This window comes from Pseudomonas fluvialis, from assembly GCF_002835605.1.
GTDB lineage: Bacteria > Pseudomonadota > Gammaproteobacteria > Pseudomonadales > Pseudomonadaceae > Aquipseudomonas > Aquipseudomonas fluvialis.
In genome coordinates this window covers 1-55,212 of record NZ_PIYS01000016.1, presented here as the reverse complement: position 1 = coordinate 55,212, position 55,212 = coordinate 1, and the positions used below count along the sequence as shown (strand labels likewise).

The following is a 55,212-nucleotide window of genomic DNA, read 5'->3' as shown; positions in this document are numbered from 1 at the left end:
TCACTTAAGCGGAGCAGCCTTTCGATCCACTGGATAACGGGTCTTTGAGATCTTCACCGTCCTTGGTCTTGATGGCCTTGGACGGTGATCCAGAAACAGCCCACCGATTCCTGCTCTCAGCTCCGACAATCGTGTTCCTGTTGCTGAAATCGGGTTGGCCGCCGCCATCACGATCAATTGCACGGCGATGTATTGAGCTACTGGTTTGAAGCGGATGTCGCCCGGAGAGCGGCCGAAGGCGACGGCTGCCTGACCGGCTTCGCGGCGGATGATGTTGTAGGCCAACAACAAGCCCCAGACCTCCTGGTAGACCAGCTCCGTTACCTTGCTGCGCAGGGTCATCGCATTCTGCTGCAGAGAGCTTTTGATATCCCGGAAGCCCAGCTCGATCTCCCAGCGCTCCTGATACAGCTTGGCGATGGTCTTGGCGCTGTAAGTATCCGCAGGCAGCGAGGTGAGCACTGTCTTGATCTTGTCCTTCACGGCGTAGCTGACTTCACGTACCTCCCAGTGCGTCGGCAGGTCGGGGTTGCGCTTTCGTGCCTGTGCCGACACCTTCATGCGCAGCAAACGATCGCCCTTGCCGTAACGAGCGACTTCCTCGCCAACCAGCCCTTGGCGGGCCGGAATCAGCCAGTGCCGGCTTTCCCCTGCGGCGCCCAGGCGCAACAGCAAGTCGGCACTCCAGAAGCCCTTATCGAACAGCGTCACCGACTGATTGGGAATCTGCTGCATAAACTCATCGGCCAAGCGCATCTCACTGCGCCGGTAGGGACTCACCTGCGCATCCAGAATCAGGTGCGAGCGCACGTTCATCAGGGCTACCAGTCGCAGCATGGGAAACGGCGTCTGGCGCTCGGTGGAGGTATTGCCGGAGCCGAAATGCTCTCGGAGTTCAGGCGTGTCTGGGGTGCGCAGGAGTGCGCCATCCACGGCCAATACTTGCAGGCCCTGCCAGGTATCGCCCTCATAGCGCTCGCAACCCCACTGGTTACCCGTCTGACGAAACAGCCACTCAACCGGATCGGCACCCAATCGTTTACGCGCCTCGGTGACACCGCTTCGGGCCAGCAGGTCGTGAGAGGCCAGCCCCTGGGCACAGATATTCAGGCGTCGTGCGACCTCATGCACCGGCTCGTCACGGAACAAGGCCATGCCAAGCACCAGCCAGAGCACCTGATCGCTGGGCAGACGCCGCCGCCTTATGGTGGCCTGGGCGGACAAGTCCAGAGCGGATGCCACCCACTCGATCGGGATGTTTTGGGTGAAGGTGCTCAGATCCGAGAAGTTGAACAGTTCACCTAAGTCGAGCAGTTGCTGTTGCAGAGACATAAAAAATCCGATGCCAGGGACCTGACATCGGATTTTCGGGGAAGCCCCGTCAGGGCTCAAATGCTTAAGTGAACAGCATTACTGCACGTGCAGGGCTTTTTTATTCAGTGCTGTTTTTCGCAAGTCAGGCAGGCTGGCGCGGCCAGCTGACACGGACTTGCAAGCCACCCAGCGGGGAGTCGAGCAGTGCGATGTCGGCGCCGTGCAGTTCGGCGATTCGCGCGACAATCGACAGGCCCAGGCCGGCCCCTTGTCCTGTACCGAGGCGGAAGAAACGCTCAAACAGTTGCGCGCGGCTTTCGGCGGGAATTCCCGGCCCGCTGTCGGCCACCTCCAGAATCAGGCGGTCTTCAAGGGCTTGCAGGCGGACCATGATCTGTCCATCGGCGGGTGTGTACTGCAAGGCATTGCCCACCAGGTTTTGCAGCAATATCGCCAGGCTGGCGGCATCTGCATAAAGCTGCATGTCGGCCTGCTCGTCAGCTTCCAGTGACAGTTCCTGGCCTTGCGAGAGGGCCAGGGGGATGAGCTCGGCGAGTGTTTCCCGGGTCAGGGCCAGCAGGTTGCACGGTGCCGCATGATGTTGCTGGGCGTTGGGTTCCAGGCGCGCCAGGGTGAGCAGTTGCGAGACGATCCGCGTAGCGCGGTCTACGCCATGCAGCAACTGGCCCAGCGCTTCATCGCGCACGTTGCTGCTGGTGGCTTGCAAGGCGTTCTGTGCGTGGATGCGCAAGACCGCCAGGGGCGTGCGTAGCTCATGAGCCGCATCGGCGATGAAGCGTTTTTCCCGGTCTAGCAACTGATTGACCTGCAGCAGCAGGCGGTTGAGCGAGGCCGCGACCGGCTCCAGTTCCAGGGGCAGCGGCGGCAGGCGCAGCGGTGCCAGGTTGTCAGGATCACGCTGCTTGAGCAGGCGTGCCATGTCTGCCAGTGGACGCAGTCCCCAGCCGACCGCCAGCCAGATCAATAGGGCCAGCAGCGGCAAGCCCAGCAAGTCAGGAAGCAGACTGCGCCGGGCAATCTTGCTGACCAGCTCGCCACGCACATCCTCCCGTTCACTGACCAGAATCCACAGGTCGTCAACGGCGTCGTGCAACACGAACAGGCGCCAGCCCCGGCCATCCAGCATGACATTGTGATAGCCGTCAGCCAGGGACGTGGCGTGCCTAGCCTGGCCGGCACGGCGCAGTGCTGACAGGGCGCCGGCAGGGGCGCCGGCAGATTGCAGCAGCGTACCGGCGCTGAGGCTGACTACCTGAAAGCCCAGCTTGCTTTCGTAATCGTGCCCGGGCATGTCGTGGCGACGCTGCGTATGCACGGCCTGGTCGAGTGCCGCCTGCAGCGCCTGGCGGGTGGGCTGATCCATGTCGTGGCCTACCAGGCCTTGCACCAGGCGTGCGCTTTGCGCCAGCTGTGCATCAAACAGTTCCTCGATCTCATGCTGGGCGTCCTGGTAGCTGCGCCAGGACATCAGCCCCAGAGAGATCAGCAGGATGCTCAGCAGCAGGGCCAGGGTACGCTGGCGTATGGAGCGCATCAGCATTTGTCCACCAGATAGCCGACACCGCGCACCGTGCGAATCAGCTCGGGGAAGAACTTCTTGCGCAGATGGTGGATGTGCACTTCGAGGGCATTGCTTTCGACTTCTTCTTCCCAGCCATAGAGCGCCTGTTGCAGGCGGTCACGGGTCATGACCCGCCCGGGCTGGGCAAGCAACTCGTGGAGCAGGGCAAACTCCTTGCGGGGCAGGGGGACAGGGGTGCCCTGGTAGCTAACCTGCTGGTTGGCCGGATCAAGCACGATACCGCGGTATTCTAGGGTGGGTTCGGGTCGATTGAAGCGCCGCCTGAGCAAGGCACGCAGGCGCGCCTTGAGTTCGTCGACATCGAACGGCTTGACCAGATAATCGTCCGCTCCGGCATCCAGCCCGGCAATGCGGTCTGTGGTGGCATCGCGGGCGGTCAGTACCAGAACAGGTACGGCATTGGCAGCGGCGCGCAGGCGCTTGAGCACTTCCAGACCATCCAGTCTGGGCAGGCCGAGGTCGAGAATGGCCAGGTCGAAGCTCTCATGGCTGAGTGCATGCAGGGCACTGGCGCCATCCTGCAGCCAGTCAACCGTATAGCCTTCAGGCTTGAGTGCGGTACGGATGCCTTCGCCCAGCGGGCGATCATCCTCAACCAGCAAAATGCGCATAGGTGACCTCGTGGCCTGTCTGGCCGCCGTAACAGGCGGCGGTTATTTCATTTTTTCCTGGACTTGTGCAAGCAGCGCGCGTGCTTCGGCACGGCGTCCGGCATCAGCCAGCTGCCGTCCTGGTCGGTCGGCGGCTGCCAGTGCCTTGCTCAGTGCAGCGTGGGCTGCTGCGTAGCGCTTCTGGCGCAGCAGGAAGTCACCGTAAAAATAGTTGGGATCCAGCCCTTGGGGATTGATGCGCAGCGCATGCTGGAACAGTTCGGCAGCACGTTGCTCATCACCAAAGCCAATCGGCCAGCCCGGCACCTGGTAGTACAGGCTGGCCAGACTGGTATAGGCCGAACCCTGCAGTGCCTGGTCATCTTCCTGCAGCGCTTGCTCCAGTTCCCCCTTGGCCTGTTTGACCAGGCTCAGCGCACCCAGCCCACCCTTGGCCCCGGCCCAGGTGCTCAGCACGATGGCATGCCAGATGCGCAGTTCAGTGGCCGCGGGGCTGGCCTGCAGCGCACGTTCAGTGTCGCTTGCCAGCCGGGCAAACGCCTGCTCACGTTGCGCGGCCGGCAACTGGTAGTTGATCTCTGCCCAGCGCGTCTGGATCTGTTGCAGTTGTGCCTGTTGCTCTGCGCTTAGAGCGAAAACGGGCAGGGTAAGCAGCGCGAGCAGCAGGCCGCTCAGTAAACGGAGGCTTTTCATCGGTTTCTCCTCGGTAAGACAGGATTGGGGCGGATTCAGGTGCGGCCCGCAAAGCGTTTGATGGTCATCAGTTGGCCGCGCACGGCCTTGTCAACCAGCCTCGGCAACAGGCTGTTGAGGCGCACGAAGAGTTTTTCCGGCCAGCCCAGGTAGCGTTCAGGCTGTTCATGAATGATCGCCTGGCAGATCTGTCGGGCGACCTGCTGGGGCTCATCCATGCTGACCTGCAAGGCTTCATTCATGGCCTGTACCCGGGCACTGTTCATGGTTGTGCGTGTGGCGCGTGGCGCCAGGTAGAGGACCCTGACAGGGCTGTCCGCGAGTTCACGACGCAAGGCTTCAGAAAAACCGCGCAAGGCGAACTTGCTGGCGCAATAGGTGCTAAACCCGGCGTGGCCGATGGAGCCAAAAATGGAGCCCAGGTTGACGATCAGCGCCTGCGGCTGGGCCTGCAGCAGCGGTAACAGTTGCCGGGTCAGTTGCAAGGGAGCGCTGACATTGAGCGTAATCAAGCGATCGATGGCCTGTTCATCCTGCTCGGCAAAGAGGCAGAACTGGTTGATCCCGGCGGCATTGATCAGGCAGTTGAGGGGGGCAAACGCCCGGGCGGCATGCACCACCTGGGCACGGCCGTCAGCCTGCGACAGATCGGCACAGACCAGGCTGATCTGCGTGGGAAAGCGTTGCTGCAAGGCCTCCAGTGCGGCCTGGTCGCGACCTGTCAGGAGGAGCTGGGCGCCGCCGGCGCAGAGTTGCTCGACCAGCGCCTGGCCAATCCCGCCACTGGCTCCGCTGATCAGGGCACGACACGCTGTGAGTTGCATGGCGTGGCTCCTCAGGCGGGCAGGCTGCGGAACATGTCGCCATACAGGCGGTAGACCACGCGCGCGGTGTGCACGATGGCGGCCTGGTCGTGCTCATCATCGAGACGATTCATCAGGCCTTTGAAGAATTCGATGTGTTCGCGATCCAGGCTGCCGTGGGAAGTCAGGTAGCTGAATGCCTGCGCCGGCAAGCCCAGACGATCCTGCAGTACGTTGGCGGCCTGGGTGGCCAGGGCGATGCTGGTGCCTTCGAGCACGTTGACCATGCCGAAGAAGCTGACCGGGTTGTGGCGTGCGATGCGGTCGTAGACATAAGCCACCATCAGCTCGGTGGGCAAGGCCGGTTGCGCCTGGCGAAAGGCTTCGGCATCGCCACCACAGGCGCGGATATCGTTGAGGATCCATTCCTGGTGGCCAAGCTCTTCCTCGATGTATTCGGCGGTGGCCTCGCGCAACCACTCCAGACGCTCGGGCAGCCGTGCACCGCAGGCCATCAGGAGCGGTGTGGTGTGTTTGACGTGGTGGTAGGCCTGGGCAAGAAAGGCCAGGTACTGCTCGCGGCTTGCCGTGCCGGTCAGCGCGGCATGGATGACGGGAGCGCCGAGCAGGTATTCGCGGGCGTCGCTGGTCTGATATTGCAGTTGATCAAAGAATTGCATGGTGTACCTCGACGTTAGTGCGAGAGGGCCTGAATGGCCGATTGGTAATGTTTCAGCAAGGCGCCACGGCGAAGCCTGCCGTTGGCTGTGGCCAGGCCGTTATCGACATGGAAGGGCTGACTGGCGCGTATCCAGTGGTGCACCCGGGCGTAGTCCGGCAGGTCGGCATTGACCCGGGCAACGGCTTCGGCAAGCACCGTGTCGCTACAACCCGGCTGGCGCGGCACCAGCACGGCCAGGTTGCCGGGGAGGGCCTCGCCATACAGCCAGGCCTGGGCGATGGAGGGCTGCTGGATCAGCTCCGCCTCGACCCATTCGGGATTGACGTTACGACCATAGGCGGTAATGAACTGATGCTTTTTGCGACCGTACAGGGTGAGGAATCCCTCGTGCAGTTGCCCCAGGTCACCTGTGCCCAGCCATTCTCCGTGGTGTTCAGGCTCGCCGAGATAACCGAGCATCTGTGCGCCGCGAACCAGGACCTCGCCGTCTTCGGCGATGCGCAGTTCGACATGCGCCAGTGGCCGTCCCACGCTGCCAGGGCGCCTGGCGCCGGGGCTGTTCAGGCAGACCACCGAAGCACATTCCGACAGGCCGTAGCCTTCGAATACCGGGAGTCCCAGCTGCTCGGCGCGTCTTAGAACCTGCAGCGCGACACGGCCGCCGCCGACGGCAATGAAGCGCAGCTCTGCGGCGTGGGTCAGGCCCTGTTCGGCGGCGCTGACCAAGGCCAGCAGCAGTTGGGGCAGGAGGATCAGGCTGTGTGGGCGCACGGCGTGCAAGGTTTCGATAAAGCGTGGCAGATCGAAGCCGCTTGCCCCTTGCAGGCCAATCTGCGCGACTGGACGCAATTCGATACAGGCGCCTGCCAGCAGTGGCGCGTAGATCCCGGCGATATTTTCCAGCAGTGTCGCCAGAGGCAAGACACACAGATGACGTTGCACCTGACAGCTACGACTGGCCTGATGCAGGCTGTCGGCGACGGCCAGCTGCATTTGCGCGCTCAGGCATACCCCCTTGGGCTGCCCGGTGGTGCCTGAGGTGTAGGTGATCTTTGCAGTACCTGCGGGTAGCCGCGGGCGTTGCGCGGGGGTGCGCAGCAACAGCCCGTCGCCATGCGGCTGAAAGCCGTGGGTCTGGCTCAGGGCCCCCTCGTTACCGAGCAGGCAGTCAACCCCGGCATCCTGCAAGACATGCGCCTGCTGGCTGGCGGAGAAAAAGCCCGGCAAGGGTACGCAGACCAGCCCCGCCTGCAGCAGTGCCAGATCCCAGATGACCCAGTCGAGGCTGTTATCCAGGGCCAGGGCTGCCCTTTGTACCTTGTGGCGCTGCAGCAGACGGGCCCGCTTGCTGACTTGCTCCGCGAGCTGGGCATAGCTCAGCGAGCGTTGGCCATCACTCAGCGCGATGCCCTGGTGTTGCGCCAGGCAACGCCATAACGGTTCAGCTGCAGGCAGCATGGGCCACCTCGTCAAGGCTGAACAACGGCTGGTAGGCCAGGCGTGCATAAAGGCCCTGGCGCAGCAACTGCTGATGGCCGGGCAGAATGGCTCCGCCCATCAGTTGCGGCTGTCCCGCATAGTAGTTGCCCCAGTCAGCCAGCTCGGCCCCCATGCGCTGCGGGTCGGCAGGGCCAAGGGGCAGAGGACAGAGCCCCAGCCGCGTGAAGCTGTTGAGCAACATCGCCGTCCCGGTAAACACCACCCACTGGAAACCCTGAGCGACCAGCAGATCGGTCAGCGCCACGATCAGCAGGCGCGCAGATGCTCTGCCGCCTACCGCCAGGTTGCCGACTTCGACAATCGTTTCGCGGGGCACTGCCGCGCCGTGGCGCGTGGCCAGGCGCTGTTCGATGGGCTGATCCAGGTAGCGCTCGAGAAACAGCGGCTGTCCCTGGGCGCTACGCAGGCCAACGGTGGCCTGGACATCTCCCCGGGCGTCATGCAGGCCCAGCAGGCAGGGCATGAAGTGGCGAACCCGGGCGGCGTGCTGTACGGCAAAACGCTGCTGGATAAAGTGCTCCAGCGCCTGACGCCGCTCACCCTGTCCGGCCAGCGCCAGTTGCAGGGTGTAGGCCGGCTCACGGCCGATACGGGCCAGTACGTGCATCTGATCAATCCAGGGCAGTTCCATCATGAAGTCTCAATGACTGGTGGGCTGGACTGGATTGTTGGCCGGCAAACTTAAGGCAGCCTTAACGTGCCTGATGTTCAATCAAAACCAATGGGTGTCGCTCTTCCGGGCATTCACCGACGTTGCACAACGCGCCATACCGAGGGCAGGCCTTTTCCATGCGTATTCTGGTGATCGAAGACAACCGCGATATCCTCGCCAACGTGCTGGACTATCTGCAACTCAAGGGCTACAGCGTCGATTGCGCCCAGGATGGCCTTGGCGGGCTGCACCTGGCCTGCAGTGCGCTCTACGACCTGATCGTGCTGGATGTCATGCTGCCTGGTATCGACGGCTATCAGCTGTGCAGACGCCTGCGCGAAGAGGCCCGCAACGAGGTGCCGATCCTCATGCTGACGGCGCGGGATGCGCTGGCTGATCGACTGCAAGGACTCAACGCGGGTGCCGATGACTACCTGATCAAGCCCTTTGCGCTCTCCGAGCTGGTGGCGCGTATCGAAGCCATCCTGCGGCGCAGCCAGGGTAGCCGTCAGCGGCGGCTACAGGTCGGCGACCTGTGCTACGACCTCGATACCCTGCAGGTCAGTCGCGCCGGCCAGTTGCTCAGGCTCAATCCGCTGGGGCTCAAGCTGCTGGCGATTCTGATGCAGAAAAGCCCGGCGGTGGTTCGCCGTGAGGTACTGGAAGAAGCCCTGTGGGGCGATGACTGCCCGGACAGCGACAGCTTGCGCAGCCATGTTCATCAGCTGCGCCAGGTGCTCGACAAGCCTTTCGCTAGCGCGCTTGTGCAGACGGTGCATGGCGTGGGCTATCGCCTCGCGGAGCAGCAGCATGCACGCTAAGCAACCGTTTGCGCGGCGCATCCTGCTCGCCTTCGTGCTGATGACCATCGTGGTCAGCGGCCTGTTTTCCCTGAGCATCGTCGCCGTGGTGCATCTCGTCGAGGAGCATCTGGTGTCTCAGGAAATGCACCGCGAACTGCGTGAAGTGCTCACTGTGGACTTACGCAAGGACAAGGCGCCGCGCCTGGATGCCGGCATGTACTTCTTCTCCTCCCAGTACCCTGGGTACGCCATACCCGAGGAGTACAGTCGTCTGCCAGAGGGCTTCACCGAGCTTGTCGACGCTGACCAGGCGTTCTATGTCTACAAGATCAACAGCGCGGGTCACACCCATATGCTGGTGCAGAAACAGGATGAGTTCGAAGCGCGTGAAAACATCCTATTTGGTGTGGTGCTGGCAGGTTTTCTGCTTGCGGTGCTCGGAGCCTGGGGGCTGGGTTTAGGCATGGCCCGCAAGGTCATGGCGCCGGTCCGTCGCCTGGCGCAGCAGGTGCGCCACCGTGATCAGTTGCATCCGCTGGCCCCGGCGTTGGCGCCGGACTATCCGGACGATGAAATTGGCCAGCTGGCAGCCGCCTTCGACAGTACGCTGGGCCAGGTGCGCGACTCGCTGGAGCGCGAGCGCCTGTTTACCAGCGATGTCAGTCATGAGCTGCGCACTCCGCTGATGATCATCGCCAGTTCCTGCGAGCTGCTTGCCGAGGCGCCGCTGGCTGCCCGCGAGCAAGAGCAGCTGGCGCGTATCGCCCGTGCCAGTGAGGAAATGCGCGAGTTGGTGCAGACCTTTCTGCAGCTGGCGCGGGACAAGCGTCATGCCATGGCCGGTGCTGAGGCGCCGCTGGCCAGCGTTGCAGCCCAGCAGATGCAGCGCTGGGCCGCGTTCATGGCGGCAAAGGGGCTGGATTTTCAGTGTATCCAGGAGGGTACGGACAGCGGACTGTACAACGCCACATTGCTGGGCGCGGTGATGAGCAACCTGCTGCGCAATGCCCTGCACTACACGGAAAAGGGTGGGGTCAGGCTGATTCTCGAGTCTGGCGGTTTTCGTGTCGAGGACAGCGGCGCAGGTATCCCTGCCGGGCAGCAGGAAAGGGTTTTCCAGGCCTTTGTGCGCGGGGTGCAGGCCCGTGGTGAAGGGCTCGGTCTGGGGTTGTCGCTGGTCAAGCGTATCTGCGCGCAGCAAGGCTGGCATATCGCGTTGCACAGTGAGGAGGGCCTGGGCACGTGCATGAGGGTCACGCTGAAGCAGTCCGTTTGACGAAATTTTCACAGGGCTTTGACATCCCGTTGATGAGCAGGAGATTAGCCTGGCAGGCATACCCACAGACGGATGTTTGCCATGTCAGAGCCAAGTCCCATCGAGCTGGAGTTTTCCCGCAAGTACGATTTCGATCATGCCCAGCAGTATCTGCAAAAGCATCAGGATGGCCTGGCCAGGCGCTTGTCGCATTGGCGTGATCTGCAGTTGGCGCGCCGCGCGCTGCAACTGGCCGATCAGCCCAACCTGGTCCTGGATTTGCCCTGCGGGGCCGGGCGTTTCTGGCCGATGCTCTGCGAGCAGCCCAACCGGGTGATTCTGGCCGCCGACAATTCTGCCGATATGCTTGCCACGGCACGTGCCGCCCAGCCGCCCGAGGTGGTGGCGCGCGTCAGCAGCTTGCAAACCTCGGCGTTCGCCATCGATCTGGCTGCCAATGCGGTGGACTGCATTTTCTGCATTCGCCTGCTGCACCATATCGAATCTGCCGAGCATCGCCTGGCCATCCTCCGCGAGTTCCACCGGGTAAGCCGCGATACGGTCATCGTCTCGCTGTGGGTCGATGGCAACTACAAGGCCTGGAGGCGTCGTCGCCTGGAGGCCCGCCGTGCGGCTCAGGGCAGGGCTGCACAGAATCGCAATCGCTTTATTGTTGATCGCTCGACCATCGAGGCTGAGTTTCGCCAGGCGGGATTTGACATCATCCAGCACCTCGACTTCCTGCCGGGCTACGCCCTGTGGCGGGTATATGTGCTGCGTAAGCGGGGGTGAGCATGCAAAACTTGTCTGCCCTTGCTTCTGCACAGAGGCTCAGTAGCTTCCAGGACTGGTGGAATACCCAGGGCGACTGGGTCGAGGCACCCAATCAGCGGCGGGCAGGGGAAAGCGGCGTGCAGCGCGTGCAGTTAGGTGATGCGGGGCTGCCACTGCTGTATTGCAAACGGCAGATCGGCCACCTGTATCGCTCGTTCGCCCATCCCTTCGGTCAGCCCACCGTGTTGCGTGAACAACGTGCGTTGCAGGCTTTCCGCGCAGCAGGCGTGCGCGTGCCGCAGGTGATTTACTGCGGTACACGGCAACAGGCCGGGCAATGGCAGGCCTTGCTGATCACCCTGGAACTGGAAGGCTTCATCAGCCTGGAAGACTGGTACGGGAACGGTGGGGCCGCGCGCTACGGCATGCTGCTTCATCAGCATATGCTGGCCGCCGTGGGGGTTACCTTGAGCCGCATCCACCGGGCGCGCTGGCAACACGGTTGCTGTTATGCCAAGCACATCTTTCTGCGTATGGCGGGTGAAGGCGAGGCGGCCTGTGTCGAGGTTGCCCTGCTTGATCTGGAAAAGAGCCGGCGGCGCTGGCGGCGCAGCGCCGCGGCGCGCCACGACCTGAGTCAGCTCAGGCGACATTGCCGGTCAATGCCTGTCGCAGACTGGCTGCAGTTGCTGGCCGCGCATGGCGCAGCCAGCAAAGCCGAGCATCCGGTCATCTGAACCCTGCCAGGGGGCAGGGTGTAGCGGGGCAGGTTGCAGTACGCCAGGGCGTCAGTGTTGCAGCGGCTTGAGGTTGTCGTCGGCGAAGTGACTGGCGTAGTTCCCCAGCGCGCCAACCACCCGCACAGCACCGTCTCGCTGGCCGTTCGCGGTACCACTCATGGCGTCGGCGCCGGCGAGCAGTTGCGCAATGATCAGGTGCAGCTGTGCATCGGCCGCGGCGCTCAGCTGGCAGTTTTCTACCATGTAGGCGACCTGATGGCGTACCAGTTCCGCCAGCTCGCTGTAGCGCTCGGTCGGCAGGCGGTTCTCATGGATGGCCGGCAGCGCTTCGTGCATGCCGTCGTTGATCGTGCCCATGGCCTGACGCAGAGCTGCATCGGTTGCCCAGCGCTTGCCGGCATTGAGCTGCAGCGTCTGGGTGGCTTCGCCATGAGCATGTTGATGGTCGCTGGCAGCGAGACTGCTGCCAATACTCCCCAGGCTGCTGGCGAGTATGGCAGCGAGGGTGAGGACGCGGGTTGTAGGACGCATTGCTAAGGCTCCATGGGGGATCTGCTGAAAACAGGCAGCGCCGCCTATAGGCTGCGGTGCAACTGTTCGATGCTCGCCGGACTGAGCGACTGTTTGCTCAGTATGTCGGCGAGACGTTTACGTTGCGGCGCTTCGAGGATAGCGCGTTCCGCTATCCACTGGTCGATGAGCAGGCGCTGTTGTTCATACTGCAGCTGGGCAATCTTCGCCTGTTCGCTGTCGATCAGCGCACGATCCATGGGTTCGCTGAAAACCGCCTGGATCAGGCGCCTGCGATGTTCGTCGAGGCTGGCGTTGCTGGCACGCAGATAAGCCAGAAACGGGGCTTCGCTATTGTGCCAGCGTTGTAGCTGGTTGCTGTTCAGTTGCAGCTGGCGCGACAGTTCGGTCGCTGCGCCGGAGGGCATCGGTAAACCGTCATGGCGGAGTTTTTGCCAGCCGGCGGCACCGAGCAGAGCGATGTTGAGCAGTACGGAGAGAAGCAGGGCATTGCGCAGCAGGTGGTTGTTCATTGCAGGATGATTTCCAGGGGGTGAAAGGGCTGTCTTTGCGGTTTTGCTGCAGCGCCGTGTGGGCGGGCCAACGCTTCATGCCGGTCTTGAAACAGGCGGCTGCTGCACCGGGCCAGGCCGCTGGGCATGCGTGTCAGCGTGGAATCTCTACGCGGTCTTCGTCGAAGTTGCCGCGTTCGGCACCATGGTGGCAGGCCACACAGTTGGCTCGGCTGCCCACGGCGGCGCGCTGAAACGTGGCGACGCTGACCTCGTCGTGCTTGTGTGCGAACCAGCGCGTCTGGCTGATGCGCGGCGGTTCGCCGGCGGTCGCTGAGGGTTCGACCGGCAGGCGGTTGGCCGCCGAGCTGCGCAGCAGAAAATCGAGGATTTCCCGCGCCTGCTGTGCATCCAGGCTGGCGTTGCTGCCGTAGTGTTGCTCGAGCGTCTGCATCTGCTGGCGCCAGGCCTCAGCTGGCAGCAGGGCGGGGACATACAACATGTGGCAGGCCGCACATTCCTCCTTCCAAAGCAATGGTGCGTCGCTCGGCAGGGCAAGGCGTTTAGGGCGTTTGTAGCCGTTATGGTTGTCGTCATCGGCAACACTGCTAGTGGCCACTAGCAGGGTCAGGCTTAGCCCGCCAACGGCAGCAAGGGCGAGGGTCTTCATGGTGGGTTCCTATCGGATGCTGTCGATCCAGCTGATGAAATCGCCTTTTTCCTGCGCGGTGCAGGCTCGGGCATAGACGTCGTCGCAGTTGCGGCGAAACCACTTCTCGACCTTCTGCAGATCGGTAAAGCGTTCAGGGTTGACTGAGGGCGCCAGGGGCGCAACGTTGCGATGGGCGGGTGTCTTGCCTGGCTGGCGCGGGTCGGCGGTGTGGCAGGTCGTGCAGCTCATGGTTTTGCCGTTACGCGGCACCTCGGCGAAATACAGCGCCTTGCCGCGCTCGGCAGAAAAACCGGCGAACTGCGGGGCCTGCTGGCGTGCCTGAACGGCGTAGCCCGCCAGCAGGGGATGTGTGCTTTCTGCCAGGGCTGGCAGGCTCAAACAGCAGGTCAGGGCAACAATCCAGTGGGTAGACATGGTGCGTTCTCCGATGGGCGGTGTGCGCAGCCTAGGCGTGCAACCTGACGCCAAACTGAATCGGGCCAAGGGTGGCCATTCAGTTTGACTTCAGCGGGCAGCTCTATAAGGAGGTTATCTACTCCAGAGGACTGCCGGCATGGCTGCTTTCAATCGTTTTCGCCTCTTTCACTGGCTACTGGCCGGTTTTTTCCTGGGCGCCTACCTCAGCGGTGACGACGCCGAGACCCTGCATATCTGGCTGGGCTACGGCCTGCTGGTGCTGCTGGTGTGGCGTTTGCTGATCGTGCCGCTGCGCTTGCGTGGTTTTCCGCAGTTGCTGCCGCCGAAGGGACAGCGCAAAACGCCCTCACGCTTGGCTGTCGGCAAGTGGCTGACCGTCGCGGCGCTGGGCAGTTTTGCCATGGCCAGCCTGATTGGTTTGGGTATGGTCGATAATGGCGATGTGCTGGCCGTTCTGCCGGGTGTCGGGCCCGACGTATTTGGCGCTGCCAGCGATATCAATTTCGTGGACTGGATGGGCGATGCCGAAGAGGTGCACGAGTTCTTTGCCAACCTGGGCCTCTGGCTGATTGGCCTGCATGTCCTTTATGTACTGCTGTTTCGCCGCCCGCTGGTCTGGCCGATGCTGCGTGGCGTATCCCGCCCGGGCCCGGCAGCTGAACTTGCCGCGCCGCGCCTGAGCGGGGCACCTGCTGCAGCGCAGTCCCTTGCACGCCTGCGGGTGGTGGCGCGTAATGAAGAAACCGCCGACAGCTGCTCGCTGCTCTTGCAGGTGCCGCAGGAGCAGCGCAGCCGTTTTGTTGCCAAGCCAGGGCAGTTTCTGACCGTGCAGGTGCCGGGCGAGGAGGGCCCCGTTCGTCGCTGTTATTCGTTGTCACAGTTGCCCGATAGCGAGGGTGTGCTGCGTGTGACGATCAAGCGCGCCCGGGCCGGCAAGGTATCGAACTGGCTGCTGGACAACCTCAAGGCCGGTGACTGGCTGGAGGCGCTGCCGCCCGCAGGCCGCTTCGTTCCGAGCAGTTTGGATCAGGATGTACTGTTACTGGGCGCAGGAAGCGGCATTACACCGTTGCGCGCCATTCTCCAGGCGGTTCTGCAACAAGGCACAGGCCAGGTATTGCTGTTCTACGCCTGCAGAGATGGCGACTCGGTGATTTTTGCCGATGAGCTGACCCGTCTTGCGGCGGCTTACCCGGAGCGCTTCACGCTGTGTGTCTGGCTTGATGCCCAGCAGGGCATCCCGGACAGTCAGGCAATAGCCAGGCAGCTGGCCGACTGGCCGGTAGCCGAGGCTTTTATCTGTGGCCCTGAGGCTTTTATGGGTAACGCCAGGGCGGCGCTGCGCCTGCGCGGTGTCGCCGAGTCGGCCATCCATCAGGAATCTTTTGCCCTGACGAGCACGCGGCGTGATGTGCCTGGCACGGCGAGCCGGCTGAAAGTGACCCTTGCTGGCCGTCAACATAGTGTGCCGGTAGTTGGTCAGCAGGTGGTTCTGCAGGCTATGGAGCAGGCAGGTCTGCAGCCGCCTCAGGCCTGTCGTGTGGGGGTGTGCGGTGTGTGCCGTTGCCGGGTGGTGACAGGGCAGGCCAGCATGCTCAGCAACCAGGTACTTTCCGAGGAGGAGCAGCGTCAGGGCTGGATTCTCGCCTGCCAGGCGGTGGTTGGCAGCCCGCTCGTGGAGTTGCAGTACTGAGCGGATAGCCCGGCCCGGCAGCGACAGGTGGCGGACGGCTGATTGTGTTGCGGGTTTTTACATCGGCCTGTATAGGGTTGCCAGCTCTTTAGTCTAGATGTACAAGTTGCGTATAACTTTTGTGGAATGAGTTCGACGCATTCCGGAGGTGTTACGTGATGCCAATTCGTGCGCTGCTGGCCGGCTGTCTGTTGCTGTTGTGCTGGAGCCAGTCGGCCCCGCTGCTGGCTGCCGAGTGGAAAAGCAACCTGCCGCAGGCGCGTTTGCTCGGGCAGGGCAGCTTTAGCTGGTTTGGCCTGCCGATCTATTCGGCCAATCTGTGGGCAGCTTCCGGCGAGGATGTGTTCGCCCGGCCTTTTGCGCTGGAGTTGACCTATCAGCGGCAGATCAGCCGTGAGCGCCTGGTGCAGACCAGCCTGGAGGAAATTCGCCGTATGCAGGGCGCGGCCGTGGATGAGTCGCGCATGCAGCGTTGGGCGCAGGAGATGCACCAGGCATTTGTTGATGTGCAGGCCGGCCGGCAGATCACCGGGGTGTACCTGCCGGGGCAGGGCGCGCGTTTCTATGTCGACGGCGAACTGCGCCACAGCGTCGCGGATGAGCCGTTTGCCCGGGCGTTCTTTGCCATCTGGCTGGGGCCGCAAACGCGTAGCCCCGAGTTGCGCCTGGCGTTGCTGGGGCAGGATCAATGAGGTGCACGATGAAGCGTTGGTTGTGTGTGCTGGCCTGTGTCTGGCTGGCGGGTTGTACGGGTGTGCAGGTGGAAGACTATGCCGACCAGCAGCCGCGGCTCGATCTGCAGCAGTTCTTTGACGGGCCGGTGGAAGCCTGGGGGATGTTCCAGAACCGCTCGGGCAAGGTCATCAAGCGCTTCCATGTGCAGATCGACAGCCGCCGTGACGGCGAGCGGCTGATTCTTGATGAGCGTTTTACCTACAGCGATGGCAGCACTGACCGGCGTGTCTGGACGCTGACGCCGGATGGCCAGCAGGCATGGCGCGGGACGGCGGCGGACGTGGCCGGCGAAGCGCGTGGCGAACTGGCCGGCAATGCCTTTCGCTGGCGCTACAGCCTCAACCTGCCGGTTGATGACCAGGTGTATGTGGTCCACTTCGATGACTGGATGTACCTGATTGATGAGCACACCCTGGTCAACCGTGCCAGCATGCGCAAGTTCGGTATCGAGTGGGGGCAGGTCACCCTGTTCTTTCGTCGGCAGGCGCAATGAGCAGCCTGCGCTCACTGGGGCCAGCCTACCGGGCACTGGTGATTGGCAGTAGCGGTGCGCTGGGCCAGGCCTTCTGTGCAGCCCTGCGCGCTGACGAGCAGTGTGTACTGCTCCGTGAGCTGTCGCGGCACAGCGATCCGCCGCTCGACTTGCAGGATGCGCCAGGTATTGCCGAGGCGGCCCGCCGGCTGGCCGAGGAAGCGCCCTATCAACTGATCCTGGTAGCCAGTGGCGTGCTGCACGACGCGACCATTCGCCCGGAAAAGTCACTGGCGGCGCTGGATGCCGAGGCGTTGCAGACGGTGTTCCAGATCAATGCGCTGGGTCCGGCGCTGTTGCTCAAGCACTTTCTGCCCCTGCTTGATCCACAGGGTGCCATGGCGCTGCTCTCGGCACGGGTGGGCAGTATCGCCGACAACCGCCTGGGTGGCTGGTATGCCTATCGCGCCTCCAAGGCGGCGCTGAACATGCTGGTGAAAACCGCGGCCATCGAGCTGGCCCGTCGCAAGCCGCGGGCACGCCTGCTCAGCCTGCATCCGGGCACGGTGCAGTCGAAACTGTCGCAGCCGTTCAGTGGCAGTGCGGCGGCTCGTCCGGCCGCGCAGGCGGCAGCACAGTTGCTGGCGTTGATCGATCGCAGCGAGCCGGCCGACAGCGGTGGCTTCTTTGCCTATGACGGCCAGCGCATTCCCTGGTAAGCCGGCCTTCTTATCGATTTATTCGATGTTCTTGGCGCAGTTTTTCCGCTTAATTTTCATTCTGGCTCGATGGATTATGCGCGCATCGCTGAATGTGCTGAACCGGAGCCTGCCATGATCGAACGTCGTCCCTACGCCAGCCTGGGGCATGCCCAGCACGGCTGGCTGGAAGCCCGTCACCACTTTTCCTTTGCCGATTACCATGATCCGCAGCGCTTGCATTGGGGACGCTTGCGGGTCTGGAATGACGATTGGATTGCCCCGCACAGTGGTTTTCCCGCGCACCCGCATCAGGACATGGAGATCATCACCTATGTTCGCGAGGGGGCGATCAGCCACCGCGACAGCCTGGGCAACCAGGGCCGCACGGCCGCAGGGGATGTGCAGGTAATGAGTGCCGGCAGTGGCATCGTGCACAGTGAATACAACCTGGAAGATCAGCCGACACGCATCTTCCAGATCTGGATCATGCCCGAGCAGCGTGGCTTGCCGCCGTCCTGGGGCAATCGCCCTTTCCCGCGTGGCGAGCGCAGCGGGGCGTGGGTCGTCCTGGCCAGCGGCCTGCCCGGTGATGACCAGGCACTGCCAATCCGCGCCAATGCGCGGGTACTGGCCGCCAGCCTGGCAGCGGGGCAGACATTGCAGTACAGCCCGCAGGCGGGGCGCAAACTCTACCTGGTGCCGGCACTGGGTACGCTGGAGGTGAATGGCGTGCGCGCCGAGTGCGGTGATGGTCTGGCGATTGCCGGAGAAGAGCTGCTGCAGATTAGCGCACACGCAGCGAGCGAGATCGTCCTGGTGGATGCCGCCTGAGTTTCAGCAGGCGGTTTTGCCACTGCCGCTTAGCACTGGCTACAGGTCGATGGGTTATCTGCCAGGGTCTTGCGGAACTGTTCATAGCCGCCGGCGTTGCGCACATGGCGATAGCCCAGTTGCCGCAACTGGTCTTCGGCGATGGACGAGCGACGGCCACTGCGGCAATAGACGACGATCGGCGTCTGTTTGTCCGGCACCAGGCTGGCGATGCGCTCGGCAATCTGCTCGTGGGGCAGCAGCAGGGCGTTGTCCAGCGCCCCGCCGGCAAACTCTTCGGCACTGCGCACATCGATCAGTTGGGTGTTTTCCTGTTGCAGCAGGGCCAGTGCGCCTTGTTCGTCCACCGGGCCGGCCAGCGCCAGGCTGGTGTAGCTGAGGGTCAGGGCGCAGGTCAGGCGGGTGATCAGGCGAGTTTTCATGGTGGATACTCCGGGTAGTTCTGTGGCAGGTTAAGCCCAACAAGGCGTTCTGCCAATCCTTGTCATCCAGCCTTCTTGTTGCTGTCGTCAGGTTGTCATCGACCTGTCCTGCAATGGCGGGCAGCCCACTGTGAAGCAGGACTGAGATGAGCCAACGCCACCCGCTACTGAAGAAATGCCTGTTTCCCGCCGCCGGTTATGGCACGCGCTTCCTGCCGGCGACCAAGGCCATGCCCAAGGAGATGCTGCCGGTGGTGAACAAGCCGCTGATCCAGTACGGGGTGGAAGAAGCCTTGCAGGCTGGCCTGCATGAAATCGCCATGGTAACCGGGCGTGGCAAGCGTGCCCTGGAAGATCATTTCGATGTCAGCTACGAGCTGGAACAGCAGATTCAGGGCAGTGACAAGGAGCGCTACCTGTATGGCATTCGCCATTTAATCGAACACTGCAGTTTTTCCTACACCCGCCAGGTCAGCATGCGCGGCCTGGGGCATGCGATTCTCTGCGGTCGCCCGCTGATTGGTGACGAGCCTTTTGCCGTAGTGCTGGCGGACGATCTCTGTCTGAACCTGCAAGGGGATGGCGTGCTGGCGCAGATGGTCCAGCTGTACCGGCAGTTTCGCTGCTCCATCGTGGCCATCGAGGAGGTGCCGGCGGCCGATACCCATAAGTACGGCATTGTCGCGGGGGAGGCGATTCGCGATGACCTGCTGCGCATCCAGCACATGGTGGAGAAGCCCGAGCCGGCAAAGGCACCGTCCAACCTGGCGATCATCGGGCGCTACATCCTCACCCCGGATATCTTCGACCTGCTGGAGCAGACGGCGCCTGGCAAGGGCGGTGAAATCCAGCTCACCGATGCCTTGCAGCGCCAGGCTGCCGAGGGGTGCGTGATCGGCTACCGTTTTCGCGGCCAACGCTTCGATTGCGGCAGTGCCGAGGGCTATATCCAGGCCAGCAATTTCTGCTTCGAGCACTTCTACCGCAAGGGCTTGTAATCAGTCGTCGTACCCTAGGTTCGGCGACAGCCAGCGTTCGGTTACCGCCAGTTCCTGGCCCTTGCGCCGGGCGTACTGCTCGACCTGGTCCTTGTCGACCTTGCCGACGGCAAAGTACTGCGCCTCGGGATGAGCGAAGTACCAGCCGGAGACGGCCGCCGCCGGGAACATGGCGTAGTGCTCGGTGAGGAACACGCCGCTGCGGCCGGGCTTGCCGAGGTCGGCGGCCGGGTCGAGCAGGCGGAACAGCGTGGCCTTCTCGGTGTGGTCGGGGCAGGCCGGGTAACCGGGGGCCGGGCGGATGCCGCGGTACTGCTCGCGGATCAGCGCCTCGTTGTCCAGCGCCTCGTCCGGGGCGTAGCCCCAGAACTCCTTGCGCACACGCTGGTGCAGCCACTCGGCGCAGGCTTCGGCGAGGCGGTCGGCCAGCGCCTTGACCATGATCGAGTTGTAGTCGTCGCCGGCATCCTGGTAGGCCTTGGCCACTTCCTCGGCGCCGATCCCCGCGGTGGTGATGAAGCCGCCCACATAGTCGGTCACGCCGCTTTCCTTGGGCGCGACGAAGTCGGCCAGCGACAGGTTGGGCTTGCCGTCGGGCTTGATGTTCTGCTGGCGCAGGTGGTGCAGGGTGGCCAGCGGCTGGCCGTCATCGCCGTACAGCTGGATGTCATCGTGTTGCACCTGGTTGGCCGGCCAGAAGCCGAACACCGCGCGGGCACGGATCAGCTGCTCGCCGATCAGCTTGTCGAGCATCGCCCGCGCATCGCTGTACAGGTTGCGCGCCGCCTCGCCGATGATCTCGTCCTCGAGGATGCGCGGGTACTTGCCGGCCAGGTCCCAGGAGACGAAGAAGGGCGTCCAGTCGATGTAGTCGACCAGCTCGCGCAGGTCGATGTCGTCCAGTACCTGCACGCCGGTGAAGCGGGGACGTACCGGCAGGTAGCCGTCCCAGTCAAAGGCCGGCTTGTTGGCGATGGCCTCGGCATAGCCCAGGCGCTCGGTACGCGAGGCGCGGGCCGAGGTGCGCTCGCGGACCACGGCGTACTCGTCGCGGGTCTTCTGCACGAAGTCGGCCTTGAGCTCCTTCGACAGCAGGGTGGTGGCCACGCCGACTGCGCGCGAGGCGTCGGTGACGTAAACCACCGCATCGTGGTTGTACTGCGGGTCGATCTTCACCGCGGTGTGCGCCTTGGAGGTGGTGGCACCACCGATCATCAGCGGCAGGGAGAAGCCCTGGCGCTGCATTTCCTTGGCGACGAAAACCATCTCGTCCAGCGAGGGGGTGATCAGCCCGGACAGGCCGATGATGTCGCACTTCTCCTCGATGGCAGTCTTGAGGATCTTTTCCGCCGGCACCATCACGCCCAGGTCGACGATGTCGTAGCCGTTGCAACCGAGCACCACGCCGACGATGTTCTTGCCGATGTCGTGTACGTCGCCCTTGACCGTGGCCATCAGGATCTTGCCCTTGGCCTCGGGCTTGTCGCCTTTTTCCGCCTCGATGAAGGGAATCAGGTGCGCCACGGCCTGCTTCATTACCCGCGCGGACTTGACCACTTGCGGCAGGAACATCTTGCCGGCGCCAAACAGGTCGCCGACCACGTTCATGCCGGCCATCAGCGGGCCTTCGATGACTTCGATGGGGCGTGCGCACTGCTGGCGGCACTCCTCGGTGTCTTCGACGATGAAGGCGGTGATGCCCTTGACCAGCGCATGCTCAAGGCGCTTGGCGACCGGCAGCGCGCGCCAGGCTTCATCCTCGACTTCCTTGACGCTGCCGTCGCCGCGGTAGTTGTCGGCGATGGCCAGCAGCGCCTCGGTGCCGCCCGGGGTGCGGTTGAGCACCACGTCCTCGACCTTGTCGCGCAGCTCGGCGGGGATCTCGTCGTAGATCTCCAGCTGGCCGGCGTTGACGATGCCCATGGACAGGCCGTTCCTGATCGCGTGGTAGAGGAAAACCGAGTGGATGGCCTCGCGCACCGGGTTGTTGCCGCGGAACGAGAAGGACACGTTGGACACGCCGCCGGAGCTGAGCGCATAGGGCAGCTCGTCACGGATAAAGGCGCAGGCCTCGATAAAGTCCACCGCGTAGTTGTTGTGTTCCTCGATGCCGGTGGCCACGGCGAAGATGTTCGGGTCGAAGATGATGTCTTCCGGCGGAAAGCCGACCTCGTTGACCAGGATGTCGTAGCTGCGCTTACAGATTTCCTTCTTGCGCGCGGCGGTATCGGCCTGGCCGACCTCGTCGAAGGCCATCACCACCACGGCGGCGCCATAGCGTTTGCACAGCTTGGCGTGATGCTTGAACTGCTCGACGCCTTCCTTCATGGAAATGGAGTTGACGATGCCCTTGCCCTGGATGCACTTGAGGCCCGCCTCGATCACGTCCCACTTGGAGGAGTCGATCATGATCGGTACGCGCGAGATATCCGGCTCGCCGGCGATCAGGTTGAGGAAGCGCACCATCGCCGCCTTGGAGTCGAGCATGCCCTCGTCCATGTTGATGTCGATCACCTGGGCGCCGGCCTCGACCTGCTGCAAGGCGACTTCCAGCGCCTCGCTGTAGTTTTCCTCGCGGATCAGCCGGGCGAACTTGGCGCTGCCGGTGATGTTGGTGCGCTCGCCGACGTTGACGAACAGCGAGTTGCGGTCGATGGTGAAGGGCTCCAGGCCCGACAGGCGGCAGGCCCTGGGGATCTCCGGGATGGCGCGCGGCGGGTACTTGGCCACGGCTTGCGCAATCGCCTGGATATGCGCCGGCGTGGTGCCGCAGCAGCCGCCGATGATGTTCAAGAGCCCCGATGCGGCGAATTCCTCGACCACTTCGGCCATCTGCGCCGGGGTCTCGTCGTATTCGCCAAAGGCATTCGGCAGGCCGGCGTTGGGGTGGGCGGAGACATGGGTGTCGGCCTTGGCCGACAGCTCGGCCAGATAGGGGCGCAGCTCCTTGGCTCCGAGGGCGCAGTTCAGGCCCACGGAAATCGGCTGGGCGTGACGCACCGAGTTCCAGAAGGCCTCGGTGGTCTGCCCGGACAGGGTGCGGCCGGAGGCGTCGGTGATGGTGCCGGAGATCATGATCGGCAACTCGATGCCGTCCTCGTCGAACACCTGCTGCACGGCGAAGATCGCCGCCTTGGCGTTGAGGGTGTCGAAGATGGTTTCGATGAGGATCAGGTCGGCGCCGCCCTCGATCAGGCCGCGGGTCGCCTCGGTGTAGTTGTCCACCAGCTCGTCGAAGGTGACGTTGCGGTAGCCGGGGTCGTTGACGTCCGGGGAGATCGAGCAGGTGCGGCTGGTTGGACCAAGCACGCCGGCGACGAAGCGCGGCCGCTCCGGGGTTTCCAGGGTCTTGGCATCGGCCACCTGGCGGGCGACGCGCGCGCCGGCGACGTTCAGCTCATAGGCCAGCGCCTCCATGCCGTAGTCGGCCTGGGATACGCGGGTGGCGTTGAAGGTGTTGGTCTCGAGGATGTCGGCGCCGGCATCCAGGTAGGCCTTCTCGATCGCGGCGATGACCTCGGGCTTGCTCAGCAGCAGCAGGTCGTTGTTGCCCTTGACGTCGCTCGGCCAGTCGGCGAAGCGCTCGCCACGGTAGTCGGCCTCGTCCAGCTTGTAGCTCTGGATCATGGTGCCCATGCCGCCATCGAGGATCAGGATGCGTTCCTTGAGAGCTTGCTGGAGTGCCTGGAGGCGGGCGCTACGGTCGGACATGGGGTACTACCTGGCAGGGTGGAACAAAAGGTGGCGAATGATAGCAAGGTTGCATCGCTTCGCCGCATTCAGCAGATCATCATGAATTTAGCTCATGTTGCTGCAAGGGTAGCCTGTTAGACTGTACGCCTTTGTCCTACCTGCCAGGATTTGCCATGTCCCTGTGTCTGCAGCGCTTCGCCGGTCTGCTCTGCCTGTCGCTCGCCTGGGCTACCCAGGCCCTGGCCGGGCCGGTTTCCTACAGCCGTGAAGTACAGCCGATCCTGCGCGACAAGTGTGTGGCCTGCCATGCCTGCTATGACGCGCCCTGCCAGCTGAACCTGGGGAGTGGCGAGGGGCTGTTGCGTGGCGCCAGCCAGCAGGCGGTGTACAACGGTGGCCGTCTGCAGGCCCAGCAGCCCACGCGTCTGTATCTGGATGCGCAGGGCGAAGCGGCCTGGCGGCGTCGCGGCTTTCATTCCGTGCTGCAGGCGCAGGCTGGCCAGGCCGCGTTGCTGCAACGCATGCTGGAGCTGGGGCGTGAGCACCAGTGGGCAGACAACGCACGCTTGCCGGATGACCTGGACATCGCCATCAACCGCGACAACCAGTGCCCGACGCCGAGCGATTTCAAGCGCTTTGCCCGCCACAATCCCTATGCCGGCATGCCCTTTGCGGTCAGTGGGCTGGACGAGGCGGAATACGCCACCTTGCAGCGTTGGCTGGCGCAGGGCGCGCCAGTCGATGAGCAGCCCTTGCAGCCCACGGCGCAGGAGCAGGCGCAGCTGGCCGAGTGGGAAGCCTTCCTGAATGCCCCCGGTGCCCGCCAGGGACTGGTGTCACGCTGGCTGTACGAGCACCTGTTCCTTGCCCATCTGTATTTTCAGCAAGGCGAGGATCGACACTTCTTCCAGTTAGTACGTTCGCGCACACCGAGCGGCCAGCCCATCGACCCGATCGCCACGCGCCGGCCCAATGACGATCCCGGTACGCAGTTCTACTATCGCCTGTGGCCGATCCAGGGCGTGATCGTGCACAAGACGCACATTACCTATGCGCTCAGTCCAGGCAAATTGCAGCGCGTGCGCGAGCTGTTCTTTGCCGAAGACTGGCCCCTGCAGGCTGTGCCTGGCTATGGCGCGCAACACCGTGCCAACCCGTTCGAGACGTTCCAGGCCATCCCGGCACAGGCGCGTTACCAGTTCATGCTGGATGACGCGGAGTATTTCGTGCGCACCTTCATTCGCGGCCCGGTATGCCGCGGACAGATTGCCACGGATGTGATTCGTGATCATTTCTGGGCGCTGTTCCAGGCCCCGCAGCGCGATCTGTACATCACCGACGCCAGCTATCGCCAGGCGGTGACGCCACTGCTGGCCATGCCTGGGCAGTTCGATGACATCGCCGACCTGCCGGGCCTGTGGAGCGCCTACAAGAACAAGCGCAATGCCTATGAGGATGCGCGTCGCGCGGCCTATGCCGATGCCCCGGCGCCCAGCTGGTCGCAACTGTGGATGGGCAATGACAATGCCCTGTTGAGCATCTTCCGCCAGCATGACAGTGCCTCGGTACGCAAGGGCCTGGTCGGCGCGGTGCCGCAAACCCTGTGGCTGCTCGACTACCCGCTGTTCGAACGCACCTACTACCAGTTGGTGGTCAACTTCGATGTGTTCGGCAATGTCTCGCACCAGGCACAGACGCGTCTGTACTTCGACCTGATCCGCAATGGTGCCGAGCTGAACTTCCTGCGCTTGATGCCGGCGGCTGCACGCCAGGCCTACCTGGACGACTGGTATCAGAACAGTGGCAAGCTGAAGATGTGGCTGGATTACAGCGCCGCCGACCTGCGCACACCGACGGCGCTGCACCTGCCGGGGAGCGACCCGCGCCAGGCGTTTGCCGAGGCGCTGCTGGAACGCGCTGGCACGCTGAATGCCCGACCCGATCCGATCAACCGCTGCCGTGGCGCCTATTGTCATCGCCCCGGCCTGCCAGCAGCGCTGGCGGATGCCGAGCAAGCCCTGTCGCGCCTGGCGGCACGCCCGGCGGCCGGACTCAAAGTCATCGAGCAGTTGCCGGAAGCGACCCTGCTGCGTATCGACCTGGGCCAGGGGCAGCGGGAAATCTACAGCCTGCTGCGCAACCGCGCACACAGCAACGTGGCGTTCATGATGGGCGAGAGCCTGCGCTACCAGCCGGGACTGGACACCCTCACGCTGTACCCCGGGGTGCTCAGCAGCTATCCGAACTTCCTGTTCAACGTGCCGCTGGCGGAGGTGCCGGCCTTTGTCGAGGCCATGCAGCAGGCACGCGATGCCCAGGCGTTTGGCGAGCTGGTGGCGCGCTGGGGGATTCGTCGCACCCACCCGCAGTTCTGGCGGTATTTTCATGACCTGGCCGACTACATTGATGAGCACGAGCCGCGGGAATACGGGGTGCTGGATATGAACCGCTACCAGAACCTGTAGCGGCCAGGGATAGACCTACTGAAATTGTCGGACTTTTGCCCGCCCGGTGATTGGCGTACACTGCGGCCATCACTGCGAGGAGTAGCCATGAGCGCCATTACCGTTACCGAATCCGCCCAAGCCTATCTGGCCGACCTGCTGGCCAAGCAGAACACTCCGGGGATTGGTATTCGCATCTTCATCACCCAGCCCGGCACCCAGTATGCGGAAACCTGCATTGCCTACTGCAAGCCGGGTGAACAGAAGGCTGAAGACACCCCGCTGGCGCTGGCCAGCTTCACTGCCTGGATCGATGCACTGAGCGAGCCTTTCCTCGATGAAGCGGTGGTTGACTACGCCACCGACCGCATGGGTGGACAGCTGACCATCAAGGCGCCGAATGCCAAGGTGCCGATGATCCGCGATGACAGCCCGATCAATGAGCGCATCAACTACTACCTGCAGACCGAGATTAATCCGGGCCTGGCCAGCCACGGTGGCGAAGTGAGCCTGGTCGATGTGGATGATGGCGTAGCCATTCTGCGTTTTGGCGGTGGTTGCCAGGGCTGTGGCCAGGCCGATTACACGCTTAAGGAAGGCATCGAAAAGACCCTGCTCACGCGTATCCCCGAACTCAAGGGCGTACGCGACGTCACCGACCACAGCAATCGCGAAAACGCCTACTACTGAGTGGCTGCGATAACGAAAAAGGCCAACCCCAGGGGTTGGCCTTTTTCGTTATACCTGCGCGGGACTAGTCAACGGCTTCGCTCAGGCCTGCATGCTCCAGGGCTGCAGTTGTACACCTTCGGCGCACAGGGCACGGCGGGTCTGGTCGAGCAGGCTGGCCAGGGTGGCCGGATCGGAATAGTTGCTGCGGCTCAGTCGGGTGCGGCCCAGCAGGCGGGTGCTGTGACGGTCGATGACGCTCAGGTTCAGTTCGCCATTGCCTTCCTGGGGCGCCCAGGCAACGCATTGGTAAGGGGCAAAGGCGCGGTTGGCGATGATCAGGGCTTCGTTGATACGCAGGGTGGTGCTCATGGGTGCAAGTTCTCGCAAAGGGTCGAGGGGGCCGTGGCGCCATTGATACGCTGGCCGTTGCGGGATAGATGAGCGATTCGATCAAGAAAGTCACGGTGCGTCGGCAAAGCGCAACATCTTGTCGCGTTCTTGACCGAGCGGGCAGGCATCGGGCACTGCCGGCATATTCTGTTGCAGCTTCTTGTGCAGGCCGGGGCGGTCAAACTGCCGTGGATTGGGTATAAAGCACAGCTGAATAGTCACCTTGCCGCCGGAGTCGCCCATGCAGTCGTTTACCGCCGAACATCCCCCGCGCCTGACCCTGCTGCTGGGCTATGCCGGCCTGCTGCCTTTTATCGGTGGCGCCTTGGGCGTATGGCTGACGCCATTGGCCTGGCGTCCGACGGTGTTGTCCGCGCTGCTCGACTATGCCGCGATCATCCTGGCCTTCATGGGGGCGATTCACTGGGGGTTGGCCATGCGCACCGAGCGCAAGGACACCCTGGCACTCACCCAGCTGGGCCTGTCCGTGCTGCCGGCAGGCCTGGGCTGGCTGGCCATTGTCGACATCATCCCGGCGGGCCTGGCCGTGGCCCTGCTGCTGTTCGGCTTTATCGCGCTGTACCTGGCTGACCTGCGTGCCGTGCGCCTGGAGTTGGCGCCGCGTTGGTACCCGGCGCTGCGCAAGCCGCTGACCCTGGGTGTGGTGCTGTGCCTGCTGGCTACCTGGCTGGGTGTCATGCTGGTTGGCTGAGGCGCATCAGCGTACAGGTGAGTTAGCCACCGAGCAGGCAGGCGACCTGTTGCTCGGCCATCTGGCAACGTGCTGCCCAATGACCGGTTAACTCACTGAATGGCAGGCCCTTGGCTTGCAGCCATGCCCGGCACTGCGCCTCGAAGCGCTGGCGTTTCGCCAGCAACGGCTGGCAGCGCTGGCCATCGGCCTGCCAGGGCATGCCATCGGCAGCCAGCAGCAGGTGCAGGTGGTACTGCCGCTGGCCGAGGGCAGCTTCCAGCCAGACCGGAGCCTGGCCAAACAGCGTGCGGCTCCACAACAGGTTGCTCAGCAGATGGGTATCGAGCAGCAACAGCGGCGGCTGCTCGGCGCGTGCCAGGTCTTCACGGCGCAGCTGTTCGCGGGCTATCGGCTCGATATCGGCATAACAGGTGTCGCGTTGCACCTGCTCGATGTATTCGCGGACATATTCATCCACCCGCAAACCGCCAAACCGTTCCTGCAGGTGCGCCGCCAGACGCGTTTTGCCGCTGGACTCCGGGCCGGTCAGTACCACGACCTTCACGGGTTGAGTGCCCGCTGCCAGCTGCGCCAGCCATGCAGGGCCAGCAGACAGAACAGGCCGTAGAGCAGGGCGGTGAGGTACAGCGCCTGGTCGATGAACAGCGCCACATAGGCCACATCGACCAGCAGCCAGAGCGGCCAGCACTGCACCCGCTTGTGGGCCATCCATAGCTGGGCAAGCAGGCTGAAGGCCGTCAGCGCAGCATCCGACCAGGGGGCCGCGGCATCGCTGAAATGTGCCAGGCCATAGCCCAGTAGCAGGCTGCCGAGGCCGGCCAGCAGCAGCCCGCGCAACACCGGCCAGGGCGCCAGCAGGCTGACCGTGCGTGCCGGGCTGGCGCTGACCGGGCGCCGCCATTGCCACCAGCCATACAGCTGGGTGATGGCGAATACGCCTTGCAACAGGGTGTTGGCATACAGGCGCGCTTCGAAAAACACCCAGGCATACAGCAGCACCATGACCAGGCCGAGCGGCCAGCACCAGGGGTTTTGTCGGGCAGTGAGGTAAACGGCCAGCACCCCGAGGGCGGCGGCAAAGGCTTCAAGCAGGGTCACAAATGGGCATCCAGCAAGGCGGGTCGGCGCGGCCGGCGATTGTAGAGCAAATCAGCGGGGGTTAGCGGGCGGCAGGCACAGGCTGTCGGCCTGGCGGTACAGCAACAGCAGCTTGCGGGTAATCGACTGACGAATGTCTTCGCGCTCGAAGTTGGAGAGCAGCGGCAGCTTGGCCAGTTGCAGGCGATGCAGGTGCAGATAGGGCAGTTGCTGGTCGAACTCGCGCAGGTCGCCCTTGACCAGCAGGGGGAGGAACTCGTCGCCCACTTTGCGCTGACTGTTGATGATCTGCGCCAGGGCCGGCTTGAACGGCATGCTGCGCGGAGCCAGGCGATTGCCGGGCAACTGGTTGCTGAGCAGCAGGCCGCTCTTGCCGAGCAGTTGCCCGGGCAGCACGCACAGGCCGGTCTTGCGTATCGCCTGCGCGGCAATGCCGTGCAGGGTATCGTGGAAGGCGTAGGGGTTGGGCAGCACGACCATCTTGCGGCCCAGCTCCGCGGGGAAGTGCAGGCTGTAGTTGGTGTAGAGCTGCTCGACCGACTCCGACCACACGCACAGGCGGTTCTCGAACAGGCGGATGAAACGCTCGGCCAGCTCGCGGCGTGCCAGGCTGTCCAGGTCCCAGATCAGGTCCGGATTGCCAGCCTGGCTGAGGTCGACTTGCTGGTGGAGCATCTCCATCGTCTGCGCGCCCTCAGATACGGAACTGCCGGAGGATCTGGCTCAGGGCTTCGGCCAGACGCGCCAGCTCCTCGCTGGCTTCGCGGGTCTGTTCGCCGGCCAGGGCTGTCTGGTGGGAGAGCCCCGCAGCCTGGGTGACGTTCTGGTTGATGTCCTCGACCACATGCGACTGCTGCAAGGTGGCACTGGCGATCGAGGCATTCAGCCCGGTCAGGTTGCGCAGCGACTGGTTGATCTGGGCGAGGTTTTCACCGGCCTGGCGAGCCTGCTCCACGGTCTGTTGCGAGGCGCGGCTGCTTTCATGGATGGCTTTGACCGCCGCTTCCGAGTTGCCTTGCAGGCGCTGGATCATGTCCTGAATTTCCGCGGTGGACTGCTGGGTACGCTGCGCCAGCAGGCGAACCTCGTCGGCTACCACGGCAAAACCGCGGCCCTGTTCGCCAGCGCGGGCGGCCTCAATGGCCGCGTTGAGGGCGAGCAGATTGGTTTGTTCGGCAATCGAGCGAATCACCTCCAGCACGCTGCCAATCTGGTTGCTTTCGCTGGCCAGCGACTGGATGACCTGTACGGCATCCTCGATGGTGTGGGACAACTGGTCGATCTGCCGCAGGCTGCCCTGGATGCTGTTGTGACCGGCCTGGGCCTGTTCTTCGGCGCTGTGCACTTCGCTGGAAGCATGCTCGGCATTCTTGGCGACATCCTGCACGCCGTAGGTCACCTGATTGACCGCGGTGGCTACCAGTTCCATCTGTTGCGATTGCTGCGAGCTGACATGCTGGGCGTTCTGCGCGATGTCGTGCAGCGAGGTCGAAGCCTGGTCCAGCGCACCGGCCGACTCCAGCAGATGGCCGATCACCTGGCGCAGCTTGTGGGTGAAGGCGTTGAAGTGGGTGGCCAGTTCCGTCAGTTCATCGCGGCCATGGGTATCCAGGCTACGGGTCAGGTCGCCTTCGCCGCTGGCGATGTCGGCCATGGCGTGCACGGCTTCGGCGAGCGGGCGGGTAATACTGCGGCTGATCATCATCACCAGGCCGAGCAGCACCATGGCCACCAGCAGCAACATGAAACTGGCGCGCAGCGCCAGGCTGGAGAATTCCGCCTCCACGTCGTCGACGTATACCCCTGAACCGATGATCCAGCCCCAGGGCTCGAAGAACTGGATATAGGACACCTTGGCCACCGGCTCGCTGGCGCCGGGCTTGGGCCAGTAGTAATCCACCGAACCGGCACCCTGGCTGCGGGCGATACGCACGAATTCATTGAACAGTGGCTTGCCGGTGGGGTCCTTGATGCCGGAAAGATCCTGGCCATCCAGCTTGGGATTGGCCGGGTGCATGACCATGCGCGGTTGCAGGTCGTTGATCCAGAAATACTCCTGGCCGGCATAACGCAGGTCGCGGACCATATCCATGGCCGCCTGCTGAGCCTGGCTGCGGTCCAGGGTGCCGGCCAGCTCGAGTTTTTGATAGTGCTGCAGGATGCCCAGCGCGGTCTCCACCACATGTCGGGTCTTCTCGCTCTTGCCGGCATACATCTGTTCATGGGTTTGTCGTAGCAACAGCACGGCGGCGAGGATCAGCAGCGACAGGGCGATGGCGAGAATCATCCACAGACGACGACTGATGGCCAGATTACGCAGCATGTTCATCAGAGTATTCCTTGTTCTGTGCCCATCCTGCGGTGGGAGGGGCCGGTTGGGCCGCTAGGGCCTGTAACGAATCGCAAAATGACCTATTGGTCATTACTGAAACTATCACGTTCCGCAGACAGGTGGCGCATTAGCTTTTGGCCGCGTCTGGGCGGCAACTCTGATAGCATTTCGGCCCCCGCTGGCGTGACGTGAGGTTTTTCGTCCCGCGTGGCCGGCTTCAGCGAACTTTTTGCCTGCTGCGCAGCCCAAGCGGGCCGGCGCTGATTAACGCAAGTCGCCGTGCGCCTGGCCATGAGTCAGGGCGTCGCAAGGGCCTACAGCGCTGCTGTTTTCGGTATAGCAGCCAATTTGTACACAAGGAGTTCCGATGGACCTGTGGTTGGCTTTTCAAGCCATTGTTCTGGGCATTGTCGAGGGGCTGACCGAGTTTCTGCCGATATCGAGTACGGGCCACCAGATCATCGTGGCCGATCTGATCGGCTTTTCGGGTGAGCGGGAGATGGCGTTCAACATCATCATCCAGCTGGCCGCCATCCTCGCGGTGATGTGGGAGTTTCGCCCGCGCATCATCAGCGTGGTGGCCGGCTTGCATCGAGAGCCTCAGGCACGGCGCTTTACCGCCAACCTGCTGATCGCTTTCCTGCCGGCAGCGGTACTCGGCGTGGCGTTTGCCGATCTTATTCACCATTACCTGTTCAACCCGCTGACCGTGGCGGTCGCACTGGTGATCGGCGGTGTGATCATGCTCTGGGCCGAGCGCCGCGAACATCTGATCGAAGTGCATGACGTCGATGACATGCGCTGGAGTCATGCCCTGAAAGTGGGCTGCGCGCAGTGCCTGGCGATGATCCCCGGCACATCGCGCTCGGCCGCCACCATCATTGGTGGCCTGCTGTTCGGCCTATCACGCAAGACCGCCACGGAGTTTTCCTTCTTCCTGGCCATGCCGACCATGGTCGGTGCCGCGGTGTATTCGGGCTACACCTACCGCGAGCTGTTCCAGCCGGGCGACCTGCCGGTGTTCGCGCTGGGCTTTGTCACCTCGTTCATCTTCGCCATGCTGGCGGTCAAGGCGCTGCTCAAGTTCATCGCCAACCACAGCTATGCGGTATTTGCCTGGTACCGCATCGGCTTTGGCCTGCTGATCCTGGCGACCTGGCAGCTGGGCTGGATCGACTGGTCCGGCGTGCAGGGCTAACCGGCCGCTGCAAAACCATCTGTTCTGCAACGGCCTGGCAAAGGTGCCGGTGTGTCAGTGCCGCCAAAAGGCGCGGGTCACCAGCACCAGCACGGTGATGATTTCCAGGCGACCGAGCAGCATGCCGAAGGACAGCAGCCACTTGGCGCTGTCTGGCAGGCTGGAGAAGTTGCCGGCTGGGCCGATGATCGGGCCGAGGCCGGGGCCGACGTTGCACACCGCGGTTGCCGCGCCGGTCAATGCGGTGATCGGGTCCAGGCCGAGCATCGCCAGGGCGAGCGCCAGGGCGGCGATGGTCAGGGTAAAGAAGAACGAGAAGGTGAGGATCGAACGGACGATTTCCTCGTCGAGGGCGTGCCCGTTGTATTGCTGCTTGATCACCGCACGGGGGTGGATGAGCTGCATCAGGCCGCTGCGCAACAGGGTATAGGCCACCTGGATACGGAAAATCTTCAGGCCGCCAGTGGTCGAGCCGGAACAGCCGCCCATGAAGGTCAGGTAGAAGAACAGCATGAAGGCAAAGCCGCCCCAGGTGCTGTAGTCGCCTACGGCAAAGCCCGTGGTGGTGGTGATCGACACCACGTTAACCGTGGCGATGCGCCAGGCATCGAGCAGCGCGTAGTCGCTGTTCAGCCATAGCCACAGGCTGGTCACCAGGCTGATCAGCAAGACTGCGCCGAGATAACCGCGTACCTGCTGGTCGCGGATAAGCGCCTTGCGGTTGCCCCGTAACATGCTCACATAGAGCACGAAAGGAATCCCGCCGAGCACCATGAACACCACGGCGACCCAGTGCGAGGCGTTGCTGAAGCTGGCCAGTGAAGCATCCGAGGTCGAAAAGCCCGCGGTGGAAACCGTGGTCAAGGCATGGTTGATCGCGTCGAACCAGTCCATGCCGGCCAGCCAGTAGCTGAGCACACAGGCCACGGTAAGGATCAGATAGACCACGGCAATCGACTTGGCGGCCATGTGCGAGCGGGGTACGACTTTCTCGCCCCAGTCCGATGATTCGGTCTGGAACAGACGCATGCCCCCCACGCGCAGCAGCGGCAGAATCGCCACGCCCATGGCGATGAAGCCGATACCGCCAATCCACTGCAGCAGGGAACGCCAGATCAGAATGCCTTCGGACATGCTGTCCAGGCCAACCAGTACCGTGCCGCCGGTGGTGGTGATACCGGACATGGTTTCAAAGAAGGCATCGGTAAAGCTCATGTGATGCAGGAAAATCATCGGCAAGGCGGCGTAGACGCAGACCATCAGCCAGATCGAGGTGGTCAGCATGTACATGTCGCGCGGGCGCAGCTGGCTATCCTTCGGCTTGCCTTGCAGCACCATGGCCAGGCCACTGCTGAAGGTGATCAGTGCCGACCAGATGAATGCCTGCAGGTCCTCGGGATGCTCCATCAGCAGCAGGGTGGCCATGGGAACCAGCATCGCCATGGAGAGCGTGATGAGGAAAATGCCCAGGATGAAGGCAATGGTACGCAGCGTCGGCAAGGCCATGGAGACAGGCTCGCAGGAGAAGAGGGCGCCATTCTACCGGGCTGCCCTGCGCTGTAAACCGAGCGCTAACAATCAGCGGATCTGCCGCCAGGGCGAAAAAGGTTGGCCCGGAGCGGGGCTTATCAGACTAAAATGCTGGGGTTTTCGCGCCAGTCGCCTGGAGTAACCCCGATGAATGCCCTCGATGCCTTGCTCAACCGCGTGTCGGTGACCCGTTTACTGGCGCCCGCGCCCACTCAGGCCCAGCGCCAGGTGATGTTCCAGGCGGCTTTGCGTGCGCCGGACCATGCGCAGCTGCGCCCCTGGCGCTTCCTGTGCATCGAGGAGCAGGCCCGCGAACGCCTGGGCGAGTTGTACGCCCAGGCCCTGCAGACCGAGCAGCCCGAAGCAACTGGCGAACAACTGGACAAGGTGCGCGCCATGCCGCTGCGCGCGCCCCTGCTGGTGGTGGTGATCGCCAGCCCGAAAGAGCATCCCAAGGTGCCCCGCATTGAACAACTGCTGTCGGCCGGCTGTGCCGCCCATGGCTTGTTGCTGGCGGCGCATGCCCAGGGTGTCGGTGCGGTTTGGCGTACCGGCGAGATGGCTTATTCCCCCGTGGTGGCACAAGGACTGGGCCTGGCAGCGGGCGAAGAAATCCTCGGCTTCATCTACCTGGGTACCCCGGAAGGTAAATTGCGCACGGCGCCGCTGCTGGAACAATCCGACTTTGTCAGTGACTGGCTGTGACTGAGTGAATTGCAAGAAAAAATGCTGAATTTTTTGTTTGAATGCGAGTGAACATAGTCGCCGAGAGTTTGGCAGATACGCGAGGCCATACTGGCTTTGCATGGGTTTCATCGGCTTTTGAAGCGGGACAACGCCGCCAGTATCAAGGATGGGTGTGATCGTCAAGACTGGACAGTGGTTTGGTTTCAGGCAGAATGCCAATCAGGTCAAAATACTGAGTTGGCCCGTTTGGTTTTGCTTGTGGGGGCGCAGGTGCCAAGTCGTTGGCGCGCCTCGTAAAGCTTGGCCATGTCTCATGACAATAGCTGTCAGCAGTGAATGCATCCAGCACAAGGTGGTTAACGGACTAGCCATGGTACAGGTTACTCATCACGGCCGAGCCGCAGGTGTAACAGGTTCTTGGCATCCATTGCAGGTGGATGCCGAAAATAATCTGTTGTTCGATTGTGCTTTGTTCGAGAGTTTAGAAACTTCGCCAGAGGGCAATATAGATGCCGAGCGATTAGCTATTGCCTTTGCCCTGGCTCGGGTAAACGTACACGTTGCTAACCATCTACAGGTCGACCATGTTGGTCGTATTCCCTATCTTCTGGTAGTCGGCTTCAAAGGCCCGACTCTCTGCAGTGAACCATCGGCCAAGCTGTTGCCCATCGTCCTTGAGGATGCCTTCAAGCTTGGTTTTAGTCGTGATCAGAAACAGGTAGAGCGCTACTTAAAGCTGATCGAGCAGCGCATCGTCGCCTTACCCTACAAGCAGTGGTTCACCCTGATCGACACGCCGCAGCTCAATGCTCGCATCCGCCTACAGCGTGCCGGCCACATCCTCGGCTCGGCCTACGTTGAGGTTGATCTGCACTACCCCGAGACGGGCGAGAAGAAACGCATCATATTTTCCGGCGACCTGGGTGCGCCCCATGCGCCAATCCTCCCGGCACCGAAAGCACCCTACAAAGCCGATATTCTGGTCATCGAAAGCACTTATGGCGACCGTCTACACGAAGATCGTCGCAGTCGACGTGCGCGTTTGGAAAAAGTGCTCGAACACGCACTGCGTAACCAGGGCACAGTGCTGATACCCGCCTTCAGTATTGGTCGCACTCAAGAGTTGCTCTATGAGCTGGAAGACATCATCCATCGCAGAGCGCTCAAAGAGGCTGGCAAGTTAAAGGCCGCTGCAGCGAAGACTCGCTCCAGCAAAATGACAGCGCTCGACTGGACGAACTTACCCATCATTCTCGACTCCCCGCTGGCCAGCCGTTTTACAGCGGTATACCGCGAGCTCGATCACTTCTGGGACGCAGAGGCGAGGGCACGTTTGGCCAAGGGCCGTAACCCACTGGCTTTTCGTAACCTGCTTACGGTCGACAGCCACCAGGCTCACCTGGCCATGGTCAACCGTCTGGCCCAAACCACTCAGCCGGCTATCGTTATAGCCGGCAACGGCATGTGCTCCAGCGGGCGTATCGTCAACTACCTAAAAGTGATGCTGGGTGACGAGCGGCATGATGTGCTGTTCGTCGGCTACCAGGCCGAGGGTACACCGGGACGACAGATCCAGCGTTTTGGCCCGCGTAATGGCTATGTGGAATATGACGGGCTGCGCTATGACATTCGCGCTCAGGTGCATATCATGGGCGGCTATTCAGCTCATGCCGACCAAGCCGGGTTACTCAAGTTCGTAAGCGGTATGCGCAACAAGCCCGGAGAAATTCGTATCGTGCATGGCGAACCAGATGCCAAGCGAGAGCTCGCACGGATGTATCGGGCTTTATATGCACAAGCAGGATGTCCGCTCAACGTAGTAGTTCCAGGTTAAACCCATGCGTTTTGCAGGCACTTACCAGATGCCAGCAAGAGCAAACACCAACGTTTTTCAATGATGATAAGACCTCGGAGATAGTGTGAGTACCGAACCCGCAAAGCCCTACGAGCCCACAGCATATGAAATCGATCTTGTGGAACTGTTCCAGAAACTCTGGCAACAGAAGTACCTGATCATTGCCTGTACGCTTGCCGTAGCGGTCTGTGCTGCAGGCTACGCCTGGCTTGCCACGCCTCACTATCAGGTGCAAAGCATGCTACGACCGGCTCCATTGAAAGAGCTGGATGAACTCAATAGCACGGGCGTATACAGCTTAACGCCTGAAGAAGCACTGCAGCGCGTAGGTGCAGCACTGGACTCCTACAGTTCACGCTTGCAGTTTTTCCGAGACAATCAGGCTTTATTTGAACCGCTAAAGACGGGTGACAAGACCCTTGAGCAGGCATTTGAGGCTTTTAATGGCGCAAACTTCACCTTGTTGCAGCCGGATCCAAAGAAAACCAACAACCTTTCGCCTTATGTAGGGCTGCGTCTTGAATACCCTGACTACCTAGATGGCGTGACCATTCTCAATGGTATGGTCGAGCAAGCCATCAGCGATGAGCGCCGCCGCGTAGCGCTGGATCTTGAGGGGGTAATCCAGAATCATCTGAACAAGATCGAACGACAAATGGCGGCTGCGCGTGCCAGCTATGAGGCCGAGAAAGAAGCCGCCATTGCCAAGCTGAGTGAAGATGACAAGCTCCAGATTGCCATTTTGCAAGATGAGCTCAAGGCGCTCAGAGCTGAGCTGCGTACTCGTCGACAGAACCGCATTGCCCAGCTCGACGAGGCGATTGCCATCGCCAAATCACTTGGTATCTCCAAGCCGACCAATCCCACGTCCTTGGGTGATGTCGATGCAGCGGCAGGGCAGGGTAACGTTTTCCGTACAGAAGTGATCAGCCAGCAGTTCCCTCTCCACTTCATGGGGACTGAAGCCCTGGAGGCCGAGCGCAATATCCTGCTCAAGCGGCGTTCGGATGACCACACCGAGCCGAAAATCGCCACAATCCAGAATAAATTGCAGATGCTCGAGCACAACCGCCAGATCGAGATGATGCAGAGCCGGGAGAATGAAGACCTTTTCCTGGCCAAGTTGGCAGAAATGCGTGAGGAAGCGGCTCGTTTAAAGAGTATCCAGCCTAATCTGGAACAGCTGAACCTGGTGCGTATCGACCAGCCGGCTATCAAGCCACTTAAACCCATCAAACCCAAGAAAATGCTGATCGTGGCAATTGGTTTGGTGCTGGGCGGCATGCTTGGCGTATTCGTCGCGCTGATCCGCATCGCATTTACCGGGAACCGTACGCGAAGCGCCTGATTCACGTATTGCCCTGCTGCATGGCAATGCAGGGTGTTGCTGCACTCGATCGAGAAGCATTACTCACCGTGACCACGCTAACCTGCTTCAAAGCCTACGACATCCGCGGCCAGCTCGGCGCTGAGCTCAATGAGAACATCGCCTACCGCATTGGCCGTGCGTATGCGCAGTTCCTCGATGCCAAACGCGTCGTGATCGGTGGTGATATGCGTCTATCCACTGCGGGCCTCAAGCAAGCTCTGGCCAATGGCCTTATGGACGCCGGCTGTGATGTGATCGACCTGGGCATGACCGGTACCGAAGAAGTTTATTTCGCTGCCTTTCACCTCGATGTCGATGGTGGCATCGAGGTAACCGCCAGCCACAATCCCATCGACTTCAACGACATGAAACTGGTGCGTCGTGGCGCCCAGCCGATAAGTGGTGACACCGGCCTCAAAGATATTCAGGCTCTGGCCGAGGCAGACAACTTCGCGCCGGTCGGCAAGCGCGGCAGCCTGACCCGCCAATCATGCCAGGATGCTTACATCGAGCACCTGCTCGGCTATATCAGCCCTGCTGATCTTCAACCGCTCAAGCTGGTGGTCAATGCCGGCAACGGCGCTGCGGGGCATGTGATCGATGCGTTGGAGCAGCGCTTCAAGGACTTGGGCGCGCCGGTTGAGTTCATCAAGGTACATCACCAGCCCGATGGCAGCTTCCCTAATGGCATCCCCAACCACATCCTGCCGGAAAATCGCGCCGCAACTGCCGATGCGGTCAAAGCGCATGGCGCGGACATGGGCATCGCCTGGGACGGCGACTTCGACCGCTGTTTTCTGTTCGACGAGAGTGGCGCGTTCATCGAGGGCTACTACATCGTCGGCCTGTTGGCTGAAGCCTTCCTCAAGAAGGAGCCAGGCGCGAAGATCATCCACGACCCGCGCCTGACCTGGAATACCATCGATATCTGCCAGCAGAACGGCGGCCAGGCCATTCAGAGCAAAACCGGCCATGCCTTCATCAAGGAGCGCATGCGTAAGGAAAACGCCATCTACGGCGGTGAGATGAGCGCGCACCACTACTTTCGCGACTTCGCCTACTGCGACAGCGGCATGATCCCCTGGCTGCTGGTGGCCCAGTTGATGAGCCTCCAGGGCAAGAAACTCTCCGAACTGGTGGGCGAGCGCATGGCTGCTCGCCCCTGCAGTGGCGAGATTAACTACCGTGTTGCTGACAGCAAGGCTGTGATACACGCGGTGCAGGCGCATTACGTAGAGCAGAATCCCAAGGTAGACACCACCGATGGATTGAGCCTGGAGTTCGATGACTGGCGGATGAATATCCGTGCTTCGAATACCGAGCCGCTACTGCGGTTAAATATTGAGAGTCGCGTCAACCCTAAAAGGGTAGAGCTACAACATATTGCCATCGAAGGACTCATCACACAATGAAATACCTCGTTACCGGCGCAGTCGGCTTCATCGGCATGTACACCGTCAAGTGCCTGTTGGATATGGGTCACGATGTAGTGGCTAATTGTCCCTCGGCTGAGCTGGAAGACGTAACCAACAAGGTATACACCCGCGATTTATTTGGTAATGATTAATAGTTATGAAAATCCTAACGGAATATTATTTTGAAATCATTGGATCGTGTATTGATTTTTAATAAAATTAATAGGTTGGTAAATGTTTTTATATCAAATTCTACGATATTAAAAAATTACTTTGCCTTAACCTTTTTGCAGGTCTTAAATGCAGCCTATTTCATAGTGATGCTGCCATTAGTTTTGCCTGTTGTTGGTGCTGATAGTTATGGGTATTTTGTTTATGTCACAGCTGTCTTGTCCGTAGCCGCTGTTGTTATAAATTTCGGTTTTGATATGCCGGGCATTAAGCGTGCTGCTATAGATAGTATTGATGAAATAAATCTTTCAGAGTATTTTTCAATTGTTTTTGCTTTTAAGTTTTTGGCTTCATTGATATTGTCGGGTGCCCTGTTTGTTTTGTTAAATTTCTTTAGTGTTGATAAGCCTGAATTGTATATGTTTTGTTATTTGGGCGTGCTGTCTAATGTCCTTATTCCTATCTGGCTTTTTCAGGGGCGTCAAAAACTACTCATTGTTACAGTTGTTCAATCAATATCTAAGCTTGTTTCTTTGTTGTTTGTATATGCTTTGGTTAATGAGCCAGAAGATCTTGTTTTGTTCGCTTTAATTGTAAATATATCGAATCTTCTTGCAGGCTTGGTATTGTTTTTTTATGCAATTAGTATTGTAAGATGTAATTTTAGGTTTTATTTTTCTAGTTTTAAGAAAGTAGTTAAAGAGGCAGCGCCTTTTTTTGGGATTGGCGCTATTGGTATTATAAAATATAGGAGTATGGAAATATTTATTGGTGTTTTTTTTGGAATGAAAGAGGTTGCTATTTTTGATTTGGCAAATAAGATTTACGCAATACCGAGTATGTTTGCAACTAGTATAAATACTGCAATCTTCCCTAAGTTGGCTAAGATGCATGTGTTTGATGTTAGAAAGATTATTGTTTTTGAATTATTAGTGTCCATTGCTTTTTTGATATGCATTGTGTTGTTTGGTTCTTTTGCCGTGGATTTTTTGGGTGCAGGGGTTTTGTCTGAATCATATTATGTTTTAGTGTTGATGGGTTTTAATATTCTTGCATTCTTGATTGTTGGTTGTTATAGCTATTTTGTGTTTCTGCCTAAAGGTCGAGGTGACATACTGTTAAAGAATCAACTGTTTGCCCTATTTGTGTATGTGGTAATGCTATGCGTTTTTTATCTTTTTTTTAATAATATTTATATGGTTGTGGTTGCGCTAGTCTTGTCTGGCCTTTTTGAAATAATATATTGTGCTTTTAAATCAAAAGAAATGAGTAAGGTTGTTGGGGGTTGATGAAATGAATATGAAAGAAGGTTTTGATATTCCTGTTGCTCTTATTTTATTCAAAAGAAAAGAGAAGCCACTGCTGGTGCTTGGGCAAATTGCAAAAGTCAAACCCAAAAAATTGTATCTATTATCTGATGGTGGGCGTACACCTGAAGAAATGCTCCAAGTAGAGGAATGCAGAAGAGCTATTGAGTCTGCGATTGATTGGGATTGCGAGGTAGTAAAACGTTACGCAGAAAGCAATATTGGAGTTTATGAAAATATCGCTGGTGGTGCAAAGTGGGTTTTTGAAAGAGAAGAATTTGCGATATTTTTAGAAGATGATAACTTTCCTGATTTAAGTTTTTTTGAATTCTGTGAAATCCTATTGAGAAAATATAAGGATAATTCGCGAATATTGTGGGTATGTGGAACTAACTATTTGGGTGAATATAAGCCCGTTGATGGCTCTAGTTATGTTTTTACTCGCTGTATGCTCCCTTGCGGTTGGGCTTCTTGGTCGCACAAGTTTTTATCGCTATATGATGGCTGTATAAGCAAGTTAAATGATAGTGATGCATTAAAGAATGTAAGGGGCTCTTATTTATCCAATAAACTTTTTCATCAAGAGTTAATGAACTGGAAAGAAGAAAAGTATAGAATTGTTAAAAATGGAAAGCCATCATCATGGGATTTTCAAATGTCATTTGCGGTGCGTGCAAACGGGGTTTTTGGAATTTCACCTGAATTTAACTTGATAAAAAATATTGGTGTTGATGAGTTTTCAGCTCACGGCGGTGTTTCGCTTGAGCTTGAAATGACGCGCAGGTTTTGTGAGATAAATACAAGCTCAATTAAATTTCCTTTGCGACATCCTAAAAATTTAGAAATTGATCCGTTTTTCGAAAGAAAAACAGAAAATATTATGACCTATCCATTTAGGCAACGTACTAAAAGATATGTTGCGGCGCTAATAAAAAGATTTTTAAATATGGATGTTGATGAGAGTTTGACCTCAAGGTTTAAATTGAAGTGATATTGATATTGATATTATTTGGTTCTTTGGTTTTTTGTTCGTTTAGGTATTCAAGTAGCCATAAACTATTCTTGATTTTCTTTGCTATTGGGTTTGTTTCTTATGGTTTAAATTATAGTAATGGTGATTATGCCGCTTACCATACATTTTATTATGAGCGCAGTTATTCGGATTGGGGGGTAGAGTTAATTTATGGCGGGCTATCCGATTTATTTAAGTATTTTAATCTCAACTTCTTTGAGTTTAAACTTTTTATTGCGTTGATAACTCTTGCGCTTCATTTTAGATTTTTTAGCTATTTTACAAACGTTAAAGCATTGCTTGCTGCATTATATTTGTTATTTTTTTTCTCGTTAGATTATGTGCTGATGAGGAATTTTTTAGCGGTTGGGGTGGTTTTGCAAGGGATTCTTGCCTTATTAAAAAATGATAAAAGCTCAGTGCTCTACTTTGTCCTGTGCGTGTTTGTTGCAACACTAATACACCAGTCTTCCATTTTGTATATGTTTCTTGCTATATGTTTTTATAGATTCAAAGAGCCTGCCTTGTTTTATGCTTTTTGCTTTGCTCTTTTTGCTGTACTTTATTATTTTTTAAGACTTGCTGTATTTAATAGTGCGCTCTTTGCGGAGCGGGCTTTGCTTTATGAAGGCAATTTGAATATGTTTTTTGTCAATGTTCTAATATACATGGTGAATTTAATTTTTGCTGGATTATTCTATTTTTCTAATAGGGTTTGGTTTTGCTATAATCCAATCTTTATTAGATATTTTTGGGGCTCTAATCTTGGGCTTTTTTTTGTTTTGATTGTTATGCTAGATGTGCCAATTTTTGTGCGCATATTTAAGACTATCTTCTTGTTAAATGCATGCCTTATCACGAGTGCTTGTTATAGTTTTAGTTTTAAGAAACGGATTCGTGTGATGCCTGTTGTTGTCTTGTATTTATTTTTCTGCTTTGCTCTATTTGTTTTCCCGGTCTATGAGCTAACGCTGGATCCTTTGTTTTCATATAATTGTTTATTTGAGGTGAGTTTGTGTCGGCAGTAAAAGTTTTGGTGGTTTCTCATAATAGTTTTTCAAGAACGTCCAATAATGGAAAAACACTTGAAGCTATTTTTAGCGATTTCTCTAAAGATGAAGTGGCACAGCTTTATTTTAGTAATAATGAGCTGCCAGATTATACTTATTGTGACCGTTATTTTAAAATTACGGATATGGATGTCTTGAGAAAGATTTTATTTTTAAGTAAAACGTGTGGCTCAATTCCTGCTGAGTCTAGCTTGAGAAACGTCGTAGGCGATAAGGCTTTTTCGTTTTTCAAAAAAAAATTCAAGAAAGCTGGATTTCTACGGGATTTATTGTGGCTATCGGGTGTATGGAAAACTAAAGATTTGAACGTTTGGTGTCATGAGTATTCGCCAGATTTTATTTTTTATTTGGGTGGGGATGCGGCTTTTTCTCATCGAATAGCGGCTTATCTTTCAGATAAATTGAATGTGCCCCTGGTTTCATATTTCACTGATGATTATATTATAAATAGTAAGCCTCGAAATTTGTTTTCTTGGATCAACTCTTTCTTTTTAAGAAGAACTTTTCGAAAAACAGTTGATATGTCGAGTTTGCTATATGTAATTGGGGTGAAAATGGCAGGTGTTTATTCTTCGTATTTCGGAAGAGATTTTAAGTTTATAATGAATTCTGTAGAATATTTACCATATGTTGAGCCTTGTCATGCAGTGGATTCAAAGTTTAATGTTGGTTATTTTGGGGGGCTACATTTAGGGCGGGGCGAAATGATACTTCGTTTTGCAAGGTTAACCCCTGCCAATATTGTAATTCATTTGTATACTGGTTCTGATGTTGAGCCTGAGCTTTATCATAAGTTTGTTGATGCGGGTGTTGAGTTTCATGGACTTGTTGATTCTGAAGTTATTGCTGAAAAAATGAAGCAATTTGATTTTTTGCTCCATGTTGAGAGTGATGATTCGAGAAATGTTGAATTAACAAAGTTGTCTGTATCTACTAAATTGCCCGAATATCTCATTTCGGGTAGGCCAGTGCTTGTCTTTGCACCTAGTGGTTTAGCCTCTGTTGATTTTATAGTAGAGAATCACATCGGATATTTTCTTGATTCTTTGCTGCCTGATCACTTGGTGTCAAGTACTTTGGAAGACATCATTGGTAATTATGAATCGGCTGTTGATGTTGGAAAAAAGGGGCATTCCTTTGTATGTAAGAACTTGCTAAGGGATGTTGTTAGCAAAAAATTTAAAAGTGATATTTGTAACCTTTTTCTTGAGGGAAATTGAAATGTTTGAAAGTAAATCGCTTCTTATCACCGGCGGCACCGGTTCATTCGGTAATGCTGTTCTTAACGGCTTTCTGGATACCGATATTGCCGAAATACGTATTTTCAGCCGCGATGAAAAGAAACAGGATGATATGCGTAAAAAATACGCGAATCCTAAGCTTAAGTTCTACATTGGCGATGTGCGCGATTATCAGGCGGTGCTGAATGCCACCCGTGGCGTCGATTATATTTTTCACGCAGCGGCACTAAAGCAGGTGCCATCCTGTGAGTTTCACCCGATGGAAGCGGTTAAAACCAACGTGTTGGGCACTGAAAACGTATTGGAAGCCGCTATTCAGAACGAAGTGAAGCGGGTGGTGTGTTTAAGCACCGATAAAGCGGTTTACCCCATTAATGCTATGGGTATTTCCAAAGCCATGATGGAAAAGGTCATGGTGGCCAAGTCGCGTAACGTAGACCCCACCAAAACCGTTATTTGTGGTACCCGTTACGGCAACGTAATGGCATCCCGTGGTTCGGTGATTCCGCTGTTTGTCGACCAATTGCGTGCCAATAAGCCGCTGACCATTACCGACCCGAATATGACGCGTTTTATGATGACGCTGGCCGATGCGGTAGACCTGGTGTTGTACGCCTTCGAGCACGGTAATAACGGCGATATGTTTGTGCAAAAAGCCCCGGCGGCGACGGTTGAGGTGCTGGCACAGGCTTTGTCCGATCTGCTCGGCAAACCCGGCTACCCCATTAATGTTATCGGTACCCGTCACGGCGAAAAGCTGTATGAGGCCCTGTTAAGCCGTGAAGAAATGGTTTGCGCCGAAGACCTGGGCGGTTACTACCGCGTTCCGCCAGACCTGCGCGATCTGAACTACGGCAAGTTTGTAGAGCAGGGTGAGCAGGAAATTTCTCAGGCAGAAGACTACAACTCGCACAATACCCAGCGTTTAGATGTGGCAGGCATGCAGCAACTGCTGTTAAAGCTGGAGTTCATTCGTGAACTGCGTGATGGCCGTTATGTAAACCCCGAGGAGTAAGCCATGCGTATATTGGTAACCGGTGCCAACGGCTTTATTGGTAAAAACCTGTTGGTGCACCTGGCTGAACGTAAAGACATTGAGGTTGTGTGTTTTACCCGCGAACACTCTGCGGCAGAACTGCCGGCCATGCTGGATGGTGTGCAGTTTGTATTTCACCTGGCCGGTATTAACCGCCCGCAAGACCCGGCAGAGTTTACCACCGGGAATGCGGGTTTAAGCCAGCAGTTGGCCGATGCCATGTTGGCAACGGGTTGCAAAGCCCCGGTTGTGTATACCTCTTCCATTCAGGCCGGGTTGGATAACCCTTACGGTGTCTCTAAGCGTGCGGCGGAAGATGCCTTACTGGCGTTGCGCAAGCAGGGTGTGCCTGTTTCTGTATTCCGCTTGCCGAATGTGTTTGGCAAGTGGGCCAAACCGAACTACAACTCTGCCGTAGCCACCTTTTGCCATAACATTGTGAACGATTTACCCATTCAAATTAATGACCCTGCGGCGGTAGTTAATTTGGTGTACGTCGATGATGTTATTGAGCATTTTCTGGCATTGCTGGATGCTAAACGAGCGGGCGATGCGTTTGAAACCGTACAACCGGTGTACCAAATTACCGTGGGCGAACTGGCCGATCAGTTGTATCGCTTCCGCGATAGCCGCCAAAGTTTAATTACCGAGCGCGTGGGTACTGGGTTGGTTCGTGCCTTGTATTCCACCTACCTCAGCTATGTGCCGAAAGAGCGCTTTACCTACGAAGTGCCTAAATACGGTGATCCGCGTGGTGTATTTGTAGAAATGCTGAAAACACCCGATGCCGGGCAGTTTTCTTACTTCACAGCGCACCCCGGTATTACCCGTGGCGGCCATTACCACCACACCAAAACCGAGAAGTTTTTGGTTATTAAAGGAAAGGCCAGCTTTAAGTTTCGCCACATGCACACTGGTGAGTTTTACGAGCTGGAAACCACTGGCGAAAAGCCAGAAATTGTAGAAACCATGCCAGGCTGGACACACGACATTACCAACATTGGTGATGATGAGATGATTGTTATGCTGTGGGCGAATGAAATTTTTGATCGGGAAAAGCCGGACACCTACGCTTGCCCGTTAACGCCTGTGGCTGAGTAAAACGCCTGTGGCTGAATAAAACGCCTGTGGCTAATAGATAGTTGGGTACTTTGTTATGACAACCGCTGTTAAAAAATTAAAAGTAATGACCGTGGTGGGAACCCGCCCGGAAATTATCCGTTTGTCGCGCGTAATGGCCAAACTGGATGAACACTGCGAACACATTCTGGTTCATACCGGCCAGAACTATGATTACGAACTGAATGAAATTTTCTTTCAGGATTTAGGCATTCGTAAGCCAGATCACTTTTTAAGTGCCGCCGGCAGCACCGGTGCAGAAACGATTGGTAATGTAATTATTAAGGTTGACCAGGTTCTGGCCGAAGTTAAACCCGAAGCGGTACTGGTGTTGGGCGATACCAACAGCTGTATGGCCGTATTGCCAGCCAAGCGCCGTAAGATTCCGACTTTTCACATGGAAGCCGGTAACCGTTGTTTTGATATGCGTGTGCCGGAAGAGATCAACCGCCGTATTGTTGACCATACCGCCGATATCAACATGAGTTACAGCACCATTGCGCGGGATTATCTGGTGGCGGAAGGGTTACCGCCGGATCGCATTATTAAAACCGGCAGCCCGATGTTTGAGGTGCTGAATTATTACCGCGAAGGGATTGAAGCCTCTACTGTGCTGGAACGACTGAAGCTGAAAGAAGGCCAATTCTTCGTGGTGAGTGCGCACCGTGAAGAAAACGTCGATTCCGACAAAAACTTTATGAAACTGGTGGATGTACTGAACACCGTTGCCGCTCATTACAATTTGCCGGTGATTGTTTCTACACATCCGCGTACCCAAAAGCGCGTTGATGCCATGGGTGTTACCTTCCACCCGAACGTGCAACTGCTGAAACCGCTGGGCTTTAAAGACTACAATAAGCTGCAGTTAAGCGCGAAAGCGGTCTTGTCTGATAGCGGTACGATCAACGAAGAATCGTCCATTCTGAACTTCCCGGCCCTAAATATCCGTGAAGCGCATGAGCGCCCGGAAGGTATGGAAGAAGCGGCTGCTATGATGGCTGGTCTGGAAGTGGAGCGTGTAATGCAAGGCCTGGCCATTCTGGAAACGCAAGCCCGTGGCGAACAACGCGATTTGCGGTTAGTGGCTGACTACAGCATGCCCAATGTGGCTGACAAAGTGGTACGCATTATTCACAGCTACCGTGATTATGTGATGCGGACGGTGTGGAAGCAGTACTGATGCGAATTCTCTTTATCAGCCAGTTGTTTGACCCAGAGTATTCAATTAAAGGATTGGGGTTAATGAAGCACTGGGTAGAACAGGGGCATGAAGTTGAAGTAATAACAACGTTCCCAAATTATCCTACTGGGCGTGTTTTTCCTGGCTATAAGCGCAAACTGAAACAAGTTGAAGTTATCGATGGTGTTAAGGTGGTAAGGCTTTGGAGTCATATTTCACACTCCAAATCCAAGCTGTCACGTGCGGCCACCTACCTTAGCTATACTATTGTGGCACTGTGTTACGCGTTGTTTAGTAAAAAACCAGACGTTGTTTACGCGTATCATCCTCAGGCAACTACTGGCTTGATTGGAATAATTTTAAAAAAACTGAAAGGCGTTCATTTTGTAACCGATGTTCAGGATTTGTGGCCCGATGCACTGGTAGCTACCGGCTTAAATAAGGCAGGGTTGGTTGTCCGGTTAATAGATCGTTGGTGTCGGATTGTATACATGCAAGCTAGCGCCATTGTGGTGCTGTCTCAAGGCTTTAAAACAGCTTTAGTTGAGCGGGGAGTGCCTGAAAGTAAGATACGGACTGTGTATAACTGGTGTCCGGAAGAATTGCACATTAGTGAAGCACTCGACGGTCAGAATAATAAGGTGGCAGATCAAAAAACGAAAGCTCGGGTTGTTTATGCTGGCAATATCGGTGCTGCTCAATCACTTGCATCTCTTATTGATGCTGTTGGTACCTTTCCGGATCCCACTGTTGTATTGGAACTCTATGGGAATGGGGTGGAGAAGGAAGAACTGGAAACACTGGTAAAATCTAAACATTACGGAAATGTTATTTTTAAAGGCTATGTGTCATCTTCTGATATTTTTGATGTTTTAGTCGGTGCAGACATACTGGCAGTACATCTTCGTAGTGATCCTTTATTTAACATTACAATCCCATCAAAAACACAGTCCTCCATGGCGGTAGGGAAGCCGATACTTATGGCCGTTGGAGGTGAAGTTAATGACTTGGTGATGCAGGCTGGTGCAGGGGTAACGGCTGAGCCACAGTCTGTTGAATCCATTCAGAAAGCCTTGGGATTGTTGTTAGCCAGGAAGTCTGATTGGGAACAAATGGGGCAGTCAGCTCGTGATTTCTATGAGCAGAATTTTTCTTCGCGAGTAAATTACCAAAAACTCGATGATGTTTTGAAGGACGTATCTCATGACAATTCGTGATGCCACTGAAAATGATTTGCCACAAATTGTAGCTGTTCATCAGAGAGCCTTTGATGGTTTTTTTTTGACTAAATTAGGCCCGAATTTTCTTCATCAATTATATGATGCTTTTGCCTTTCGGCGTGGTGGTGTCTTAAGAGTTCTTTGCAACGAGGATGGGCGAGTAGTTGGCTTTGCTGGTGGGGCTATTGATCCTGATAGTTTTTTTCAAGGGTTAAAGAAAGAAAAAGGATTCGTTTTCCTTATTCGTTCAATCCCAGGGTTATTAAAAAACCCTATCTTGGTATTGAAAAAGCTTTGGTATGCTGTCTTTTATAAAGGTGAGGCGCCATCAACATTATCGCAGGCTGCTCTTTTAAGTAGTATTGGTGTTGAACCTGAAATGGTGGGTAAGTCTTTGGGTAAGAAGCTATTAGCTGATTTTGAAGAAGTGGTTCATAGCAGGGGAGCGAGCTCGCTATATTTAACTACCGATAAACTTGGAAATGACAATGTAGTCGCTTTTTATATTAAGAGCGGCTACAAGATTGAGTCTGAATTTGTACAAGCCGATGGTCGTAATATGCTACGGCTTATAAAGATTTTTCATGGTGCCTCTAATGAATGATGTAAAATTTCTACCATTTGCTTTGCCAGAGATTGGTGAAGAGGAAATTAATGAAGTTGTTGATTCCTTGCGCTCCGGCTGGATTACTACTGGTCCAAAGGCTAAGAAGTTTGAAGAGCAGTTTACTGAGTTTTTGGGTGATGCCTCGCTTCAGTCAATTTCTGTAAATTCCGCCACTTCTGGGTTGCACCTTTCCTTGGAAGCTTTAGGTGTTGGCCCGGGAGATGAAGTTATTGTTCCTGATTATACCTTTACGGCTACTGCAGAAGTGGTGCGCTATTTAGGTGCAACACCTGTTTTTGTTGATGTTGATGCAAAAACCTTCAATATGACTGCGGAATCCTTTGCTGCGGCCATTACCGATAAAACCAAGGTGGTAATACCAGTTCATTTTGCTGGGCTGGCATGTGATATGGATGCAATTATTAAAGTTGCCAAAGCGCATGGTATTCGTATTGTTGAGGATGCAGCTCATGCATTGCCTACCTATTACAGCGGTAAGCTGATTGGCACTTTGGATTCTGACTTCACGGTGTTCAGCTTTTATGCCAACAAAACCATGACTACTGGTGAAGGAGGTATGGTGGTAACCCGTGATGCAGAGCTTGCCAAGCGTTGTCGAATTATGCGCTTGCATGGGATAAGCCGGGATGCCTTTGATCGTTATACATCTACTAAGCCGGCTTGGTTTTATGAGATTGTTGCTCCGGGCTTTAAGTACAATATGCCCGATATTGCAGCAGCCATTGGCATACATCAGTTAAAGCGTTTGCCAGCATTTCAGCTGAAGCGTAATGACATGGCAGGGTTCTATAACCAGGAGTTATCAGGGTTGCCTTTGGTGCTACCTGCATTACCTGTTAATGGTTCTGAACATGCATGGCACTTGTACCCTGTTCGTCTTAAGGCTGAATCAGGCATAGCGCGGGATGAGTTTATACAGAAAATGGCTGATGAAGGCATCGGTTGTTCGGTGCATTTTATTCCGTTGCATTTGCAGCCTTACTGGCGTGACACTTATTCTCTTACTCCTGAAATGTTCCCAAATGCGCATGCCGCTTATGAGTTGGAAGTTTCTTTGCCTCTGTACACCAAGATGACGCACTCAGACCAACAGCGTGTTGTTAGTGCCGTTAAAAAGGTGCTTGGTTGTGACTAAGCGACTTTTTGATGTGCTGGCATCCTTCTTCGGATTACTGATTCTGACGCCTGTTTTTGCTCTGATTGCAGTATGGATTAAGTTGGATTCAGCTGGTCCTGTTTTTTTCAGACAAGAACGAGTCGGGCTGTTTGGTGTGCCATTCAAGATCCACAAGTTCCGAACCATGCGTGTGGATGCTGAAAAATCAGGTCGTTTAACGGTGGGAGCAGACTCACGCATTACCCGTTCAGGGCATTTTCTGCGCAAGACAAAAATTGATGAACTGCCACAGTTGATCGATGTTTTTCTGGGGCGAATGAGCCTGGTCGGGCCGCGTCCGGAGGTTCAAGAGTTTATTGATTGTTACCCTGCAGAAGTGCGTGAAAAGGTATTGTCTGTAAGACCTGGTATTACGGACAAAGCTTCTATTGAGATGGTAGATGAAAACGAATTACTTGCGAAGTACGACGATTTTAGGCAAGCCTACATCGATATTATTTTGCCAATTAAGCAGGCTTACTATGTTGAATACGTTGATTCACAGAGTCTGCTGCTTGATTTTAAGTTAATTATTTTGACCCTTAAAAAGATCATTACTCGCTGATTCTACAGTTTTCTTTGCTTCAGGCTATCGTGTCTATGCTCTGCTGGATTGTTGCGTTTTGATTGTAACTGTAACTGGTTCACGTTGACCCTGCAGGCAGGAGCGGGTAGGGCGGAATAAAAAGCCGTTTACTCTGGTTAAGTTCCGCATCATGAAGGTGGATACGGCGTCGGTGGCCAGCCATCTGGCTTCTACGGCGTCTATTACCCGTATGGGTGGTTTTTTGCGTAAAACCAAGTTGGATGAGCTGCCGCAGTTGTGGAATGTGCTGAAAGGTGAAATGAGTTTGGTTGGCCCGCGCCCGAATTTGTTTAATCAGGATGAGTTAATTGCTGAGCGCGATGCGCTGGGTGTGTATAAGGTTCGGCCGGGTATTACCGGGTTGGTGCAGGTCAATGAGATTGATTTGTCGACGCCAAAACTGTTGGCTGAAACCGATCAGCGTATGATTCGTGAGCTTACCCTAGCTCATTATTTTAAATATATCCTGATGACGGTGCTTGGTAAGGGCGCGGGTGATCGGGTACGCCCGTCTTAGTTACTGGCAGCGGCTTGTGCGAGAATCAGTTATTGCCACGTAGTACGGTATGTGAAGGATTGGGAGGTTGTGATGTTAAGGACTGCAGATCGCCTGCGTGAGCGTTTGATCCGTTTGCCACGGCGTTCGAAGCGTGTGCTGCAGGTCATTGTCGATGTGCTGTTGCTTTGGTGTGCGCTGTGGCTGGCGTTTATCGTGCGCTTGGGTGATTTCAACGTGGTTGATCCTTTAGGCCATCACGCCTGGATCTTTGTAATTGTGCCCTTGATTTCAGTGCCCATTTTCATCCGCATGGGCATGTATCGCGCGGTGATGCGCTTTTTCGGTAACGATGCGCTTAAGAGCATTTTTAAGGCAATTTCTCTCTCTGCGTTATTCTTGGCGTTGACGATCTATTGGTATCGCGACGCGCCTGCGCCGATTCCGCGTTCGATGGTGCTGAATTTCTGGTGGCTTAGCCTGACGTTGATTGGCGGGGTGCGCTTGTTGATGCGTCAGTACTTTATGGGTAATTGGTATTCGGCTGAGCATCCCCGTCTTCTTGCAGGGGACCGTGGTTTGCCCCGCGTTGCGATTTATGGGGCCGGTGCGGCGGGGAATCAGTTACTGGCCGCCCTGCGTTTGGGGCGTTCGCTGGCGCCCGTTGCCTTTATTGATGATGATGCAACCATCGCCAACCGGGTGATTGCCGGGTTGCGGGTGTACAAGCCCAAGCGCACCCAACAGATGATCGAAGAAACTGGCGCCCAGGAAATTCTGCTTGCGGTGCCTTCTGCCTCGCGTGCGCGTCGCAGGGAGATCCTCGAATTGCTTGGCCAGTACAACCTGCACGTACGTAGCGTGCCAGGTTTAATGGACTTGGCCAGTGGTCGGGTTAAGGTAGATGAGGTGCAGGAGGTCGATATTGCTGACCTGCTGGGACGTGATCCGGTACCGCCGCAGAAGGCCCTGTTCGAGCGCTGCATCAAGGACCAGGTGGTATTGGTGACAGGGGCCGGTGGCTCGATTGGTTCCGAACTGTGCCGGCAGATTCTCGCCAGCGGTGCGCGTACCCTGCTGCTGTTCGAGCATTGCGAGTTCAACCTGTACAACATTCACAGCGAGCTGCAGCGCCGTTGTGAGCGTGAGTTCCTGCCGATTCAGCTGGTGCCCATCCTCGGCTCGATCCGCAATGCCGGGCGCTTGCACGATGTGCTGCAGACCTGGGAGGTCGATACGCTCTACCACGCCGCCGCCTACAAGCATGTGCCGATGGTCGAACACAACATTGCCGAGGGTGTGCTGAATAACCTGGTGGGTACGCTGAATACTGCCCAGGCGGCGATCAAGGCGGGCGTGGCCAACTTCGTGCTGATCTCTACCGACAAGGCGGTGCGTCCGACCAATGTGATGGGCAGCACCAAGCGCCTGGCCGAGATGGTTCTACAAGCCCTGAGCTGTGAGTCGGCACCGGTGCTGTTTGGCGAGGATAAGGCGGTTCATCACGTCAACAAGACCCGTTTTACCATGGTGCGTTTCGGCAATGTGCTGGGCTCTTCCGGCTCGGTGATTCCGCTGTTCCGCCAGCAGATCAAGCGCGGTGGACCGGTGACGGTTACCCACCCGAATATCACCCGTTACTTCATGACCATTCCCGAGGCGGCGCAGCTGGTGATCCAGGCCGGCTCGCTGGGCGAGGGCGGGGATGTGTTCGTGCTGGACATGGGCGAGCCGGTGAAGATTGCTGTGCTGGCGGAGAAGATGATCCATCTGTCCGGCCTTACCGTGCGCAGCGAGCTCAATCCGCAGGGCGATATCGCCATCGAGTTCACCGGGCTGCGACCGGGCGAGAAGCTCTACGAGGAGCTGCTGATTGGTGACAACGTGCAGCCGACCGAGCACCCGATGATCATGCGTGCACATGAGGAGCATCTGGACTGGGAAACCTTCAAGCGCTGCCTGGCTCAGCTGTTGGCAGCGGTGGAAGCGGATGACTATGCCCGGGTGCGCCAGCTGCTGCGCGAAACGGTCAATGGCTACGCCCCGGATGGCGAAATCGTCGACTGGATTCATCTGCAGCGCCACCCGCAACGCCCGCATTGACTGGCCATCGCCTGGCGCCCTGTGGCGCACAGGCGAGGCGCTTTGCGCTGTATCCACGCCGGTGCCGGCGCACGTCAACGGCGTGCCTACAGATGGAAGTGGCCCGCTGCCTCCGGCTGGTAAAGGACTTTCCTGATTTCAATCCGGCGGGTTCGTTCAGCAATTCGCCAGTCGATAGCATCGTAAGCGCTCCATAAACCCCACCTGCCCATAGGCCGCAGATCATTGGATGCTGAGCTCCCGTTTTCACTGGAGTTCATCCCATGATGCGTCCCGATGCCAAGGTGCAGAAGGTCTACCTCTACCCAAAGCCCGTCGACTTCCGCAAATCCATCAACGGCCTGGCCGCCTTGGTCGAGCTGGACATCAAGGTGGAAGTGTTCAACCCGGTGCTGTTCGTGTTCCTCAATCGCACGCGCAGCCAGGTCAAGATTCTCTACTGGGAGCGCAACGGTTTCTGCCTGTGGCTCAAGCGACTGGAAGCCGAGCGCTTCAAGACCAAGCCCGATGCAGGCGACGAGGCCATCGAGCTGACGGTTGACGAACTGAACTGGCTGCTCGACGGAATTGACCTGTGGCGCAATCGTCCGCACCAGGTACTGACGCCGCGGTTCGTGGCCTGAGCCGGTATAATCCAGCGCCATGAAATTTGGCGCCGACAACCTTCCTAACGATCCCGTCCTGCTCAAGGCCTTGGTGCTGCAATTGCAGGAGCAGGTCGCCCTGCTGCGGCACAAGCTGTTCTCACCCAAGTCCGAGCGCAGCCCTGAAGATGCCGACTCACCGCAGCTGGCCATGTTCAACGAGGCCGAAGAGCTGGTCGAAGAGCCGACTGCCGAGCCAGCCGAAGCTGAAGCCGAAGAAGTCGTTGCGCCGATCAAGCGTCGTGGCAAGCGCAAGCCGCTGCCGGCCAATCTGCCGCGCGTCGAAGTCGTCCATGAACTGCCCGAGCACGAACTGACCTGCGCCTGCGGCGCCTGCAAGCAGGTGATTGGAGAAGAGACCAGCGAGCAACTGGAGATCATCCCGATGCAGGTGCGGGTTATCCGTCATATCCGCAAGACTTACGCCTGCAAGGCCTGCGAAACCGCACCGGTCACCGCCGACAAACCGGCCCAACTGATCGAGAAGAGCCTGGCTAGTCCCAGCGTGTTGGCGATGCTGCTGACCACCAAGTACGCCGACGGCATCCCGCTGTACCGTTTCGAGAAAATGCTCGGTCGCCACGGCATCGACATTCCCCGCCAGACCCTGGCGCGCTGGGTGATCCAAAGTGGCGAGCAGCTGCAGCCGCTGCTCAACCTGATGCGCGACAAACTGCTGGACTACCCGGTGCTGCACTGTGACGAAACCCGCCTGCAGGTGCTGCACGAACCCGGACGCGATCCCACCGCGCAGTCCTGGATGTGGGTGCAAAGCGGCGGGCCGCCAGATAAGCCGGTGATCCTCTTCGACTACACCACCAGCCGCGCGCAGGAGGTACCGCTGCGCCTGCTCGATGGTTATCACGGCTACCTGATGACTGACGACTACGCTGGCTACAACGCCGTGGCCGTGCAAGAGGGCATCGAGCGGTTGGCCTGCTGGGCGCATGCGCGGCGCAAGTTCGTCGAGGCGCAGAAAGTGCAGCCCAAGGGCAAGACCGGCCGTGCCGACATGGCGCTGAACCTGATCAATAAGCTCTACAGCATCGAACGTGAACTGAAGGACGCCAGCGATGCCGAGCGGCAGGCCACCCGAGTGCAACGCAGCCAACCGCTGCTCGATCAACTCAAGGCCTGGCTGGACAAGACCCAGCCGCAGGTTGCTGGGCAGACGGCTCTGGGTAAGGCCGTAAACTACCTGGCCAGCAACTGGGGCCGGCTGGTGCGTTACGTCGAAGGTGGAAACCTGCCCATCGATAACAACCGCGCCGAAAACGCCATCCGCCCGTTCGTCATCGGTCGCAAGAACTGGTTGTTCAGCGACACGCCCAAGGGCGCCACGGCCAGCGCACAGATCTACAGCCTGATCGAAACCGCCAAGGCCAACGGCCAAGAGCCTTACGCCTGGCTGCGCCACATCCTCGAACACCTGCCAACGGCACAGAGCGTCG

At 57.7% G+C, this 55,212-nt stretch carries 54 protein-coding genes and 3 pseudogenes; 34 read left to right on the top strand and 23 right to left on the bottom strand.

The genetic code is table 11. The features are described 5' to 3' along the window. The 8 genes from CW360_RS09605 to CW360_RS09570 form a co-directional block, all read right to left on the bottom strand. The gene (locus tag CW360_RS09605) at positions 1-1,332 is read right to left on the bottom strand and encodes an IS4 family transposase (protein WP_170307333.1); all 1,332 of its coding nucleotides are present in this window, start codon (positions 1,330-1,332) and stop codon (positions 1-3) included. Between the two features lie 124 nt (positions 1,333-1,456). Beyond that, positions 1,457-2,875: a sensor histidine kinase gene (locus CW360_RS09600; RefSeq protein ID WP_101193544.1), complete on the bottom strand. Its 1,419-nt coding sequence runs from the start codon at positions 2,873-2,875 to the stop codon at positions 1,457-1,459. Next, entirely contained in the window at positions 2,869-3,528 is a 660-nt protein-coding gene (locus CW360_RS09595) for a response regulator transcription factor (RefSeq protein WP_093986598.1), read from the bottom strand. The genes CW360_RS09600 and CW360_RS09595 overlap by 7 nt, the downstream gene beginning before the upstream one ends. Positions 3,529-3,570: 42 nt before the next feature. Beyond that, a complete protein-coding gene (locus CW360_RS09590) occupies positions 3,571-4,221 on the bottom strand; it encodes a tetratricopeptide repeat protein (RefSeq protein WP_093986599.1) in 651 nt (216 codons plus the stop codon). 35 nt (positions 4,222-4,256) lie between these two features. Next, a complete protein-coding gene (locus tag CW360_RS09585) occupies positions 4,257-5,045 on the bottom strand; it encodes an SDR family oxidoreductase (RefSeq protein WP_093986600.1) in 789 nt (262 codons plus the stop codon). A gap of 11 nt (positions 5,046-5,056) precedes the next feature. After that, on the bottom strand, positions 5,057-5,704 hold the full coding sequence (locus CW360_RS09580) for an iron-containing redox enzyme family protein (protein ID WP_093986601.1): 648 nt from the start codon (positions 5,702-5,704) through the stop codon (positions 5,057-5,059). A 14-nt stretch (positions 5,705-5,718) separates the two neighbouring features. Beyond that, on the bottom strand, positions 5,719-7,164 hold the full coding sequence (locus tag CW360_RS09575) for an AMP-binding protein (protein ID WP_101193543.1): 1,446 nt from the start codon (positions 7,162-7,164) through the stop codon (positions 5,719-5,721). Continuing rightward, the gene (locus CW360_RS09570; RefSeq protein WP_101193545.1) at positions 7,148-7,837 is read right to left on the bottom strand and encodes a thermostable hemolysin; all 690 of its coding nucleotides are present in this window, start codon (positions 7,835-7,837) and stop codon (positions 7,148-7,150) included. The genes CW360_RS09575 and CW360_RS09570 overlap by 17 nt, the downstream gene beginning before the upstream one ends. A gap of 158 nt (positions 7,838-7,995) precedes the next feature. Between CW360_RS09570 and CW360_RS09565 the strand changes: the two genes are divergently transcribed. The 4 genes from CW360_RS09565 (at position 7,996) to CW360_RS09550 (ending at position 11,427) form a co-directional block, all read left to right on the top strand. Then, a complete protein-coding gene (locus tag CW360_RS09565) occupies positions 7,996-8,679 on the top strand; it encodes a response regulator transcription factor (protein ID WP_101193542.1) in 684 nt (227 codons plus the stop codon). After that, positions 8,669-9,937 (top strand): sensor histidine kinase, encoded by a 1,269-nt coding sequence (locus tag CW360_RS09560; RefSeq protein ID WP_101193541.1) that lies wholly within the window; start codon positions 8,669-8,671, stop codon positions 9,935-9,937. The genes CW360_RS09565 and CW360_RS09560 overlap by 11 nt, the downstream gene beginning before the upstream one ends. Positions 9,938-10,018: 81 nt before the next feature. Then, positions 10,019-10,708: a class I SAM-dependent methyltransferase gene (locus CW360_RS09555; RefSeq protein ID WP_093986656.1), complete on the top strand. Its 690-nt coding sequence runs from the start codon at positions 10,019-10,021 to the stop codon at positions 10,706-10,708. A 2-nt stretch (positions 10,709-10,710) separates the two neighbouring features. Continuing rightward, complete coding sequence (locus tag CW360_RS09550; RefSeq protein WP_101193540.1) at positions 10,711-11,427, top strand: lipopolysaccharide kinase InaA family protein; 717 nt, start codon at positions 10,711-10,713, stop codon at positions 11,425-11,427. 51 nt (positions 11,428-11,478) lie between these two features. On the opposite strand, the gene CW360_RS09545 is transcribed toward CW360_RS09550, so the two are convergent. The 4 genes from CW360_RS09545 to CW360_RS09530 all read right to left on the bottom strand — a co-directional run bounded on the left by CW360_RS09545 (position 11,479) and on the right by CW360_RS09530 (position 13,539). Then, positions 11,479-11,961 (bottom strand): hypothetical protein, encoded by a 483-nt coding sequence (locus tag CW360_RS09545; protein WP_101193539.1) that lies wholly within the window; start codon positions 11,959-11,961, stop codon positions 11,479-11,481. A gap of 44 nt (positions 11,962-12,005) precedes the next feature. Further along, positions 12,006-12,473 (bottom strand): periplasmic heavy metal sensor, encoded by a 468-nt coding sequence (locus tag CW360_RS09540; protein WP_101193538.1) that lies wholly within the window; start codon positions 12,471-12,473, stop codon positions 12,006-12,008. A 133-nt stretch (positions 12,474-12,606) separates the two neighbouring features. Then, positions 12,607-13,122: a diheme cytochrome c gene (locus CW360_RS09535; RefSeq protein ID WP_101193537.1), complete on the bottom strand. Its 516-nt coding sequence runs from the start codon at positions 13,120-13,122 to the stop codon at positions 12,607-12,609. A 9-nt stretch (positions 13,123-13,131) separates the two neighbouring features. After that, entirely contained in the window at positions 13,132-13,539 is a 408-nt protein-coding gene (locus CW360_RS09530) for a DUF1924 domain-containing protein (RefSeq protein WP_093986609.1), read from the bottom strand. A 139-nt stretch (positions 13,540-13,678) separates the two neighbouring features. On the opposite strand from CW360_RS09530, the gene CW360_RS09525 reads away from it, so the two are divergent. From CW360_RS09525 to CW360_RS09505, 5 genes are all read left to right on the top strand, one after another. Beyond that, entirely contained in the window at positions 13,679-15,235 is a 1,557-nt protein-coding gene (locus tag CW360_RS09525) for a 2Fe-2S iron-sulfur cluster-binding protein (RefSeq protein WP_101193536.1), read from the top strand. Positions 15,236-15,393: 158 nt separating this feature from the next. Further along, positions 15,394-15,927 (top strand): chalcone isomerase family protein, encoded by a 534-nt coding sequence (locus CW360_RS09520; RefSeq protein WP_101193535.1) that lies wholly within the window; start codon positions 15,394-15,396, stop codon positions 15,925-15,927. Positions 15,928-15,935: 8 nt separating this feature from the next. Continuing rightward, entirely contained in the window at positions 15,936-16,463 is a 528-nt protein-coding gene (locus CW360_RS09515; RefSeq protein WP_101193534.1) for a DUF3833 domain-containing protein, read from the top strand. Further along, complete coding sequence (locus tag CW360_RS09510; RefSeq protein WP_101193533.1) at positions 16,460-17,161, top strand: SDR family oxidoreductase; 702 nt, start codon at positions 16,460-16,462, stop codon at positions 17,159-17,161. The genes CW360_RS09515 and CW360_RS09510 overlap by 4 nt, the downstream gene beginning before the upstream one ends. Before the next feature lie 114 nt (positions 17,162-17,275). Next, on the top strand, positions 17,276-17,974 hold the full coding sequence (locus CW360_RS09505; protein WP_093986613.1) for a pirin family protein: 699 nt from the start codon (positions 17,276-17,278) through the stop codon (positions 17,972-17,974). Between the two features lie 29 nt (positions 17,975-18,003). On the opposite strand, the gene CW360_RS09500 is transcribed toward CW360_RS09505, so the two are convergent. Then, complete coding sequence (locus CW360_RS09500) at positions 18,004-18,396, bottom strand: rhodanese-like domain-containing protein (protein ID WP_101193532.1); 393 nt, start codon at positions 18,394-18,396, stop codon at positions 18,004-18,006. Positions 18,397-18,542: 146 nt separating this feature from the next. On the opposite strand from CW360_RS09500, the gene galU reads away from it, so the two are divergent. Then, the gene (gene galU, locus CW360_RS09495; RefSeq protein WP_093986615.1) at positions 18,543-19,394 is read left to right on the top strand and encodes a UTP--glucose-1-phosphate uridylyltransferase GalU; all 852 of its coding nucleotides are present in this window, start codon (positions 18,543-18,545) and stop codon (positions 19,392-19,394) included. Here the strand turns inward: galU and metH are convergent, their stop codons facing one another. Beyond that, entirely contained in the window at positions 19,395-23,105 is a 3,711-nt protein-coding gene (metH, locus tag CW360_RS09490; RefSeq protein ID WP_101193531.1) for a methionine synthase, read from the bottom strand. Between the two features lie 155 nt (positions 23,106-23,260). Here metH and CW360_RS09485 point away from each other — a divergent pair, with 155 nt between their 5' ends. Next, on the top strand, positions 23,261-25,552 hold the full coding sequence (locus CW360_RS09485) for a fatty acid cis/trans isomerase (RefSeq protein WP_101193530.1): 2,292 nt from the start codon (positions 23,261-23,263) through the stop codon (positions 25,550-25,552). A gap of 87 nt (positions 25,553-25,639) precedes the next feature. Then, a complete protein-coding gene (gene nfuA, locus CW360_RS09480) occupies positions 25,640-26,221 on the top strand; it encodes a Fe-S biogenesis protein NfuA (protein ID WP_093986618.1) in 582 nt (193 codons plus the stop codon). An 81-nt stretch (positions 26,222-26,302) separates the two neighbouring features. Here the strand turns inward: nfuA and CW360_RS09475 are convergent, their stop codons facing one another. Next, positions 26,303-26,572, bottom strand: a complete 270-nt coding sequence (locus tag CW360_RS09475) for a hypothetical protein (RefSeq protein WP_093986619.1) — start codon at positions 26,570-26,572, stop codon at positions 26,303-26,305. A 90-nt stretch (positions 26,573-26,662) separates the two neighbouring features. Next, positions 26,663-26,836: a hypothetical protein gene (locus CW360_RS16805; protein ID WP_157825283.1), complete on the bottom strand. Its 174-nt coding sequence runs from the start codon at positions 26,834-26,836 to the stop codon at positions 26,663-26,665. Between CW360_RS16805 and CW360_RS09470 the strand changes: the two genes are divergently transcribed. After that, entirely contained in the window at positions 26,835-27,305 is a 471-nt protein-coding gene (locus tag CW360_RS09470) for a DUF3429 domain-containing protein (protein WP_101193529.1), read from the top strand. The two genes, CW360_RS16805 and CW360_RS09470, sit on opposite strands and share 2 nt — an antisense overlap. A gap of 22 nt (positions 27,306-27,327) precedes the next feature. On the opposite strand, the gene CW360_RS09465 is transcribed toward CW360_RS09470, so the two are convergent. The 5 genes and pseudogenes from CW360_RS09465 to CW360_RS17325 all read right to left on the bottom strand — a co-directional run. Beyond that, positions 27,328-27,852 carry an AAA family ATPase gene (locus CW360_RS09465; protein WP_101193528.1) on the bottom strand — a complete coding sequence of 175 codons (525 nt, stop codon included), beginning with the start codon at positions 27,850-27,852 and terminating at the stop codon, positions 27,328-27,330. Then, positions 27,849-28,406, bottom strand: a complete 558-nt coding sequence (pnuC, locus tag CW360_RS09460; RefSeq protein ID WP_101193527.1) for a nicotinamide riboside transporter PnuC — start codon at positions 28,404-28,406, stop codon at positions 27,849-27,851. Before pnuC ends, CW360_RS09465 begins: the two co-directional genes overlap by 4 nt. 51 nt (positions 28,407-28,457) lie before the next feature. Next, positions 28,458-29,087, bottom strand: a complete 630-nt coding sequence (locus CW360_RS09455) for a hypothetical protein (RefSeq protein ID WP_101193526.1) — start codon at positions 29,085-29,087, stop codon at positions 28,458-28,460. Between the two features lie 13 nt (positions 29,088-29,100). After that, a complete protein-coding gene (locus CW360_RS17330) occupies positions 29,101-29,835 on the bottom strand; it encodes a methyl-accepting chemotaxis protein (protein ID WP_425439761.1) in 735 nt (244 codons plus the stop codon). Between the two features lie 120 nt (positions 29,836-29,955). Continuing rightward, positions 29,956-30,621: pseudogene (locus CW360_RS17325) on the bottom strand (cache domain-containing protein); the annotation flags it as partial. A 484-nt stretch (positions 30,622-31,105) separates the two neighbouring features. Here CW360_RS17325 and CW360_RS09445 point away from each other — a divergent pair. Then, positions 31,106-31,936, top strand: coding sequence for an undecaprenyl-diphosphate phosphatase (locus CW360_RS09445; protein ID WP_093986625.1), 831 nt, complete (start codon positions 31,106-31,108; stop codon positions 31,934-31,936). 54 nt (positions 31,937-31,990) lie between these two features. Here the strand turns inward: CW360_RS09445 and CW360_RS09440 are convergent, their stop codons facing one another. Beyond that, positions 31,991-33,442, bottom strand: a complete 1,452-nt coding sequence (locus CW360_RS09440) for a TrkH family potassium uptake protein (protein WP_101193524.1) — start codon at positions 33,440-33,442, stop codon at positions 31,991-31,993. Positions 33,443-33,613: 171 nt separating this feature from the next. Here CW360_RS09440 and CW360_RS09435 point away from each other — a divergent pair, with 171 nt between their 5' ends. The 18 genes and pseudogenes from CW360_RS09435 to CW360_RS09360 all read left to right on the top strand — a co-directional run bounded on the left by CW360_RS09435 (position 33,614) and on the right by CW360_RS09360 (position 53,117). After that, a complete protein-coding gene (locus CW360_RS09435; RefSeq protein ID WP_101193523.1) occupies positions 33,614-34,171 on the top strand; it encodes a nitroreductase family protein in 558 nt (185 codons plus the stop codon). Between the two features lie 352 nt (positions 34,172-34,523). Then, positions 34,524-35,987: an MBL fold metallo-hydrolase RNA specificity domain-containing protein gene (locus CW360_RS09430; protein ID WP_170307378.1), complete on the top strand. Its 1,464-nt coding sequence runs from the start codon at positions 34,524-34,526 to the stop codon at positions 35,985-35,987. An 85-nt stretch (positions 35,988-36,072) separates the two neighbouring features. Beyond that, positions 36,073-37,356 (top strand): Wzz/FepE/Etk N-terminal domain-containing protein, encoded by a 1,284-nt coding sequence (locus CW360_RS09425; RefSeq protein ID WP_101193521.1) that lies wholly within the window; start codon positions 36,073-36,075, stop codon positions 37,354-37,356. 68 nt (positions 37,357-37,424) lie between these two features. Next, positions 37,425-38,789, top strand: a complete 1,365-nt coding sequence (locus CW360_RS09420; RefSeq protein WP_170307377.1) for a phosphohexomutase domain-containing protein — start codon at positions 37,425-37,427, stop codon at positions 38,787-38,789. Beyond that, a complete protein-coding gene (locus CW360_RS16960; protein ID WP_212633289.1) occupies positions 38,786-38,944 on the top strand; it encodes an NAD-dependent epimerase/dehydratase family protein in 159 nt (52 codons plus the stop codon). Before CW360_RS09420 ends, CW360_RS16960 begins: the two co-directional genes overlap by 4 nt. Positions 38,945-38,974: 30 nt before the next feature. Continuing rightward, positions 38,975-40,252, top strand: a complete 1,278-nt coding sequence (locus CW360_RS09415; RefSeq protein ID WP_157825281.1) for an oligosaccharide flippase family protein — start codon at positions 38,975-38,977, stop codon at positions 40,250-40,252. A 4-nt stretch (positions 40,253-40,256) separates the two neighbouring features. Then, positions 40,257-41,261 carry a glycosyltransferase family 2 protein gene (locus tag CW360_RS09410; protein ID WP_212633288.1) on the top strand — a complete coding sequence of 335 codons (1,005 nt, stop codon included), beginning with the start codon at positions 40,257-40,259 and terminating at the stop codon, positions 41,259-41,261. Between the two features lie 71 nt (positions 41,262-41,332). After that, positions 41,333-42,310: an EpsG family protein gene (locus tag CW360_RS09405; RefSeq protein ID WP_157825279.1), complete on the top strand. Its 978-nt coding sequence runs from the start codon at positions 41,333-41,335 to the stop codon at positions 42,308-42,310. Next, positions 42,298-43,572 carry a glycosyltransferase gene (locus CW360_RS16795; protein WP_157825277.1) on the top strand — a complete coding sequence of 425 codons (1,275 nt, stop codon included), beginning with the start codon at positions 42,298-42,300 and terminating at the stop codon, positions 43,570-43,572. The genes CW360_RS09405 and CW360_RS16795 overlap by 13 nt, the downstream gene beginning before the upstream one ends. 1 nt (position 43,573) lies before the next feature. Beyond that, positions 43,574-44,608 carry a polysaccharide biosynthesis protein gene (locus CW360_RS09400; RefSeq protein WP_101193516.1) on the top strand — a complete coding sequence of 345 codons (1,035 nt, stop codon included), beginning with the start codon at positions 43,574-43,576 and terminating at the stop codon, positions 44,606-44,608. 3 nt (positions 44,609-44,611) lie between these two features. Beyond that, positions 44,612-45,730, top strand: coding sequence for a UDP-2-acetamido-2,6-beta-L-arabino-hexul-4-ose reductase (gene wbjC, locus CW360_RS09395; protein ID WP_101193515.1), 1,119 nt, complete (start codon positions 44,612-44,614; stop codon positions 45,728-45,730). 55 nt (positions 45,731-45,785) lie between these two features. Continuing rightward, positions 45,786-46,928 carry a non-hydrolyzing UDP-N-acetylglucosamine 2-epimerase gene (gene wecB / locus CW360_RS09390; RefSeq protein ID WP_101193514.1) on the top strand — a complete coding sequence of 381 codons (1,143 nt, stop codon included), beginning with the start codon at positions 45,786-45,788 and terminating at the stop codon, positions 46,926-46,928. Continuing rightward, positions 46,928-48,145: a glycosyltransferase family 4 protein gene (locus CW360_RS09385; RefSeq protein ID WP_101193513.1), complete on the top strand. Its 1,218-nt coding sequence runs from the start codon at positions 46,928-46,930 to the stop codon at positions 48,143-48,145. Before wecB ends, CW360_RS09385 begins: the two co-directional genes overlap by 1 nt. After that, complete coding sequence (locus CW360_RS09380; protein WP_101193512.1) at positions 48,132-48,752, top strand: GNAT family N-acetyltransferase; 621 nt, start codon at positions 48,132-48,134, stop codon at positions 48,750-48,752. Before CW360_RS09385 ends, CW360_RS09380 begins: the two co-directional genes overlap by 14 nt. Continuing rightward, positions 48,745-49,911: a DegT/DnrJ/EryC1/StrS family aminotransferase gene (locus CW360_RS09375; protein ID WP_101193511.1), complete on the top strand. Its 1,167-nt coding sequence runs from the start codon at positions 48,745-48,747 to the stop codon at positions 49,909-49,911. Before CW360_RS09380 ends, CW360_RS09375 begins: the two co-directional genes overlap by 8 nt. Further along, positions 49,904-50,497, top strand: coding sequence for a sugar transferase (locus CW360_RS09370; protein ID WP_101193510.1), 594 nt, complete (start codon positions 49,904-49,906; stop codon positions 50,495-50,497). Before CW360_RS09375 ends, CW360_RS09370 begins: the two co-directional genes overlap by 8 nt. 94 nt (positions 50,498-50,591) lie before the next feature. Beyond that, a pseudogene (locus CW360_RS09365) lies at positions 50,592-51,035 on the top strand (sugar transferase); the annotation flags it as partial. Between the two features lie 72 nt (positions 51,036-51,107). Continuing rightward, positions 51,108-53,117: a polysaccharide biosynthesis protein gene (locus tag CW360_RS09360; RefSeq protein ID WP_101193509.1), complete on the top strand. Its 2,010-nt coding sequence runs from the start codon at positions 51,108-51,110 to the stop codon at positions 53,115-53,117. Positions 53,118-53,203: 86 nt separating this feature from the next. On the opposite strand, the pseudogene CW360_RS17075 reads toward CW360_RS09360, so the two are convergent. Beyond that, positions 53,204-53,299, bottom strand: a pseudogene (locus tag CW360_RS17075) (GNAT family N-acetyltransferase); the annotation flags it as partial. Between the two features lie 81 nt (positions 53,300-53,380). On the opposite strand from CW360_RS17075, the gene tnpB reads away from it, so the two are divergent. Together tnpB and tnpC are read left to right on the top strand one after the other, a co-directional pair. Next, positions 53,381-53,740 (top strand): IS66 family insertion sequence element accessory protein TnpB, encoded by a 360-nt coding sequence (tnpB, locus tag CW360_RS09345; RefSeq protein WP_058151328.1) that lies wholly within the window; start codon positions 53,381-53,383, stop codon positions 53,738-53,740. 19 nt (positions 53,741-53,759) lie between these two features. Further along, on the top strand, positions 53,760-55,212 hold a 1,453-nt coding region (gene tnpC, locus CW360_RS09340), incomplete at its 3' end, for an IS66 family transposase (RefSeq protein WP_101193244.1).

Excerpts from the sequence above, each read along its gene's own strand:
- CW360_RS16805 (WP_157825283.1), bottom strand. The coding sequence starts at position 26,836 with ATGGGCGACTCCGGCGGCAAGGTGACTATTCAGCTGTGCTTTATACCC.
- CW360_RS09400 (WP_101193516.1), top strand. The coding sequence starts at position 43,574 with ATGTTTGAAAGTAAATCGCTTCTTATCACCGGCGGCACCGGTTCATTC.
- CW360_RS09530 (WP_093986609.1), bottom strand. The coding sequence starts at position 13,539 with ATGTCTACCCACTGGATTGTTGCCCTGACCTGCTGTTTGAGCCTGCCA.
- CW360_RS16960 (WP_212633289.1), top strand. The coding sequence starts at position 38,786 with ATGAAATACCTCGTTACCGGCGCAGTCGGCTTCATCGGCATGTACACC.
- CW360_RS09375 (WP_101193511.1), top strand. The coding sequence starts at position 48,745 with ATGAATGATGTAAAATTTCTACCATTTGCTTTGCCAGAGATTGGTGAA.
- CW360_RS09510 (WP_101193533.1), top strand. The coding sequence starts at position 16,460 with ATGAGCAGCCTGCGCTCACTGGGGCCAGCCTACCGGGCACTGGTGATT.
- CW360_RS09360 (WP_101193509.1), top strand. The coding sequence starts at position 51,108 with ATGTTAAGGACTGCAGATCGCCTGCGTGAGCGTTTGATCCGTTTGCCA.
- CW360_RS09455 (WP_101193526.1), bottom strand. The coding sequence starts at position 29,087 with ATGGAGATGCTCCACCAGCAAGTCGACCTCAGCCAGGCTGGCAATCCG.
- CW360_RS09605 (WP_170307333.1), bottom strand. The coding sequence starts at position 1,332 with ATGTCTCTGCAACAGCAACTGCTCGACTTAGGTGAACTGTTCAACTTC.
- CW360_RS09590 (WP_093986599.1), bottom strand. The coding sequence starts at position 4,221 with ATGAAAAGCCTCCGTTTACTGAGCGGCCTGCTGCTCGCGCTGCTTACC.
- CW360_RS09545 (WP_101193539.1), bottom strand. The coding sequence starts at position 11,961 with ATGCGTCCTACAACCCGCGTCCTCACCCTCGCTGCCATACTCGCCAGC.
- CW360_RS09595 (WP_093986598.1), bottom strand. The coding sequence starts at position 3,528 with ATGCGCATTTTGCTGGTTGAGGATGATCGCCCGCTGGGCGAAGGCATC.
- galU (WP_093986615.1), top strand. The coding sequence starts at position 18,543 with ATGAGCCAACGCCACCCGCTACTGAAGAAATGCCTGTTTCCCGCCGCC.
- CW360_RS09515 (WP_101193534.1), top strand. The coding sequence starts at position 15,936 with ATGAAGCGTTGGTTGTGTGTGCTGGCCTGTGTCTGGCTGGCGGGTTGT.
- CW360_RS09585 (WP_093986600.1), bottom strand. The coding sequence starts at position 5,045 with ATGCAACTCACAGCGTGTCGTGCCCTGATCAGCGGAGCCAGTGGCGGG.
- metH (WP_101193531.1), bottom strand. The coding sequence starts at position 23,105 with ATGTCCGACCGTAGCGCCCGCCTCCAGGCACTCCAGCAAGCTCTCAAG.
- CW360_RS09485 (WP_101193530.1), top strand. The coding sequence starts at position 23,261 with ATGTCCCTGTGTCTGCAGCGCTTCGCCGGTCTGCTCTGCCTGTCGCTC.
- CW360_RS09600 (WP_101193544.1), bottom strand. The coding sequence starts at position 2,875 with ATGCTGATGCGCTCCATACGCCAGCGTACCCTGGCCCTGCTGCTGAGC.
- CW360_RS09565 (WP_101193542.1), top strand. The coding sequence starts at position 7,996 with ATGCGTATTCTGGTGATCGAAGACAACCGCGATATCCTCGCCAACGTG.
- CW360_RS09440 (WP_101193524.1), bottom strand. The coding sequence starts at position 33,442 with ATGGCCTTGCCGACGCTGCGTACCATTGCCTTCATCCTGGGCATTTTC.
- CW360_RS09410 (WP_212633288.1), top strand. The coding sequence starts at position 40,257 with ATGAATATGAAAGAAGGTTTTGATATTCCTGTTGCTCTTATTTTATTC.
- CW360_RS17330 (WP_425439761.1), bottom strand. The coding sequence starts at position 29,835 with ATGGAACTGGTAGCCACCGCGGTCAATCAGGTGACCTACGGCGTGCAG.
- wbjC (WP_101193515.1), top strand. The coding sequence starts at position 44,612 with ATGCGTATATTGGTAACCGGTGCCAACGGCTTTATTGGTAAAAACCTG.
- CW360_RS09555 (WP_093986656.1), top strand. The coding sequence starts at position 10,019 with ATGTCAGAGCCAAGTCCCATCGAGCTGGAGTTTTCCCGCAAGTACGAT.
- CW360_RS09575 (WP_101193543.1), bottom strand. The coding sequence starts at position 7,164 with ATGCTGCCTGCAGCTGAACCGTTATGGCGTTGCCTGGCGCAACACCAG.
- CW360_RS09435 (WP_101193523.1), top strand. The coding sequence starts at position 33,614 with ATGAATGCCCTCGATGCCTTGCTCAACCGCGTGTCGGTGACCCGTTTA.
- CW360_RS09535 (WP_101193537.1), bottom strand. The coding sequence starts at position 13,122 with ATGAAGACCCTCGCCCTTGCTGCCGTTGGCGGGCTAAGCCTGACCCTG.
- CW360_RS09560 (WP_101193541.1), top strand. The coding sequence starts at position 8,669 with ATGCACGCTAAGCAACCGTTTGCGCGGCGCATCCTGCTCGCCTTCGTG.
- CW360_RS09470 (WP_101193529.1), top strand. The coding sequence starts at position 26,835 with ATGCAGTCGTTTACCGCCGAACATCCCCCGCGCCTGACCCTGCTGCTG.
- tnpB (WP_058151328.1), top strand. The coding sequence starts at position 53,381 with ATGATGCGTCCCGATGCCAAGGTGCAGAAGGTCTACCTCTACCCAAAG.
- CW360_RS09520 (WP_101193535.1), top strand. The coding sequence starts at position 15,394 with ATGCCAATTCGTGCGCTGCTGGCCGGCTGTCTGTTGCTGTTGTGCTGG.
- CW360_RS09475 (WP_093986619.1), bottom strand. The coding sequence starts at position 26,572 with ATGAGCACCACCCTGCGTATCAACGAAGCCCTGATCATCGCCAACCGC.
- CW360_RS09570 (WP_101193545.1), bottom strand. The coding sequence starts at position 7,837 with ATGGAACTGCCCTGGATTGATCAGATGCACGTACTGGCCCGTATCGGC.
- CW360_RS09580 (WP_093986601.1), bottom strand. The coding sequence starts at position 5,704 with ATGCAATTCTTTGATCAACTGCAATATCAGACCAGCGACGCCCGCGAA.
- CW360_RS09445 (WP_093986625.1), top strand. The coding sequence starts at position 31,106 with ATGGACCTGTGGTTGGCTTTTCAAGCCATTGTTCTGGGCATTGTCGAG.
- CW360_RS09430 (WP_170307378.1), top strand. The coding sequence starts at position 34,524 with ATGGTACAGGTTACTCATCACGGCCGAGCCGCAGGTGTAACAGGTTCT.
- CW360_RS09385 (WP_101193513.1), top strand. The coding sequence starts at position 46,928 with ATGCGAATTCTCTTTATCAGCCAGTTGTTTGACCCAGAGTATTCAATT.
- CW360_RS09540 (WP_101193538.1), bottom strand. The coding sequence starts at position 12,473 with ATGAACAACCACCTGCTGCGCAATGCCCTGCTTCTCTCCGTACTGCTC.
- nfuA (WP_093986618.1), top strand. The coding sequence starts at position 25,640 with ATGAGCGCCATTACCGTTACCGAATCCGCCCAAGCCTATCTGGCCGAC.
- CW360_RS09550 (WP_101193540.1), top strand. The coding sequence starts at position 10,711 with ATGCAAAACTTGTCTGCCCTTGCTTCTGCACAGAGGCTCAGTAGCTTC.
- CW360_RS09380 (WP_101193512.1), top strand. The coding sequence starts at position 48,132 with ATGACAATTCGTGATGCCACTGAAAATGATTTGCCACAAATTGTAGCT.
- CW360_RS09525 (WP_101193536.1), top strand. The coding sequence starts at position 13,679 with ATGGCTGCTTTCAATCGTTTTCGCCTCTTTCACTGGCTACTGGCCGGT.
- wecB (WP_101193514.1), top strand. The coding sequence starts at position 45,786 with ATGACAACCGCTGTTAAAAAATTAAAAGTAATGACCGTGGTGGGAACC.
- CW360_RS09505 (WP_093986613.1), top strand. The coding sequence starts at position 17,276 with ATGATCGAACGTCGTCCCTACGCCAGCCTGGGGCATGCCCAGCACGGC.
- CW360_RS09500 (WP_101193532.1), bottom strand. The coding sequence starts at position 18,396 with ATGAAAACTCGCCTGATCACCCGCCTGACCTGCGCCCTGACCCTCAGC.